This is a genomic window from Pseudonocardia nematodicida (assembly GCF_040105385.1).
GTDB lineage: Bacteria > Actinomycetota > Actinomycetes > Mycobacteriales > Pseudonocardiaceae > Pseudonocardia > Pseudonocardia nematodicida.
On sequence record NZ_JBEDNQ010000005.1, the window covers coordinates 56,278 to 111,761 of the forward strand.

Annotated in this window: 57 protein-coding genes, 2 tRNA genes and 1 other RNA gene (2 of these 60 only partly in view); 19 read left to right on the forward strand and 41 right to left on the reverse strand. The window is 74.3% G+C overall.

Annotation, left to right across the window (positions count from 1 at the left end; all coding sequences use genetic code 11):
* Window positions 1-798 carry the 5' portion of a TrmB family transcriptional regulator gene (locus WIS52_RS13205; RefSeq protein WP_349298507.1) on the reverse strand. 84 nt of this gene lie to the left of the window's left edge, so only the first 798 of its 882 coding nucleotides appear in the window; it begins with the start codon at window positions 796-798; its stop codon lies beyond the left edge, outside the window.
* Between the two features lie 392 nt (window positions 799-1,190).
* Between WIS52_RS13205 and WIS52_RS13210 the strand changes: the two genes are divergently transcribed.
* Window positions 1,191-1,727: a gluconokinase gene (locus WIS52_RS13210; protein WP_349298508.1), complete on the forward strand. Its 537-nt coding sequence runs from the start codon at window positions 1,191-1,193 to the stop codon at window positions 1,725-1,727.
* Window positions 1,728-1,731: 4 nt separating this feature from the next.
* Here WIS52_RS13210 and yczR read toward each other — a convergent pair whose 3' ends face one another.
* Window positions 1,732-3,186, reverse strand: coding sequence for a MocR-like transcription factor YczR (gene yczR / locus WIS52_RS13215; protein ID WP_349298509.1), 1,455 nt, complete (start codon window positions 3,184-3,186; stop codon window positions 1,732-1,734).
* A 122-nt stretch (window positions 3,187-3,308) separates the two neighbouring features.
* Between yczR and yczE the strand changes: the two genes are divergently transcribed.
* The gene (yczE, locus tag WIS52_RS13220) at window positions 3,309-3,899 is read left to right on the forward strand and encodes a membrane protein YczE (RefSeq protein ID WP_349298904.1); all 591 of its coding nucleotides are present in this window, start codon (window positions 3,309-3,311) and stop codon (window positions 3,897-3,899) included.
* Here yczE and WIS52_RS13225 read toward each other — a convergent pair whose 3' ends face one another.
* Genes WIS52_RS13225 through WIS52_RS13235 form a run of 3 tightly spaced genes read right to left on the reverse strand, consistent with a single transcriptional unit; the run spans window position 3,900 to window position 6,715 of the window.
* Window positions 3,900-4,637 (reverse strand): DsbA family protein, encoded by a 738-nt coding sequence (locus tag WIS52_RS13225; protein ID WP_349298510.1) that lies wholly within the window; start codon window positions 4,635-4,637, stop codon window positions 3,900-3,902.
* Entirely contained in the window at window positions 4,637-5,170 is a 534-nt protein-coding gene (locus WIS52_RS13230; protein WP_349298511.1) for a MauE/DoxX family redox-associated membrane protein, read from the reverse strand. Before WIS52_RS13230 ends, WIS52_RS13225 begins: the two co-directional genes overlap by 1 nt.
* A 48-nt stretch (window positions 5,171-5,218) precedes the next feature.
* Window positions 5,219-6,715, reverse strand: a complete 1,497-nt coding sequence (locus WIS52_RS13235) for a cryptochrome/photolyase family protein (protein WP_349298512.1) — start codon at window positions 6,713-6,715, stop codon at window positions 5,219-5,221.
* Window positions 6,716-6,796: 81 nt separating this feature from the next.
* Between WIS52_RS13235 and WIS52_RS13240 the strand changes: the two genes are divergently transcribed.
* Entirely contained in the window at window positions 6,797-7,525 is a 729-nt protein-coding gene (locus WIS52_RS13240) for a VIT1/CCC1 transporter family protein (RefSeq protein ID WP_349298513.1), read from the forward strand.
* Window positions 7,526-7,532: 7 nt separating this feature from the next.
* Here the strand turns inward: WIS52_RS13240 and WIS52_RS13245 are convergent, their stop codons facing one another.
* From WIS52_RS13245 to WIS52_RS13300, 12 genes are all read right to left on the reverse strand, one after another.
* Entirely contained in the window at window positions 7,533-7,724 is a 192-nt protein-coding gene (locus tag WIS52_RS13245) for a ferredoxin (RefSeq protein ID WP_349298514.1), read from the reverse strand.
* Between the two features lie 64 nt (window positions 7,725-7,788).
* Window positions 7,789-8,173: a transfer-messenger RNA gene (gene ssrA / locus WIS52_RS13250) on the reverse strand.
* Window positions 8,174-8,275: 102 nt separating this feature from the next.
* On the reverse strand, window positions 8,276-9,508 hold the full coding sequence (locus WIS52_RS13255) for a saccharopine dehydrogenase family protein (protein WP_349298515.1): 1,233 nt from the start codon (window positions 9,506-9,508) through the stop codon (window positions 8,276-8,278).
* Window positions 9,509-9,656: 148 nt separating this feature from the next.
* Window positions 9,657-10,574, reverse strand: a complete 918-nt coding sequence (locus tag WIS52_RS13260; RefSeq protein WP_349298516.1) for an amidohydrolase family protein — start codon at window positions 10,572-10,574, stop codon at window positions 9,657-9,659.
* A gap of 112 nt (window positions 10,575-10,686) precedes the next feature.
* Window positions 10,687-11,172 (reverse strand): SsrA-binding protein SmpB, encoded by a 486-nt coding sequence (gene smpB / locus WIS52_RS13265; protein WP_349298517.1) that lies wholly within the window; start codon window positions 11,170-11,172, stop codon window positions 10,687-10,689.
* 28 nt (window positions 11,173-11,200) lie between these two features.
* Window positions 11,201-12,103 carry a permease-like cell division protein FtsX gene (gene ftsX, locus WIS52_RS13270; protein ID WP_349298518.1) on the reverse strand — a complete coding sequence of 301 codons (903 nt, stop codon included), beginning with the start codon at window positions 12,101-12,103 and terminating at the stop codon, window positions 11,201-11,203.
* Complete coding sequence (gene ftsE, locus WIS52_RS13275; protein ID WP_349298519.1) at window positions 12,104-12,793, reverse strand: cell division ATP-binding protein FtsE; 690 nt, start codon at window positions 12,791-12,793, stop codon at window positions 12,104-12,106.
* A gap of 154 nt (window positions 12,794-12,947) precedes the next feature.
* Window positions 12,948-13,697, reverse strand: coding sequence for a LolA-like protein (locus WIS52_RS13280; RefSeq protein ID WP_349298520.1), 750 nt, complete (start codon window positions 13,695-13,697; stop codon window positions 12,948-12,950).
* Window positions 13,694-14,797, reverse strand: a complete 1,104-nt coding sequence (gene prfB, locus WIS52_RS13285; protein WP_349298521.1) for a peptide chain release factor 2 — start codon at window positions 14,795-14,797, stop codon at window positions 13,694-13,696. Before prfB ends, WIS52_RS13280 begins: the two co-directional genes overlap by 4 nt.
* Before the next feature lie 49 nt (window positions 14,798-14,846).
* Complete coding sequence (locus tag WIS52_RS13290) at window positions 14,847-15,356, reverse strand: PadR family transcriptional regulator (RefSeq protein WP_349298522.1); 510 nt, start codon at window positions 15,354-15,356, stop codon at window positions 14,847-14,849.
* 205 nt (window positions 15,357-15,561) lie between these two features.
* Window positions 15,562-16,587, reverse strand: coding sequence for an acyl-CoA dehydrogenase family protein (locus WIS52_RS13295; RefSeq protein WP_349298523.1), 1,026 nt, complete (start codon window positions 16,585-16,587; stop codon window positions 15,562-15,564).
* A 9-nt stretch (window positions 16,588-16,596) separates the two neighbouring features.
* Window positions 16,597-17,769, reverse strand: a complete 1,173-nt coding sequence (locus WIS52_RS13300) for an acyl-CoA dehydrogenase family protein (RefSeq protein WP_349298524.1) — start codon at window positions 17,767-17,769, stop codon at window positions 16,597-16,599.
* Window positions 17,770-17,902: 133 nt separating this feature from the next.
* Here WIS52_RS13300 and WIS52_RS13305 point away from each other — a divergent pair, with 133 nt between their 5' ends.
* Window positions 17,903-18,145, forward strand: coding sequence for a hypothetical protein (locus WIS52_RS13305; protein ID WP_349298525.1), 243 nt, complete (start codon window positions 17,903-17,905; stop codon window positions 18,143-18,145).
* Window positions 18,146-18,153: 8 nt separating this feature from the next.
* On the forward strand, window positions 18,154-18,546 hold the full coding sequence (locus WIS52_RS13310) for a hypothetical protein (protein ID WP_349298526.1): 393 nt from the start codon (window positions 18,154-18,156) through the stop codon (window positions 18,544-18,546).
* Window positions 18,547-18,570: 24 nt separating this feature from the next.
* Here WIS52_RS13310 and WIS52_RS13315 read toward each other — a convergent pair whose 3' ends face one another.
* Both WIS52_RS13315 and soxR read right to left on the reverse strand, forming a co-directional pair.
* The gene (locus WIS52_RS13315; RefSeq protein WP_349298527.1) at window positions 18,571-19,338 is read right to left on the reverse strand and encodes a tyrosine-protein phosphatase; all 768 of its coding nucleotides are present in this window, start codon (window positions 19,336-19,338) and stop codon (window positions 18,571-18,573) included.
* A 110-nt stretch (window positions 19,339-19,448) separates the two neighbouring features.
* The gene (gene soxR, locus WIS52_RS13320; protein WP_349298528.1) at window positions 19,449-19,919 is read right to left on the reverse strand and encodes a redox-sensitive transcriptional activator SoxR; all 471 of its coding nucleotides are present in this window, start codon (window positions 19,917-19,919) and stop codon (window positions 19,449-19,451) included.
* Between the two features lie 449 nt (window positions 19,920-20,368).
* On the opposite strand from soxR, the gene WIS52_RS13325 reads away from it, so the two are divergent.
* Both WIS52_RS13325 and WIS52_RS13330 read left to right on the forward strand, forming a co-directional pair.
* Window positions 20,369-21,175: a transglycosylase SLT domain-containing protein gene (locus WIS52_RS13325; RefSeq protein ID WP_349298529.1), complete on the forward strand. Its 807-nt coding sequence runs from the start codon at window positions 20,369-20,371 to the stop codon at window positions 21,173-21,175.
* A 160-nt stretch (window positions 21,176-21,335) separates the two neighbouring features.
* Window positions 21,336-23,399, forward strand: a complete 2,064-nt coding sequence (locus WIS52_RS13330; RefSeq protein ID WP_349298530.1) for an acyltransferase family protein — start codon at window positions 21,336-21,338, stop codon at window positions 23,397-23,399.
* Between the two features lie 19 nt (window positions 23,400-23,418).
* Here WIS52_RS13330 and WIS52_RS13335 read toward each other — a convergent pair whose 3' ends face one another.
* Window positions 23,419-23,634 carry an RNA-binding S4 domain-containing protein gene (locus WIS52_RS13335; protein WP_349298531.1) on the reverse strand — a complete coding sequence of 72 codons (216 nt, stop codon included), beginning with the start codon at window positions 23,632-23,634 and terminating at the stop codon, window positions 23,419-23,421.
* A gap of 33 nt (window positions 23,635-23,667) precedes the next feature.
* On the opposite strand from WIS52_RS13335, the gene WIS52_RS13340 reads away from it, so the two are divergent.
* A complete protein-coding gene (locus tag WIS52_RS13340) occupies window positions 23,668-24,273 on the forward strand; it encodes a class I SAM-dependent methyltransferase (protein WP_349298532.1) in 606 nt (201 codons plus the stop codon).
* Window positions 24,274-24,321: 48 nt separating this feature from the next.
* On the opposite strand, the gene WIS52_RS13345 is transcribed toward WIS52_RS13340, so the two are convergent.
* The 3 genes from WIS52_RS13345 to WIS52_RS13355 all read right to left on the reverse strand — a co-directional run bounded on the left by WIS52_RS13345 (window position 24,322) and on the right by WIS52_RS13355 (window position 27,644).
* Window positions 24,322-24,398: transfer RNA gene (locus tag WIS52_RS13345), tRNA-Met, on the reverse strand.
* A gap of 140 nt (window positions 24,399-24,538) precedes the next feature.
* Window positions 24,539-24,615 (reverse strand) — tRNA-Met (locus WIS52_RS13350).
* Between the two features lie 107 nt (window positions 24,616-24,722).
* Window positions 24,723-27,644, reverse strand: a complete 2,922-nt coding sequence (locus tag WIS52_RS13355) for a UPF0182 family protein (RefSeq protein ID WP_349298533.1) — start codon at window positions 27,642-27,644, stop codon at window positions 24,723-24,725.
* Between the two features lie 264 nt (window positions 27,645-27,908).
* On the opposite strand from WIS52_RS13355, the gene WIS52_RS13360 reads away from it, so the two are divergent.
* Together WIS52_RS13360 and WIS52_RS13365 are read left to right on the forward strand one after the other, a co-directional pair.
* Window positions 27,909-28,913 (forward strand): YlbL family protein, encoded by a 1,005-nt coding sequence (locus WIS52_RS13360; protein ID WP_349298534.1) that lies wholly within the window; start codon window positions 27,909-27,911, stop codon window positions 28,911-28,913.
* Window positions 28,914-29,084: 171 nt separating this feature from the next.
* Window positions 29,085-30,671, forward strand: coding sequence for a zinc-dependent metalloprotease (locus WIS52_RS13365; protein ID WP_349298535.1), 1,587 nt, complete (start codon window positions 29,085-29,087; stop codon window positions 30,669-30,671).
* Between the two features lie 99 nt (window positions 30,672-30,770).
* Here the strand turns inward: WIS52_RS13365 and WIS52_RS13370 are convergent, their stop codons facing one another.
* Window positions 30,771-31,382, reverse strand: a complete 612-nt coding sequence (locus WIS52_RS13370; RefSeq protein ID WP_349298536.1) for a M48 metallopeptidase family protein — start codon at window positions 31,380-31,382, stop codon at window positions 30,771-30,773.
* Between the two features lie 327 nt (window positions 31,383-31,709).
* Between WIS52_RS13370 and WIS52_RS13375 the strand changes: the two genes are divergently transcribed.
* Window positions 31,710-32,630 carry a hypothetical protein gene (locus WIS52_RS13375; RefSeq protein WP_349298537.1) on the forward strand — a complete coding sequence of 307 codons (921 nt, stop codon included), beginning with the start codon at window positions 31,710-31,712 and terminating at the stop codon, window positions 32,628-32,630.
* On the forward strand, window positions 32,627-33,955 hold the full coding sequence (locus tag WIS52_RS13380; RefSeq protein WP_349298538.1) for an ABC1 kinase family protein: 1,329 nt from the start codon (window positions 32,627-32,629) through the stop codon (window positions 33,953-33,955). Before WIS52_RS13375 ends, WIS52_RS13380 begins: the two co-directional genes overlap by 4 nt.
* A 4-nt stretch (window positions 33,956-33,959) precedes the next feature.
* Here the strand turns inward: WIS52_RS13380 and WIS52_RS13385 are convergent, their stop codons facing one another.
* Complete coding sequence (locus WIS52_RS13385; protein WP_349298539.1) at window positions 33,960-34,550, reverse strand: TetR/AcrR family transcriptional regulator; 591 nt, start codon at window positions 34,548-34,550, stop codon at window positions 33,960-33,962.
* A gap of 78 nt (window positions 34,551-34,628) precedes the next feature.
* On the opposite strand from WIS52_RS13385, the gene WIS52_RS13390 reads away from it, so the two are divergent.
* The gene (locus tag WIS52_RS13390; protein WP_349298540.1) at window positions 34,629-35,045 is read left to right on the forward strand and encodes a VOC family protein; all 417 of its coding nucleotides are present in this window, start codon (window positions 34,629-34,631) and stop codon (window positions 35,043-35,045) included.
* 114 nt (window positions 35,046-35,159) lie between these two features.
* On the opposite strand, the gene WIS52_RS13395 is transcribed toward WIS52_RS13390, so the two are convergent.
* From WIS52_RS13395 to WIS52_RS13420, 6 genes are all read right to left on the reverse strand, one after another.
* Window positions 35,160-35,429 carry a hypothetical protein gene (locus WIS52_RS13395; RefSeq protein WP_349298541.1) on the reverse strand — a complete coding sequence of 90 codons (270 nt, stop codon included), beginning with the start codon at window positions 35,427-35,429 and terminating at the stop codon, window positions 35,160-35,162.
* Between the two features lie 43 nt (window positions 35,430-35,472).
* Window positions 35,473-35,838 carry a WhiB family transcriptional regulator gene (locus WIS52_RS13400; protein WP_349298542.1) on the reverse strand — a complete coding sequence of 122 codons (366 nt, stop codon included), beginning with the start codon at window positions 35,836-35,838 and terminating at the stop codon, window positions 35,473-35,475.
* Between the two features lie 156 nt (window positions 35,839-35,994).
* Window positions 35,995-36,243, reverse strand: a complete 249-nt coding sequence (locus tag WIS52_RS13405; protein ID WP_349298543.1) for a hypothetical protein — start codon at window positions 36,241-36,243, stop codon at window positions 35,995-35,997.
* A gap of 160 nt (window positions 36,244-36,403) precedes the next feature.
* Complete coding sequence (locus WIS52_RS13410; RefSeq protein WP_349298544.1) at window positions 36,404-38,473, reverse strand: ATP-dependent DNA helicase UvrD2; 2,070 nt, start codon at window positions 38,471-38,473, stop codon at window positions 36,404-36,406.
* Between the two features lie 184 nt (window positions 38,474-38,657).
* On the reverse strand, window positions 38,658-39,008 hold the full coding sequence (locus tag WIS52_RS13415; RefSeq protein WP_349298545.1) for a transcriptional regulator: 351 nt from the start codon (window positions 39,006-39,008) through the stop codon (window positions 38,658-38,660).
* Complete coding sequence (locus WIS52_RS13420; RefSeq protein ID WP_349298546.1) at window positions 38,998-39,462, reverse strand: hypothetical protein; 465 nt, start codon at window positions 39,460-39,462, stop codon at window positions 38,998-39,000. The genes WIS52_RS13415 and WIS52_RS13420 overlap by 11 nt, the downstream gene beginning before the upstream one ends.
* 103 nt (window positions 39,463-39,565) lie before the next feature.
* Between WIS52_RS13420 and WIS52_RS13425 the strand changes: the two genes are divergently transcribed.
* Window positions 39,566-39,805 carry a glutaredoxin domain-containing protein gene (locus WIS52_RS13425; RefSeq protein ID WP_349298547.1) on the forward strand — a complete coding sequence of 80 codons (240 nt, stop codon included), beginning with the start codon at window positions 39,566-39,568 and terminating at the stop codon, window positions 39,803-39,805.
* A 96-nt stretch (window positions 39,806-39,901) separates the two neighbouring features.
* Here WIS52_RS13425 and nudC read toward each other — a convergent pair whose 3' ends face one another.
* The 10 genes from nudC to WIS52_RS13475 all read right to left on the reverse strand — a co-directional run bounded on the left by nudC (window position 39,902) and on the right by WIS52_RS13475 (window position 50,835).
* The gene (nudC, locus tag WIS52_RS13430; protein ID WP_349298548.1) at window positions 39,902-40,960 is read right to left on the reverse strand and encodes an NAD(+) diphosphatase; all 1,059 of its coding nucleotides are present in this window, start codon (window positions 40,958-40,960) and stop codon (window positions 39,902-39,904) included.
* Entirely contained in the window at window positions 40,957-42,372 is a 1,416-nt protein-coding gene (locus tag WIS52_RS13435) for a M16 family metallopeptidase (protein ID WP_349298549.1), read from the reverse strand. Before WIS52_RS13435 ends, nudC begins: the two co-directional genes overlap by 4 nt.
* Entirely contained in the window at window positions 42,369-43,781 is a 1,413-nt protein-coding gene (locus WIS52_RS13440; protein WP_349298550.1) for a M16 family metallopeptidase, read from the reverse strand. Before WIS52_RS13440 ends, WIS52_RS13435 begins: the two co-directional genes overlap by 4 nt.
* A gap of 46 nt (window positions 43,782-43,827) precedes the next feature.
* Window positions 43,828-45,102, reverse strand: a complete 1,275-nt coding sequence (locus WIS52_RS13445) for an aldehyde dehydrogenase family protein (RefSeq protein WP_349298551.1) — start codon at window positions 45,100-45,102, stop codon at window positions 43,828-43,830.
* A gap of 199 nt (window positions 45,103-45,301) precedes the next feature.
* Complete coding sequence (locus WIS52_RS13450) at window positions 45,302-46,021, reverse strand: class F sortase (protein WP_349298552.1); 720 nt, start codon at window positions 46,019-46,021, stop codon at window positions 45,302-45,304.
* Window positions 46,022-46,039: 18 nt separating this feature from the next.
* Window positions 46,040-47,005, reverse strand: a complete 966-nt coding sequence (locus tag WIS52_RS13455; protein WP_349298553.1) for a DUF4142 domain-containing protein — start codon at window positions 47,003-47,005, stop codon at window positions 46,040-46,042.
* A 103-nt stretch (window positions 47,006-47,108) separates the two neighbouring features.
* Entirely contained in the window at window positions 47,109-47,972 is an 864-nt protein-coding gene (locus WIS52_RS13460; RefSeq protein WP_349298554.1) for an exodeoxyribonuclease III, read from the reverse strand.
* A 4-nt stretch (window positions 47,973-47,976) separates the two neighbouring features.
* Window positions 47,977-48,921 carry a transketolase family protein gene (locus WIS52_RS13465; protein WP_349298555.1) on the reverse strand — a complete coding sequence of 315 codons (945 nt, stop codon included), beginning with the start codon at window positions 48,919-48,921 and terminating at the stop codon, window positions 47,977-47,979.
* Window positions 48,921-49,613, reverse strand: coding sequence for a transketolase (locus WIS52_RS13470; protein WP_349298556.1), 693 nt, complete (start codon window positions 49,611-49,613; stop codon window positions 48,921-48,923). Before WIS52_RS13470 ends, WIS52_RS13465 begins: the two co-directional genes overlap by 1 nt.
* 223 nt (window positions 49,614-49,836) lie before the next feature.
* Window positions 49,837-50,835: a potassium channel family protein gene (locus tag WIS52_RS13475; protein ID WP_349298905.1), complete on the reverse strand. Its 999-nt coding sequence runs from the start codon at window positions 50,833-50,835 to the stop codon at window positions 49,837-49,839.
* A 174-nt stretch (window positions 50,836-51,009) separates the two neighbouring features.
* Here WIS52_RS13475 and WIS52_RS13480 point away from each other — a divergent pair, with 174 nt between their 5' ends.
* The 5 genes from WIS52_RS13480 to WIS52_RS13500 form a co-directional block, all read left to right on the forward strand.
* The gene (locus WIS52_RS13480; RefSeq protein ID WP_379611463.1) at window positions 51,010-52,083 is read left to right on the forward strand and encodes a sensor histidine kinase; all 1,074 of its coding nucleotides are present in this window, start codon (window positions 51,010-51,012) and stop codon (window positions 52,081-52,083) included.
* Complete coding sequence (locus WIS52_RS13485) at window positions 52,080-52,949, forward strand: LytR/AlgR family response regulator transcription factor (RefSeq protein ID WP_349298558.1); 870 nt, start codon at window positions 52,080-52,082, stop codon at window positions 52,947-52,949. The genes WIS52_RS13480 and WIS52_RS13485 overlap by 4 nt, the downstream gene beginning before the upstream one ends.
* Window positions 52,946-53,332 (forward strand): hypothetical protein, encoded by a 387-nt coding sequence (locus WIS52_RS13490; RefSeq protein ID WP_349298559.1) that lies wholly within the window; start codon window positions 52,946-52,948, stop codon window positions 53,330-53,332. The genes WIS52_RS13485 and WIS52_RS13490 overlap by 4 nt, the downstream gene beginning before the upstream one ends.
* Window positions 53,329-54,996, forward strand: coding sequence for a sodium/solute symporter (locus tag WIS52_RS13495; RefSeq protein ID WP_349298560.1), 1,668 nt, complete (start codon window positions 53,329-53,331; stop codon window positions 54,994-54,996). The genes WIS52_RS13490 and WIS52_RS13495 overlap by 4 nt, the downstream gene beginning before the upstream one ends.
* A gap of 215 nt (window positions 54,997-55,211) precedes the next feature.
* A protein-coding gene (locus tag WIS52_RS13500) for a DUF485 domain-containing protein (RefSeq protein WP_349298561.1) crosses the window boundary here: on the forward strand, window positions 55,212-55,484 show its 5' portion. Its footprint extends 138 nt past the window's final position; only the first 273 of its 411 coding nucleotides appear in the window; its start codon is at window positions 55,212-55,214; its stop codon lies beyond the right edge, outside the window.

A 55,484-nucleotide genomic window follows, 5' to 3' on the forward strand; every position in this document is an offset into this window, starting at 1 on the left:
GAGCCGGGCGATGCCGGGGTCGCCGAGCCAGAAGTCGGCGAACCCGTCGTCGGCGAACCGCTCGGCGACCATGTGCAGGGCGATGTCGTGCCGCACGTAGTCCTCGGCGAGCAGCACGGTCGCCGGGTCGTCGGTGTAGAGTCCCCAGCTCTGCTCGGCGCTCAGCCCGCCGATGACCGCCTGCCGCCGGTCGGCGACGACGACCAGCAGCCGCCGCCCGAGGTAGGCCTCGACGACGTCCGGGCTGGAGAACCGGTGCTCGGTGGTCCAGCCGACCGGGTCGTCGTCCGGCCCGAACACCACGGCCGAGACGTGCACGCCCCACTCCTCGGCCCGGCGCACGATCGGCTTGAGCTCGTCGAGGTCCTGCGGCCAGCCGGACACGAACAGCTCGGTACGAGCCGACGCGACGACGTCCTCGGCGCGGTCGACCAGCGTCCGGCGTTCGGACAGCGAGTGCACGAGCCGCACCTGGGACGGCGACATCAGCGACGGGAGCTCGCTCTCCAGGGTGTCCAGCGAGTGGTCGAAGTCGCGGCGCATCCGCTCCAGCAGCGACGCCGGCGGCAGCGGGACATAGCCGACGCCGTCCACGTCGCCGCGCACCTCGTAGGCCGCCCCGCGCCCGACGAGCTTGCCGAGCGTCTCGTAGACGGTGCTCCGGGGCACCCCGGAGCGCTTCGCCACCTCGTAGCCGTTCGCCGGCTCGCCCGCGGCGACCAGGGCGACGTAGGCCTTGGCCTCGTAGCCCGACATGCCGAGGTTCTGGAGCTCCTCGATCACCCGCTGAACCGACATTGCGAGATCATCTCACTCGATAGTTCCGGACGGACGGCCCGGTGCGACACCGAGCATCCGGACCCGTACCGGGTCCGGAATGTGGTCGATCGCGGACGACCGAGTGCTACGTCCCGCGACACCTGTTCATCACAATCGCGGACGCGGCTCCGGCAGGGACACGCAGCGCCGATCGCCGGGGCGCGCCGTCCGCGAGACCCCCGCCGGTGTCGCGATCCTCTCATTTCCGGACGGGACCGGCAGCGCGCGACGCAGAGCGTTCCGGGCGGGAAGCGCACGGACGTGACACCGGCGGCGAGCGGGCGCGGGCGCGCGTGCGCACGATCACCGCTCGCCGGGGTGTCGATACGATCAGACTCGACACGGATCCACCGTCGGCGAGGAGCCGCCCGATGACGACGCAGCAGCCCGATCCCCAGCCGGCCGCACCGCTGGTCGTCGTGATGGGGGTGTCCGGGTCGGGCAAGTCCACCGTGGGCGCCGCTCTCGCCGCCCGCCTCGGCCTCGGGTTCACCGACGCCGACGGTCTCCACCCCGCGGCGAACGTCACGAAGATGAGCGCGGGTGTGCCCCTCACCGACGACGACCGGTGGCCCTGGCTCGACATCGTCGGCGCCGAGCTCGCCCGCCACGACGGCTCCGGACTCGTCATCGCCTGTTCGGCGCTGCGCCGCGCCTACCGCGACCGGCTGCGCGGGCACGCTCCGCACGCCGCGTTCCTGCTCCTGCACAGCGACCGGGACGTGCTGCTCGCCCGGATGACCGGGCGCGACCACTTCATGCCGCCCGCGCTGCTGGACTCCCAGCTCGCGACCCTCGAACCGCTCGGCGACGACGAGGCCGGACTGACCCTGGACGCGGACCGGCCGGTCGGCGAGCTGCTGGACCTCGCGGTCCCGGAGCTGTCGGGGCCCCGGACCCACGCCTGAGCCGTCACACCACGAGTTCCGTGTCGACGTCCGCGGCCGCCCCGGCCGGGTGGTGCGGCCCGCCCGCGACATCGGCGACCGCCCGCCGGAGCCGCCGCACGGCCTCGGTCAGCACCGGCTCGGGATGGGTGTAGGGCAGCCGCAACCGGTCGTCGAAGGCGTGCCCGGCGCCGAACCGCGGGCCGGGCGCGAGGTTCAGCCCGTACCGCGGCGCGACCGCCGCGAGCGCGGTGGACCGCGGGGCACCGAGGTCGCACCACAGCGCCAGGCCGCCGTCGGGCACGACGACGCGCCAGTCCGGGAAGGCCGCGGCCAGCTCGGACACCAGGTGGTCACGACGGGCGCGCAGCATCCCCACCCGCTCCGCTCGCAACGCCTCGACGGCGTCCAGCACCTCGACGGCGATCAGCTGCTCGAGCACCGGCGGGGACAGCTGCGCCCGGGCCAGACGCCGTCGCATCCGGGCCGCCTGCTCGCGGGACGCGCGGACCCAGCCGACCCGCAACCCGCCCCAGGCGATCTTGCTCAGCCCGCCGACGGTGACGACGTCGTCCTCGTGCGGCGCGTGCGCCGCGCACGGCAGCGGCATCGTGGCGTCGTGGCGCAGGTCGAGGTCGGCGAACGTCTCGTCGACGATCGTGACCACCTGCTGGCGGGCGAGCCGGGCCAGCAACGCCGCGCGGCCCGGGTCGTCCAGCAGCGCCCCGGTCGGGTTCTGGAAGTCGGCCATCAGGTAGGCCGTGCGGGCCGCGGTCTGGCGGGCGGCCCGCGGCAGCGCCGTCTCCAGCGGCTCCCGGTCCAGCGCGACGGGGACGGCCCGGACGCCGGCGTCGGCGAGCACGTCCAGCGCCGACGGGTAGGTGGGGTGCTCGACGAGCGCCCGGTCCCCCGCCCCGGTCAGCACCGCTGCCGCGGTGCCGATCCCGTGCAGCGCACCGGAGGTGACGACGATCCGGTCGGGGTCGGTGGGTACGCCGCGGGCGGTGAACCGGGCGGCGACGCGCTCGCGGAGCTCGGGCAGGCCGTCCGGGCCGTAGCCGTGCCCGTCGAGGCGGTCCTCCAGCCGATCGACGGCCCGGCGCACCAGCGCGGCCATGGCCCCGGGAGCGGCCGGGGCGCCGTGCGCGAGATCGATCGTGTCCGCGCCGACCGGTCCCGGCACCCAGGCCCCGTCGATCCGCAACGGTCCGTCCGGCAGGCGTACCCGGGTGCCCGCCCCCTGCCGGGTCTCGGCCCAGCCGTCGTCGCGCAGCTCGCGGAAGGCGTGCGCGACGGTGACCCGGCTGACCTCCAGCGCGGCGGCGAGCACCCGTTCGGCCGGGAGGCGGGTGCCGGCGGGCAACCGGCCGTCGCCGACCAGTACCCGGATCGCCTCGGCGATCCCGCGGTAGGCCGGCTCCCGTCCGCGCCGGACGTCGCCGAGCAGGCCGGCCAGCCGACCGGCGTCGATCCCGTCCATGCTTCAGTCCGATTCAGTCCAGTTCCGGCGGATTGGCTCGATGACGTCGTACCAGTTCGCAGGGAAACATGCCGGACGTGACGATCGGGGGGAAGGGCGGGACGACGCGCTGGTCGCTGCGGATGCCGCGGCGCACGCGCCGGCTGACCCAGCTGGTGCTGGGGCTGGCCGGCTATGCGGTGTCGATGGCGCTGATGGTCCGGGCCGGGCTGGGATCGATGCCGTGGGACGTGCTGCACCAGGGGCTGGCCCTGCGGACCGGGCTGTCGTTCGGCACGGTGACGGTGCTGGTGGGCGGCCTCGTCCTGCTGCTGTGGATCCCGTTGCGCGAGCGGCCGGGTATCGGGACGGTGGCCAACGTCGTCGTCATCGGGGCCACGGTGGACGTCGCGCTGGCGGTGATCCCGGTGGTGGACGGCCTCGGTGCCCGGATCGCGCTCGCCGTCACCGGCATCGTGCTGAACGCCGCCGCCACGGCCGCCTACATCGGCGTCGGGCTCGGGCCGGGGCCTCGCGACGGGCTCATGACCGGCTTCGCGGCCCGCACCGGCCGCTCGGTGCGGCTGGTGCGGACCACGATCGAGGTCGTCGTGGTGCTCACCGGCTGGCTGCTCGGCGGCACGTTCGGTCTGGTCACCGTGGCCTACGCGCTCGCCGTCGGACCGCTGGTCCAGTGGTTCCTGCCCCGGTGCACGGTCCGGGTGCGGGACTGATCAGCCGATCGCGTTCGACAGCCAGCCGGAGTCGTTCAGGTCGACCGTCGCCCCGTTCACCACGACGGTCGGGGTGGCCAGCCGGCCACCCGGGGCGGCGACCGGGTCGGCCGCAGCCGCGTTCGTGGCGTCGGTGACGGCCTGCGTCTGGCCCTGCGCGGTCACGCAGCCGGTGAAGTCCCCGGTCGCGCCGAGCTCGGAGCCGAGCGCGGCGAGCTCCTCGACGGTGCGCCCGGCCGCGCCCTCCCGGGGCTGGTCGGTGTAGAGCCGGGAGTGGTAGGCGGGGTAGATCCCGGCGTCGACCGCGCAGAGCGCCGCATTGCCTGCGCGGGTGGAGTACCCGGGCGGGTTCGAGCGGTCGTCCAGGATCGCGATCGTGTGGTAGCGGACCACGGCCCTGCCCTCGTTGAGCGCTCCTGTGATCTCGCCGCCGTAGAGGCGCTCGAACTGCGCGCAGGCCGGGCAGAGGTAGTCCTCGTAGACGTCCACCTTCACCGGGGCGGCGGGGTCCCCGGCCGTGACCACCGCGCCGTCCCGGGCCACGGCGTAGGTCGGCTCGACGTCCTCGCCGCGCTGGTTCTGCCAGGCGGTGTACAGGCCGGCGAGCAGCGCGACGGCCAGCACGACGCCGCCGAGGACCAGCCCGCGGCTCGGACCGCCCTTCTTCGGCGGTGTGATCCCGGCGGCCTGCAGCCGGGCCTGTGCCGCCTGCCGCCGTTCCCGTTCGCTCTGCGCCATCAGCTCGTCCTCTCCGTCCTGCCCGGTTCCCGGGCGTCATCGTCCGTGCCGCGCGCCGGGCCGTCGTCGCCACCCCGACGGATCCCGTCGACGGCGGCCAGTGTGCGCGGCCGCACCGACAGCCAGACCGCGAGCGCGAGGAAGCCCAGGTCACGCAGCAGCGACGAGAGGTAGCGCTCCTCGCCCGCCGCGACCGGCCCGCCGCCGCCGAAGCACCCGCAGTCGATCGACAGCCCGCGTGCCCAGGCCTGGACCAGCCCGGCGATGAACCCCAGCAACAACAGCCCGCTGACGAGCGCCGCCAGCCGGGTCCCGGCACCGGCGAGCAGCAGCAGGCCCAGCGCGACCTCCAGCGGCGGCAGCACCGACGCCACGACGAGCACGGCACCGTCGGGCAGCACGTCGTAGGCGTCGACCGCGACGGTCGTGCCGATCGGGTCCGCGATCTTGAGGCCACCCGACACCAGCCACACCGTCGCCAGCCCGAGGCGGACGGCGGTGCCCGCGAGGTCGAGCAAGCGGTCGCGCGTCACGACCGCAGAGCCTAGCGAGGGGGTCGCGGGGGCCCTCCGGACGCGTCTTCAGAACTCCTCGCGCGCGGACTCCTGTTCGAGCAGCGCGTCCAGGTCGGACAGCTGGTCCATGGTCGCGACGGCCCGCTTCGTCCGGTGGTTCGACTCCATCACTCCCCGGTGCCGGTGCACGAACTGCCAGTACCCGGCGGTGAACGGGCAGGCCTTCTCCCCCACCCGCACCTTCGGGTCGAACGCACAGCCCGAGCAGAAGTCGGTCATCCGGTCGATGTAGGCGCCACCGGAGGCATACGGCTTGGTGGCCATCCTCCCGCCGTCGGCGTGCTGGCTCATGCCAATCACGTTCGCCGGCATGACCCAGGCGAAACCGTCGACGAACGCCGTCGCGAACCAGTCGTTCAGCTCGGCCGGGACGTAGCCGCGCTGCATCGCGTGGTTGCCGAGGATCATCAGCCGTGGGATGTGGTGGGTCCAGCCACGATCGCGCACGTCGGACAGGGCCGAGGACAGGCACTTCGCGGTGACCGCGTCGGCGTCGAGCTCGCTCCACCAGTCGGGCAGCGGGGTGCGGGCGCGCAGGTGGTTGCGCCGGGTGTAGCCGCGCCCGAAGCGCCAGTAGAGCTGCCAGACGTACTCCCGCCAGCCGATCACCTGCCGGACGAAACCCTCCACACTGGACAGCCGGGCGGTGCCGTCGTGATAGGCCTGCTCGGCGGCGTGCACCGCCTCCAGCGGATGCAGCGCGCCGAGGTTCAGCGGCACCGACAGCAGCGAGTGCGCCATCGCCCAGTCCTGCGCCAGGACGGCGTCCTCGTACGGACCGAACGTGTCGAGCCGGTGGCGGACGAAGTGCGCCAGGGCCTTCGTCGCCTCGTCGTGGGTGACGGCGAACCGGCGCGGGCCGTCCTCGCCGACCATCGGCCAGTCCGCGGCGTCCAGGTCGGCGCGGACCCGGTCGTCGATGTCGTCCTCGCGCGGCTTCCACGGCGCCTTCACGCCCAGGGTCGTGGCGTCCTTCGGCGGGGACTCGCGGTTGTCGTGGTCGTAGTTCCACTTCCCGCCGACCGGGCTGTCGCCCTCCATCAGGATCCCGAAGCGCTCCCGCTGGGCGCGGTAGAACTCCTCCATCCGGAAGGTGTCGCGGTCGCCGGCCCACTCGTCGAACTCGTCCTTGGACAGCGCGAAGGTCGGGGTCGGCCGGACCTCGGTGACCAGGCCCTCCTTCCGGAACCGCTGCACCATGTCCGAGGCCGGGAACGACGTCGGCTGGTGCACCAGCACCGGCCGGCCCACCTTCTCCAGCGCCTCCCGGTAGGTGCCGGTGCGCAGGTAGGTGACCCGGTCACCGAGCTGCTCGGCCAGGTGCCGCATCCCGGACAGCACCAGGTGCAGCTTCTGCCGGTGGTAGGGCTTGCGGCCCAGTGCCCGGGACGACTCGACGAGCACGATCTCGCGGCCGGCGAACTCCTCGGTGTCCCAGACGTGCGGGCCGAGCTGGTCGGCGAACAGCCAGAGCGGCGGGTCGTCGGTGCTGCGGTCGGGCATCGGGCCAGTGTCGGTGCGCCGGTGCCGCACCGCGCGTCGAACGGACGCGCCCCACCTGTCGGGGGCCCTATCGTTGCACCTATGAACGATCCGGAGCTCGAGGCGGAGCTGGCGGCGCACACCCACGACCACTCCCACCGCGACGTCTCCGGGGGCTGGCTGCGGGCGGCCACGTTCGGCGCGATGGACGGGTTGGTGACGACGATCGCGCTGATCGCGGGCGTCGGCGGGGGCGGCGCCGGACGGGACCTGATCGTGCTGACCGGGCTCGCCGGCGTCGTCGCGGGGGCGTTCTCGATGGCGCTCGGCGAGTTCGCCTCGGTCGGCACCCAGAACGACGCGGTGGACGCCGAGGCCGCGGTCGAGCGGAGGGAGCTGGCACTGCACCCGCGGGCCGAGCAGCACGAGCTGGCCGAGCGGTTCCGCGGGATGGGGCTGTCCGCGCCGACCGCCGCGGCCGTCGCCCGGGAGGTGCACGCCGACCCCGAGGTGGCGCTGCGGATGCACGTCAGCCAGGAGCTGGGCGTCAGCCTGGACGACCAGCCGTCGCCGTGGGTGGCGGCGGTGTCGTCGTTCGCGGCGTTCGTCGTCGGCGGGATGGTCCCGCTGCTGACGTTCCTGTTCGGCCTCGGGTCACTGCCGCTCGGGCTGGCCGTCGGCGGCGCCGGGCTGCTGGTCGCGGGCACGCTGACCTCGCGGTTCACCTCGCGGTCGTGGTGGTCGGCGGCGCTGCGCCAGCTCGCCTTCGGCGCGGTCGCGGCCGGGGCGACCTACCTGGTCGGGATGCTGATCGGCGTGGGCGCGGGCTGAACCGTACTCAGTCCTCGACGCTGATCACCCTGGCCGGGCAGACGTGCTCGGCCTCCTTGACCGCCTTGCGGTGCTCCTCGGACGGGCTGTCGGTCAGCAGCTCGACCAGCCCGTAGTCGTCCTGGTCGAAGACATCGGGGTCGGAGACCACGCACTGCCCGGCCCCGATGCAGAGGTCCTTGTCCACCGTCACGCGCATGACCGACAGGATGCCACGACGACGGCCCCGCCCCGGAGGTTCCGGGACGGGGCCGTGGTCGGATCGGTGGAGGTGCCGGGAATCGAACCCGGGTCCTCCGTCGGTTCACGAGGGCTTCTCCGTGCGCAGTCCGCTAGGTCTCTACTCGGATCCACCGGTCACGCGAACAAGCCGGTGTGACGATCCCAGCCGCTGTGAGGTGTCCCTTGCGACTCCGCGGCCGAGTCGCAAGGTGAGTCCCCTGAATGATGCCGGGAACCGGAGCGGGGACGCCTCCGGCCCGACAGCCCCTACCTGAAAATCAGGCAGCGAGCGCGTAAGCGCTCTGCGGGGCAGTGCGACTGTTGTCGGCACTTATTTTTTTGCGACGCATGGTTAACGAGATCATCGTCGCCTTCCTCGGCACGCTTCACCTCGATCAACGATCGGAGTCGAAACCGTTCACCCCCTGGTCAGGTTCGCTGTCCACCTGCGGTCCGCGTCGACGTACCCACGCGGACGTCCCAGCATAACGCGGACGCCCCCGCCGATCATCCCGGTTCCCCGGCGCGTCACTCGCGGGTGACGGCGTAGGTGTGGCCGGCGGCGCGCAGCCGGTCCACCAGGACGTCCCCCATCGCCGTCGCCGGGGTCAGCGACCCGGCCCGGTCCGGCAGCGCGGTCCCGCCGAGGGCCAGCGCGAGCCCGCTCTCGCCGAGCATCACCGCCGTCGCGGCGTAGCCGGGGTCGCCGCGCCCGCCCACCCGCACCCGGTAACGGGCGCCCGACTCGGACGGCGCGCGCACGTCCATCCGGAACCAGCCGCGGGCCCGGGTCCGTTCCGACGGCCCCGCCCCGGGCGCGGGCAGCACGCGGTCGATCAGCGGGCGCAGCGGCGCGAACGAGAGCGACCCGACGAGCGCGCCGAGCCCACCGGTGACGCCGGCCGCGACGGCGGCGCCGGCCGGCCCGCGGCCACAGCCCTGCAGCTCGCCGTAGCGCAGGCCGCGGCCGTAGGCGTGGCCGAGCAGCGCGTTGCTGCGACGCACGATCCGGGTGTTGTAGGACGCCATGACGAACGGCGCCGTCCAGGTGCCGTCGTCCAGCCGGGCCGGCCGGGGCGCGTCCGCGGGTTGCGACGGCGTCGGCTCGGCCGTGCGGTCCGGGCTCAGCGCGTGCGGGTCGGCGGCCCGCCGGCGTGCCGCCCGGTCGTCGCGGACGGTGTCGAGCTGGCCGCGCAGCGAGTCGAGCGTCCCGCCGCTGAAGCCACCGCGCATCGACGCGACCGTGCGGACCTCGGTGAGGTCGCCCGCGCCGTCGGCCGCGGCGGCCCGGTGCGCCAGCCACACCCCGAGGTCCGACGGGATCGAGTCGAACCCGCAGGAGTGCACGATCCGGGCTCCGGTGCCGGCGGCGATGCCGTGGCAGCGGTCGATCGCGTCCCGCACGAACAGCACCTCGCCGGACAGGTCGGCGTAGTGCGTGCCGGCCCGGGCGCAGGCCTCGACGAGCGGCAGCCCGTAGCGCGCGTACGGACCGACCGTGGTCAGCACGACCCGCGACGAGCGGGCGAGCCGGTCGAGCGACGCCCGGTCCGCGGCGTCGGCGACGATCGTCGGCCAGTCCCGGGCCGCGGCGGGCAGGCCGGCGCGGGCCTCGGCCAGCTTCGCCGCCGACCGGCCGGCCAGCGCGATCCGGACATCGGGCGGTGCGTGCTCGGCCAGGTAGCGGGCGGTCAGGGCGCCGACGAACCCGGTCGCGCCGTACAGCGCGATGTCCACCGGGTCCTGCTGGGGGTAGGACACGAGTACCTCCTCGAAGCGGAACGGGTCGCGGATCCTCGCCGAGATGCAGCTCAGGGCGCCTGGGCGGGTCCCGGGAAGACCCTGAGCTGCATCTCGACGGTCGGACCGGGACGCGTCAGGGGGCGGGCGGGGTCACGGGTCGGAGGGGTCACGGGTCGGAGGGGCCGCCGAGGAGCTCGGCGGGGGCGTCGTGCAGCACCGAGCGCAGGAACGCGCGTCCCAGACGGGGGTCGGCCGCCGCCCAGTCGTGGATCGCCCGCAGCTGCTCGGCGTAGGGGTAGGGGATGTTCGGGAAGTCGGTGCCGAGCACCACCCGGCCCGGGAACTCCGCGAGGCGCGACGGCCAGTCGGCCGGCAGCGTCGCGAACCGCTCGCTGAACGGCGTGCCGACCATCGTGGTGTCCAGCACCAGGTTCGGGAACCGCTCCAGCAGCTCCAGCGCGCCGCGGTAGTCCGGCATCCCGGCGTGCGCGAGCACGATCCGCAGGCGAGGGTGCGCCTCGAGCACCTCGGCGAAGATCCCCAGCCCGGTGTGCTCGCCCGGGATCGGACCGTCTCCACAGTGGACGACGGCCGGGACGCCGGCGTCGGCGAGCAGCCCCCAGGCGTCGCGCAGGTTCTCGTCGCGCGGGTCGAACCGGCCGACCTGGACGTGCACCTTCACCATCCGGGCCCCGCCGGCCACCGCGGCGCCGAGGTACTCGGTCACCGACGGCTCCGGATACAGGGTCGCGGTCCGGACGGCGCGCGGGTGGGCGTCGGCGAACTCCGCGGCCCAGCCGGTCAGCCAGCCGGCCATACCCGGCTTGTGCGGGTAGGTCAGCGGCGCGAACCGCAGCACGCCGAGACGTTCCAGGATCGCGTACCGCTCGTCCTGCGGCAGCCGGTAGTGCACCGGCCAGGCGACGCCGTAGTGCGTCTCGGCGTCGTCGAAGTAGGCCCAGACCTTGTCCAGCATCCGCTGCGGGAGGAAGTGGACGTGCGCGTCCACCAGGCCCGGCAGGTCCAGGTCGGCGGTCCAGCGTGGGACGTCGGCGTCGTCGCCGGGCGGATCGGGGAGGTCCACGACCCCACCGTAGGCCCGGCACCGCCCCGCCGCGCACCGCACGACCCGGACATTCCGCCCCTGCGCGTCCGATCACCCGACCCGGCGCGGCCGCTCACCCGACGTGGTGAGATCAGCGCAGCGAACGGGCGCGGCCCTTCGCGGCCCGGCCGACGGCGCGCGCCATCTCCCGCTGCGCGTCCTTCTTGGCCAGGTCCTGGCGCTTGTCGTAGTCCTTCTTGCCCTTCGCCAGCGCGAGCTCGCACTTGACCTTGCCGTCGTTGAAGTACAGCGACAGCGGCACCAGGGTGAGCCCGCCCTCGCGGGTCTTGCCCATCAGCCGGTCGATCTCCCCGCGGTGCAGCAGCAGCTTGCGGGTGCGCCGCGGCTCGTGGTTGGTCCAGCTCCCGCGCACGTACTCCGGGATGTGCAGGTTGCGCAGGAAGATCTCGCCGTCGTCGATGGTGGCGAACGCGTCCACCAGCGACGCCCGGCCCAGGCGGAGGCTCTTGACCTCGGTCCCCTTCAACGCGACCCCGGCTTCCAGCTCCTCCAGGATCGCGTAGTCGTGCCGGGCCCGGCGGTTCTGTGCGATCACCTTGCGGCCCTGTTCCTTCACGGGACCGAGGGTACCCGCGACGGAACGATCACACCTTCACATATGCCCGCAGCGTGGCGTAGCCGGTGATCCCGGCGACCAGCCCGCCGACCGGGACGAGCAGCACCGACACCAGCAGCACGTCGGACAGCCGCACCGGCGGGATCACCCCGGCCTGCCCGATCGCGGCGATCAGGTCGTCCACGACGGCGTACTTGGCCGCGACCAGCCCGGCCCCGGCCAGCGCCCCGCCGACCATCCCGGCGATGGCCGCCTCGACCAGGAACGGCAGCTGGGTCGTCCAGCGCGTCGCGCCGACCAGCCGCATCACCCCGACCTCGGTCCGCCGGGTGAACGCCGACACCTGCACCGTGTTCGAGATCAGCAGTACCGCGGCGAGCGCCTGCACGACGGCGAGCGCGAACGCCACGTTCCGCACGCCGTTCAGGAAGTCGAACAGCGTCCCGACGACGTCGCGCTGGTCGATCACGCCCCGCACGCCCGGCTGTCCCTCGACGACCGCGCGCACCGCCTCCGCGCCGCCGTCCTGGTCGGTCAGCGTGACGCGCAGCGTCGCCGGCAGCGACTGCGGCCGCGCCACGTCGGCGACGGACTGGCCCGCGAACAGCTCGCGGAACCGGTCGTAGGCCTGCTCCTGGGACTCGAACGCGACCGCGCCGACGCCCGGCGCGGCCTCCAGCGAGGAGCGCAGCGGTGCGCAGACGAGGCCCGAGCAGTCCGGGTCGGCGCCCGAGGTCTCCGCGTCCAGCGCGACCTGGATCTCGAGCCGGTCGGCGTAGAGCGCGGAGATGTCGTCGATCGTGCGCAGCACCAGCAGCCCGGCGCCGACCGACATCAGGGTGACGGCGGTGGTCAGCACCATCGCCACCGTCATGGTCACGTTGCGCCGCAGGCCGGAGGAGACCTCGCGGGTGAGCAGTCCGGCGCGCATCTACCGGCCCGCCCCGTACACCGCGCGGGCCTCGTCGCGCAGCACCGTGCCGTCGGCCAGCTCGATCACCCGGCGCCGCATCGCGTCCACGATGGAGTCGTCGTGGGTGGCCATCAGCACCGTCGTGCCGCCGCGGTTGATCCGCTCCAGCAGCCGCATGATCTCCCGGCCGGTCTCCGGGTCGAGGTTGCCGGTCGGCTCGTCGGCCACCAGCAGCGGGGGCCGGTTCACCGACGCCCGCGCGATCGCGACCCGCTGCTGCTCACCGCCGGACAGCTCGTGCGGCATCCGCTCGGCCTTGCCCTGCAGGCCCACCATCTCCAGCAGCTCGGGCACCGCGACCCGGATCTCGGACTGCTTGCGGCCCAGCACCTCGAGCGCGAACGCGACGTTCCCGGCGACGCTGCGCTTGGGCAGCAGCCGGAAGTCCTGGAACACGCAGCCGATCCGCTGGCGCAGCTTCGGCACCTTCCGGCGGGGCAGCCGGGCGACGTCCAGCCCGTCCACCCGGATCGTGCCGGAGGTGGGGACGTCCTCGCGCAGCAGCAGCCGCAGCAGGGTCGACTTGCCCGATCCGGACGGTCCGATGAGGAACACGAACTCGCCGGAGTCGACCGTCGCCGACACCCGGTCCAGCGCCGGGCGGCCGGACGCCGGGTAGCGCTTGGTGACGTCCCGCAGCTCGATCACGGAGCGAGACGGTACCGCCGCACGTAGTACACAGGCCGTGACGACACGCGCAGGGCCGGCATCACAACCCCGCCGAGATGCAGACCAGGGCTTCCCGGAGATCCACAAATCGCCCAGGTCTGCATCTCGGCGGCGTTCCGGGCCGGCCGCCCGGTCAGGGGGCGGTGACCTCGACCGGGAGGCCCGGGTCGGCGACGTCGACGACGATTCCCTGCGCGCTCGCGTCGGCACCGGCCGGTTCGAGCTGCAGCCGGAGCAGGCGCCCGCGATCGGGCTCCGCGGCGTCCGGGGCGCCGAGCCAGGCGGTGACCCGCGGCGTCTCCGAGACCAGGCCGGCGAGCTCGTCGTACCGGGTCGCGGTGGCCGGGCCCGGGGCCTCGGCGCGGGCCGCGGCCAGGTCGAGGGTGCCGGAGTAGCGGACCGCCGGGACGCCGTCGATCTCCGAGGTGCCCGGCTCCTCGGTGACGTCGCGCAGGCCCGCCACGGCGTCCAGGGCGCCGGTCATCGCGCCGACCGGGACCATCCCCGGCGACAGCGGCTGCCAGCGGTCCGCGCCGCCGAGCCGGAGCCATGCCTCGTCGCCGAGCACCCGGACCTCGGCGCCCCGGGTGCCCAGATCCACGGTGAACTCGGCGGCGAACGGGTCGAACCGGACCGGGCCGTTCGCCAGCACGGGGCCGGCAGGACCGTCGAGCTCGATCCCGAGGCGGGCCGAACCCGCGTCGGTCACGGCGCGGGCCGCATCGGCGACAACGACGTGCGCCGGCGGGGGCGGGTCACCCGGGACGGGCCCGCCTTCCGCATCCACCGGTCCGCCGGTGCACGCCGTGAGCACGAGCAGCGTCAGCACGCCGAGCAGCGTGGCACCGATCGACGACCGGGCCGCGGCGCGGAGTCGGCTCACCCGGCCTCGTTCTGCTTGCGCCAGCGGATCCCGGCCTCGACGAAGTCGTCGATCTCGCCGTCCAGCACCGAGGAGGGGTTGTTCACCTCGTGGCCGTTCCGCAGGTCCTTGACCTGCTGGTACGGGTGCAGGACGTAGTTGCGCATCTGGTTGCCCCAGGACGAACCGGAGTCCTTGAACTGGTCCATCAGGGCCCGCTCCTCCTGCCGGCGCCGCTCGAGCAGCTTGGCCTGCAGCACGGTCATCGCCGACGCCTTGTTCTGGAGCTGCGAGCGCTCGTTCTGGCAGGCCACCACGATCCCGGTGGGGATGTGGGTCAGGCGCACCGCCGAGTCGGTGGTGTTGACGCCCTGACCACCCGGCCCGGACGCGCGGAACACGTCGACCCGCAGGTCCTTCTCGTCGATCTCGACGTGGTCGCTCGACTCCACGACCGGCGCCACCTCGACACCGGCGAACGACGTCTGCCGGCGGCCCTGGTTGTCGAACGGCGAGATCCGGACCAGCCGGTGGGTGCCGGCCTCGACCGAGAGCGTGCCGAACGCGTACGGCGCGTGCACGGCGAAGGTCGCCGACTTGATGCCGGCCTCCTCGGCGTAGGACGTGTCGTAGACGTCGGTGCCGTAGCCGTGCCGCTCGGCCCAGCGCAGGTACATCCGCAGCAGCATCTCGGCGAAGTCCGCCGCGTCGACCCCGCCGGCCTCGGCGCGGATCGTCACCAGCGCCTCGCGCTGGTCGTACTCACCGGACAGCAGGGTCCGGACCTCCAGCGAGGCGATCTCCTGACGGAGCTTGGCGCGCTCGGCGTCGGCGTCGGCGGTCGCGGACTGGTCCCCCTCGTCCTCGGCGAGCTCGTAGAGCACGGGAACGTCATCCAGACGGCGGCGCAGGTCCTCCAGCCGTCGCAGGTCGCCCTGCGCGTAGGCCAGCCGGCTGGTGATCTGCTGGGCGGCGTCGACGTCGTCCCAGAGGTCCGGCCGGCCCGCCTGCTCGGACAGCTCCTCGATCTCCTGGCGCAGCGCGGGCACGTCGGCGACGGCCTCGATGCTGGACAGGGTCGTGTCGAGGTCCTTCAGGTCGGCCTGGACGTCGGGGTTCACGACGCCCGAGGGTACGCGGGTGGGTGCCCCCGTCACTCCTCGGGCACCGCTACTCCTCGGGCACCGAGTCGATCAGCTTGATCATCGCCCGGGTGTGCGCCACGGCGAAGTCGGCGACCGGCTTGGCGTACGGGTCGTCGGTGGCCTTCGCCTCTGCGCGCGCGGTGGCGAGCCGCTCGGTGTAGGCCTCCTTGGCCGAGGCCAGCAGCTCGGTGCGCTGCTTCACGGTCAGCGACCCGGCGTGCAGCAGGCGCAGCACCAGCGGGCTGCGCACCGCGTCGGCCTCACCGCCGCCGGCCAGCCAGGCCTTGAAGGCGCGCTTGCCCGCGGCGGTGACGACGTACTGCTGGCTGGCCCGGGGACCCTGCTTGCCCAGCCGCAGCAGTCCCTCCTCGGTCAGCGCGGGCAGTTCGCGGTACACCTGGCTGCGGGTGACCGAGAAGAACAACCCGAACCTCTCGCCCGCCGCGGAGACCAGTTGCCCACCGGTCATCGGCCCGCCGTGCAGCAGGCCGAGGAGTGCGGCGGCAGTGGCGTTGACCGTTGTGACCGGAGCCATCTCCAGACGGTCCCACGTACCGGCCCGCACCGCGAGTCCACGATGCACCCGGCTGCACGAAAGTGTGTCGCGGGACCGGACAACCCCTCCTGCCTGGGACGATCCTCCGTCGACTTCGGACCATGATCAGCAGTCCGCGGTGGGCGATTCGTCTCGATCTGCCCGTCCCGCACCGACTCGGGTCCATTGTGACCTCCGGCGGCGCTCAGATCGTCAGGGCCGCGATCCGCTCCCGATGGGCGGCCACGTCGCCGTACTGCCCGGCGAGCCGCTTCGCGCGCTTGTGGAACAGGTGCGCCTCGTGCTCCCAGGTGTAGCCGATCCCACCGTGGTACTGGATCATCGCCGCGGTCGCCTGCAGCGCGACGTCGCTCGCCTTGGCCTTCGCGACGGCGACGGCCAGGTCGACCCCGTCGGGTCCGGCACCGCCGAGTCCGGCGTCGACCGCGTGCGCGGCGTAGAGCGACGCGTGCTCGGCCATGGTGACGCCGACGTGCAGGTCGGCCAGCGCGTGCTTGATCGCCTGGAACGAGCCCACCGGGACGCCGAACTGTTCGCGGTCGCGGTCGTAGGCGACGGTGCGGGTGAGCGCTTCGCGGGCGATGCCGGTCAGGTCCGCCGCGACCAGGACGCGGGCGCGACGCTCGAGCTGCGCGCGCACCTCGGCGGTCAGGCCCGGGAGCGGCTCGGCCGTCCCGCCGGTGAGCGCGGCCAGCCGGGTGGTGCGGTCGAAGCTGCCCACCGGTGTCGCGGACGCGCCGCTGACCAGGGCCGGCTCGTCCCACACCGCGACGACGTCGGCGATCCCGCCGTACTCGACCGCGGGCAGGGTGCCGTCCGCCGCCGTCCGCGGCGCGGCCGCGCCGATCGCGTCCCCCGCGGCCAGCCGGGGCAGCCAGGCCGCCCGCTGCTCGTCGGAGCCGGCCAGCCGGATCGTCTCGGCCGCCAGCACGGTGCCCCGCCAGGGCCCCGGCGCGACACCGGCACCGAGCGCGCGGGCGATCACCTGGGCCTCGACGAGGCCGAGCCCCAGACCGTCGTACGCCTCGTCGACGGTGACGGCGAGCCAGCCCTGCTCCCCGGCCGCCTTCCACAGCGAGGCCGGGTTCCCGCCGGAGTCCGGCTCGTCGACGACGGCGGCGCGGACCGCCGCCGGGTCGAACCGCTCGCTCAGGTAGCCGCGCACGGCCGCGCCGAACTCGCGCTGCTCGTCGGTCAGTGCGAAGTACACCTGGTCCCCCTACCGCGGCAGGCCGAGCACGCGCTCGGCGGTGATCGTGCGCTGGACCTGGGACGAGCCGCCCCAGATGGTGACCGAGCGGGACCACATGGCCTGGGCGTGCATCGGCCGCAGATCCGTTCCGTCCGGCAGCAGGTCGAGCGTGGCGTGCTCACCGAGGATCCGGTCGCAGACCTCCCACAGGTCCTGGAACGCCTCGGACCACTGCAGCTTGGTCATCGACGCCTCGAAGCCCAGGTCCCGGCCCTGCTCGACCTCGGTCAGCACGTGCATCGAGTGCAGCCGCAGGCACTCCAGCTCGGTCAGCACCCGGGCGAGCTCGTCACGGACCACCGGATCGGTGTCCCGGCCGAGCCGGCGGGCGACCGCGACGATCTCGTCGTACTGCCGGCGGAACTCGGTGTACTGGGAGATGCCCGATGCCCCGCGCTCGAAGGAGAGCAGCAGCATCGCCGTGCGCCAGCCGTCGCCGATCTCGCCGAGGCAGTCGGTGACCGGGACGCGGGCGTCGTCGAAGAAGACCTCACCGAACTCGCTCGCGCCGCTCATCTGGCGCAGCGGACGGGCCTGCACGCCGGGCTGGTTCATGTCGATCAGCAGCATGCTGATGCCGCGGTGCCGTTCCGAGCCGGGCTCGGTCCGGACCAGGGCGAAGATCTTGTCGCCGTGCACCGCATTGGTCGTCCAGACCTTCTGCCCGTTGACGACGAACTCGTCGCCGTCGCGCACACCGCGGGTCGCCAGCGCGGCGAGATCGGAGCCGGCGCCGGGCTCGGAGAAGCCCTGGCACCAGATCACCTCGTTGCGCAGCAGCGGGCCGATGATCTCCTCGCGCTGGGCGTCGGTGCCGATCGCCATCACCGTCGGGGCGAGGAAGGCCAGGCCCAGCGGGTTCACCGTGCGCGGCGCGTGTGCGCGGACCATCTCCTCGTCGTAGACCGCCTTCATCCCCGGGGTACCGCCGCGGCCGCCATAGGCGACGGGCCACTCGATCCCGGCGAACCCGGCGTCGGCCTTGTCCCGCTCCCAGTCACGACGGAGCCGGAAGCTCTCGTCGTCGCCGAGGGACTCCCAGAACCCGGGCCGGGCCCACTCCTCGGGGACGTGCGCGGCGAGCCAGGACCGCAGCTCGCTGCGGAACTCCTCCTCGGCCGGGGTGAAGGTCAGGTCCATCGGTGCACCGTTCCTCTGCTGCGTCGACGGTCGGTCGGCGATCGCTCCCGGCCACCCTTGCATACTCGTCGGTAACCTGCCGACCCCGGCGTGCCGCGTGACCGACCCGGTATGCGGGGAGTAGCATCGCGGTATGCGCAGCGAACGGGTGACGGTCACGCTGCCGGCCGAGCTGGTGGCAGAGGCGCGGGACGCGGTGTCCCGCGGATCGGCGGCGAGCCTGTCCGCCTACGTGGCGGAGGCCGTGAGGTCCCGGCAGGACCGGGACAACTCCCTGGCCGCCCTGGCCAGCCTCTACGGCGGTCCGCCGCCGGCCGACGAGCTGGAGACCGCGCGGCGTTCGCTGCGCCCGGTCCCGCCCGTGGCCGTCGGCTGAGCCGCGCGATGATCGGCGGACGCGTACTCGACGCATCGGCGCTGGCCGCTTTCGCGACCGGCCGTCCCGTCTACATGCGGGCCCTGGTGTGGGCCGCGGTGGAGGAGAACATCGTGCTCGCGGTGCCCAGCGCCGCGCTCGGCCGGGCCTGGTCCATGGTCGGCCCCGAGCACCACTCGGCCCTGCAGGTCCTGCTCGGCCTGCCGAACACCGTGATCCACGAGCTCTCCCCCGAGGGCGCCCAGGAGGCCGGGCTGCTGCTCGCCTCCCAGGGGCTGGACGACATCGTCACCGGCCAGGTCGTCACCACGGCCCGGCGGCGCGGCTGGCCCGCCGTGACCGGGGACCCCGGGACGCTGCGCAAGCTGGACCCGATGGTCCCGATCGAAGAGCTGCCCTGATCCGCTGCCCTGATCCGTCGATGATCAGGCGGCGTCGCCGTCCCGGAGCCGTGCGCTCAGCCGGGCCAGCTCGTCGTCGGTCAGGCCGTGCTCGCGCAGCCACCCGACGGGGCCGCCGTGGCGCTCGTCGAGCAGCCGCAGGAACGCGGCCATGACCTCGGCGCGCGGGCGGTGCCGGTCGATCTCCTCCGGCGGGGGCATGGGCTGCCCGGCCGCGGTCGTCCAGCGCCGGAACAGCGCGGTGATCCGGGTCGCGGACAGCGCGTAGTCGGCCACCACCTCGTCCCGCGGGACCCCCGCGGCCGACGCGATCAGCGCGACCAGCACGCCCGTCCGGTCCTTGCCGGCCGCGCAGTGCACGACGGTCGCGCCCTCGTCGAGCTCGGCGACCCGGCGCACGCCCTCCACCACGTTCGCGGCGCGGTGACCGAGGTAGGCCAGGTAGTGGCCGACCATCGGGTCGGCGTCGTCGCCGAGCTCGGGCAGCGCGGCGATCTCGCGCCCCTCCTCCGGGATGAAGCTGAGCCGGTGCACGACGACGCCGGCCTCGGCCAGCGCCCCGGCGCCGTACATCGCCAGCTCGTCGTCCTTGCGCAGGTCCAGCACCTGGACGACGCCGTACTCGCCGGTCAACCGGGCCACGTCGGCCGGGCTGAGCCCCTCCAGGGACTCGGTGCGGATCAGCACCCCGGTCCGGAGGCTGCCACCCCCGGCCAGCGGCAGGCCGCCGACGTCACGGGCGTTGGCGAGGCCGTCGAAGGTCAGCCAGCGGTCCCGCGCGAGATCGGTCACGCCGTCCAGAATAGGTGCTTCCGGCCCGGTCCGGACAGGCGTCGAGGGGCTCTCCGGCCCGGGTCCACCGCCCGCCGGACGAGGTCGGCGCCCGTGGGCGCCGGGTGATCTCACCGCCCGTGCACGGGCGGGCGCCGCAGTGCCGGAGGCAGCCGCCGGGCCCCGTCGCCCAGCACCGATGCGGCGTCGTCCGGGTTCACCAGCTGGCAGGAGGTCATCGACAGGCACCCGCAGCCGATACAGCCGTCCAGCCCGTCGCGCAGGGCGGTGAGGGCCTCGATCTGCTCGTCGAGCCGGCCCCGCCAGGAGCGCGACAGCCGCGCCCAGTCGGTCTTGGTCGGGGTCCGCTCGGCCGGGAGCGAGTCGAGTGCCGCCCGCACCTCGTCGAGCCCGATGCCGATCGAGCGCGCCGCCCGCACGAACGCCAGCCGCCGCAGGACACTGCGCCGGTAGCGGCGCTGCCCGCCCGCGGTACGGCTCGCGGTGATCAGCCCCTCGCGCTCGTAGTAGCGCAGCGCGGAGTGCGGGAACCCGCTCCGTTCGACGATCTCCCCGATGGTCAGCAGATCGCTCGACTCCATGCCCTCACACTCCCCGCGGGGCGCCGTGGGACCACTCCGGACGCCCCTTCGCCTACTGCGAACTCTGAAGCTCGCTTCAGTATCACGCCGCTCGGCGCGAGCCCGCCACCTGCGGCGACCGCCGCCGGTCACGGCCGATCGGCCGTCCGGCGGGTTGCCTGCGAAACATCCTCAAGATCGAGTCTTCGGTGAGCGGTATGTCCGATCCGCCGACCGGTACCCCCGGGGCTGGACCCACCCGGCGGCTCGCTCTACTGTGCTCTGCAGTCATCACGGCCCGATCACGAGCGGGCTGTGAGCCGGACTCCCCACCGGCTCACCCGGGACCCCCGACCCGGCCGCTCGTGGTCGAGCCGACCGTGATTGCGAAAGGTTCCCCCTTGTCAGGACACCGCTCCCCCGGTGCCCGCCATGCGTTTCCCCGGCCTGTGGCGACCGCACCCGCAGCGATGACCGCTGCACGCTCCATCCGCTCCCCGAAACCCGGCTACGCCCCGCGTCACGCGGCCCGCCGCGCCGGGACGACGACCGCCGCCACCGGCGCCGCGTTCGGGGTGCTCGCCTCCGGCGCGTTCGCCGTCGTCCCGTCCGTCCTGGACGGGACCGCCGCGGAGGCCGAGGCCGAGGAGGCCAGCACGGCCACCACGCTGGCCGCGCACTCCGCGACGATCCCGTCGGCCGTGAGCGCGCCGGACGGCGGCCCGGCCGGTCACTTCAGCCCCGTCTCGTTCGACGGTGCGGGTGTCGCGGGCGCGCTGCAGGCCGCTGCGCCGGCCGACGACGCCGACCTGGCCTCGATGGGCAAGGCTCGGGAGATCGCCGCGCAGATCGCCGAGGAGCACCGGCTGGCCGCCGAGGCCGAGGCGAAGCGGATCGCCGAGCGCGCCGAGCTGGACTCGCTGATCTCGCAGGGCGGCGTGGACGCCTGGATCGCCGAGGCGCTGGACCACATGGGTCTCCCGCAGTCGTACGCGGCGGGGGTGAAGAACATCATCATGAAGGAGTCCACCGGCAACCCCGACGCCATCAACAACTGGGACTCCAACGCCGCCCGCGGCACGCCGTCGGAGGGCCTGATGCAGGTCATCCCGTCGACCTTCGCGGCCTACGTGCACCCCGACTTCGCGCACCAGGACATCACCCACCCGATCGCGAACATCACCGCGGGCGTCCGGTACATGATCGACCGCTACGGCGAGGAGACGCTGGCCTCGGGCGGGCGCACCAACGCCTCCGGCAGCTACATCGGCTACTAGCTCGTCCGAGCCTGCACCCCGCCGCACGGTCACGTACCGTGGGCGGGGTGCAACGGCTCGTGTGACGACGGTCCGGCGGGATGACCTGTCCGCCGTCGTCATCAGCGGAGACGGTTACACTCCGTCCGACCTCTGAGTGGCCGGAAGGAGCCCTCTGCTCGTGACGCCTCCCGGTGGAGCCTCGTCGCCCCGCACCGGTACCGCCCCGAGCGGTTCGGGAACGCGCTTCCGGCCAGAGCTCCAAGGACTCCGTGCCCTCGCGGTCGCGCTCGTCGTCGTCTACCACGTCTGGTTCGACCGCGTCTCCGGCGGCGTCGACGTCTTCTTCCTGATCACCGGCTTCCTCATCATCGGGGGGCTGTACCGCGCGGGCACCCGCGGCGGGATCGACCTGGTGCGGACCTGGCGCCGCCAGCTGTCCCGGCTACTGCCCGCGATCACCGTCGTGCTGGCGGCGGGGATCCCCGCCGGGGCGCTGCTGCTCCCGGAGAACCGCTGGATCGACACGATCCGCGAGACGGTCGCCTCCCTGCTGTTCGTGCAGAACTGGCAGCTGGCGCACGACGCCGTCGACTACGCCGCGCGCGGCAACGCCGTCAGCATCGCCCAGCACTTCTGGTCGCTGTCGATCCAGGGACAGTTCTATCTCGTCGCGCCACTGCTGGTGGCCGGCGTCGTCCTCGCCGCCCGCCGCGACGGCGGCGACCTGCACGCCCGGCTGACCGGCACGCTGCTGGTGATCGGTGGCGCGTCGCTGGCGTACTCGGTCTACCTGACCCTGGTCAACCAGCCGCTGGCCTACTTCCACTCGCTGACCCGGGTGTGGGAGTTCGCGCTGGGCGGCCTGCTCGCGTTGTGGATCTCCCGGATCGAGCACCGGCCGGAGCTGACCCCGGGCGCCCGGGCGGCGCTGGGCTGGTTCGGCGTGCTGGCGCTGGTCTCCTGCGGTGTGCTGCTGCAGGTCGAGCGCGCGTTCCCGGGCTGGGCCGCGCTGTGGCCGACGCTGGCCGCCGCGATGGTGCTCGTCGCCGGGCAGAGCGGGCACCGGCTCGGCGTCGACCGCCTGCTGTCCGGGCGGCTGATGAAGGGCCTCGGCGACATCAGCTTCCCGCTCTACCTGTGGCACTGGCCGATCCTGATCCTGGTACTGGTCAGCACCGACCGGGACCGGCTCGGGCTCTACTCCGGCGCCGCGGTGATCGCCGTGTCGCTGGTGCTGGCCTGGCTCACCCACCGCTACGTCGAGCAGCCGATCCAGCGGCTGGACGTGCGGCACGCGCTGCGCACCGGCGGGGCGCTCGCGCTCGTCGTGGTGGTCGGCGCCGCCGCCTGGCTCGGCGTGGCCTGGGCGCGCTCGTCGGTCGAGGTGGAGCCGGGCTCGGCCACCCACCCCGGCGCCGTCGCCCTGGCCCCCGGCTTCGAGTACGCCGGCTACGCCGAGGAGGCCCCCACCGCGGAGGTCGACCTGGCCCCGTCGCTGGTCGAGGCGGGTGACGACTGGAGCTACCGGCGCGGTGAGTGGAACTGCGAGGAGATCGACCGGCCCGAGGTCTTCCGCTGCGTGATCCCGGCGCCCGAGCCGGAGACCGCCGAGCGCCAGGTCGCGGTCGTCGGCGACTCGCATGCCCAGCAGTACGTCGCCTCGATCATGCCGGTCGCCGAGGAGCGGAACTGGGAGATCATCGGCTTCTTCCGGGGCGCCTGCCCGATGTCGACCGTGGCCGAGTCCGAGTGGGCCCACCCGGGTTGCGCGGAGTGGAACGCCGAGGTCGCCGAGCAGCTCGTCGAGGAGCGGCCCGATGCCGTCCTCACCCTCGCCACCCGCGAGGTGCGCCCCGGACTGACCGAGGTCACGCCGCAGGGATTCGTCGAGTCCTGGCAGCGGCTGGACGCCGAGGGCATCGCGGTGGTCGCGGTGCGGGACAACCCGCGCCCGCCGTTCTTCGTCCCGGACTGCATCAGCCGGGAGGGCCGCGGCTCGGAGCTCTGCGGGATGCCGCGCGACGACGTGTACCACTCGCTGCCACCGTGGGCGGCGATCCCGGACCTCCCGCCGAGCACCACGTTCATCGACACCGCGCCGGCCATCTGCGAGGCGGACGTCTGCCCCGCCGAGATCGGCAACGTCATGGTCTACATGGACGACAACCACCTGACCGCAACCTACGCCGAGTCGATGGCCCCGTACTTCGCCGAGCACTTCGAGCGTGAGCTCGGCTGGTGAGGCCCGGGCCGACCGGGTCTCAGGCCGGGCGGGCCTCGGCACCGTCCACCGCGACGACGTCGCCACGGCGTAGCTGAGCACCCCGCCGGTGCTCCGGCGTCCCGTTGACCGTCACCAGGCCGGCCTCGAGCAGCTCGCGGGCGTGCACGCCGTCCTCCGCGAGGTTCGCCAGCTTCAGGAACTGGCCGATCCGGATCGGCTCGGTACTGATCGGCACGTCGATCGGGGTCGTCATGGCGCCATTCTGCGCGCCGTAGCATCCACCGGCGTGGGAGACCACTACTTCACCGCCGCCCCGTCCGTCGCGAGCCGACCCGGCAGCGTCCGGCTGCACTCTCAGGGCGTCGACCTGACGCTCGCCACCGACTCCGGGGTGTTCTCCCAGAGCCGCGTCGATCGTGGCACCACGGTGCTCCTGGACGCCGCGCCGATGCCACCGGTCCGCGGCCCGCTGCTCGACGTCGGCTGCGGGTACGGCCCGATCGCGCTCACCGTGGCGAGCCGGCGCCGGCGGCTGCCGGTGTGGGCGGTGGACCTCAACGAGCGCGCCCTGGGCCTCACCCGGGCGAACGCGCAGACCGCCGGGCTGGGGAACGTCACCGCCTGCCACCCCGACGAGGTGCCCGGCGAGCTGGCCTTCGCGGGGATCTACTCGAACCCGCCGATCCGCTCGGGCAAGCCGGCCCTGCACGCCCTGCTGCTGCGCTGGCTGCCCCGGCTGATGCCGGACGGGCGGGCGTACCTGGTCGTCGCGAAGAACCTGGGCTCGGACTCGCTGCACCGCTGGCTGGAGACCGAGCAGGGCTTCCCGACGACCCGGCTGACCTCGGAGAAGGGGTTCCGGGTGCTGGAGGTCGCGCCCCGCGAGAGCTGAACGGCCCCGGAATGACGAAGGGCCCCGGTCTCCCGGGGCCCTTCGTGGTGGTAGCGGGGGCAGGATTCGAACCTGCGACCTCTGGGTTATGAGCCCAGCGAGCTACCGAGCTGCTCCACCCCGCGCCGTCCGGGACCGCGTGCGATCCCGTCTGTGTTGTGTCCCCACCGTACCCCGCCCGTTCATCCGGGCTCCGAGGGGGGTCCCCCTGAAGATCGCTACCCGGGAATGACGAAGGGCCCCGGTGTGCCGGGGCCCTTCGTGGTGGTAGCGGGGGCAGGATTCGAACCTGCGACCTCTGGGTTATGAGCCCAGCGAGCTACCGAGCTGCTCCACCCCGCGCCGTCCGGGACCGCGTGCGATCCCGTCTGTGTTGTGTCCCCACCGTACACGGCGGGCCCGGCACCCCCGCGAGGGGGTACCGGGCCCGTCGGGTGTCCCGGAGGAGATCAGCCGCCGGCGTTCTGGAAGTCCGAGACCGCCCGGTCCAGCTCGGCCAGCGCCTCGCCCTGGGCGGCGAAGTCACCGGACTGCTGGGCCTCCCGGAGCCGGTTCAGGGATTCCCGGATCTCCTGCGCCGCACCGGCCTGCGCCGCGTTCGGCGCCCCCGCCGCGGGGGGCTGCTCGGGCGCCTGGCCGTTCGGCGACCCGGCCTGGGCCGGCGGCTGCTCGCCGCTGGTCGGCGCCGCCTCACCCGCGGCCGCGCCGGCACCCGCGCCGAACACCTCGTCGAGGGCCTCGGACAGGCTCGCCGAGTAGCCGACCCGGCCGCCGTAGCTCACCAGCACCCGAGCCAGCTGCGGGTAGGAGACGTCCTGGCCGGCCCGCTCGATGTAGACGGGCTCGACGTACAGCAGGCCGCCCGCGACCGGCAGGGTGAGCAGGTTGCCGTAGTCGATCGTGGTCTGGTTCTGCCGGAGCAGGTTGAGTTCCTGCGAGACCTCCGGCGATCCCAGGAACTGGGCCTGCACCTGTTGCGGACCCAGCGTCTGGGTGTCGTTCGGCAGCTGCAGGACCGTGATCTGCCCGTAGTTCTCCGGGTCGGAGGCCGCCGAGACGTAGGACGCGAGGAACTGTCTCCGGAGGCTCACCAGGGCGCTGGTGAGCTGGAACGACGCGCCCTCCTGTCCCGGGATGCCCGCGTACAGGTAGTACGGCGGCTGCGCGTCCTGCGGCCCACCCTCGCCGTTGCCCGCACCCTGCTGGGTCGGGTCGGACGGGACGTCCCAGAACGACACCGTCGAGAAGAACTCTCCGGGTGAGTCCACGTGGTAGCGCGTCAGCAGCTCACGCTGGACCTTGAACTGGTCCTCCGGGTACCGCAGGTGCGCCTCGAGCTCCGGGGAGATCGCCGAGCGCGGCTCGACGGTTCCCGGGAACGCGCTCTCCCAGGTCTTCAGGACCGGATCCTGCTCGTCGAACTCGTAGAGCTTCACCGTGCCGTCGTAGGCGTCGACGGTGGCCTTCACCGAGTTGCGCAGGTAGCTGATCGTGTCGTTCGGCAGCTGCTGCCCGCCGGGGCCGAGCCGCGAGTCCGCGGTCGCGTCGCCCAGCTCGACCCGCTCGGCGTACGGGTAGTTCTGCAGCGTGGTGTAGCCGTCGACGATCCACTGGATGCGCCCGTCGATCACGGCCGGGTAGGGGTCGTTGTCCACCGTCAGCCACGGCGCCACGGCCTGCACCCGGTCCCGGGGGTTCCGGACGTACATGATCTTCGAGTCGGGGTTGATCGAGCTGTTGAACAGGATGTTCCGCTCGCCGTAGGCCAGCGCGAACACCGTGCGGTTGAACAGGCCGCCGACCGGGACGCCGCCCGCGCCGGTGTAGGTGTACTGCGACTCGTCGGAGTCGTACTCCCGCGGCGGGGTGCCCGGCTCGGCCCCGACGATCGAGTACTGGTTGTCCAGCAGTGAGCCGTAGTAGATCCGCGGCTGCTCGACCGGGATCTGACCCTGGGTCTGGGTGTCGCTGACGGTGAACAGGGGCAGGCCGCCCTGGCCGCCCGCGTCCTCGAGCGCCTCGTTCACCCGGTTCGCCGGCGCGGCCACGAAACCGTTGCCGTGCGTGTACACCAGGTGCCGGTTGATCCAGTCCTGCTGGTTGTTGACCAGGGCGTTCGCGTCGAGCTCGCGGGCCGCGACCACGTAGTCCTGGGTCTCGCCGTCGATCGTGTACCGGTCGATGTTGAGGTTCGGCTCGAAGCCGTAGAAGTTCCGGCGCTGCTGCAGCTGGGTGAACGTGCGGTTCAGCTTGCCCGGGTCCAGCAGCCGGATGTTCGGGATGGTGTCGGTGTCCGCCCGGACCTGGGCCGGCGTCGCCTCGGACTCCCCGGCGTAGTCGACGATGTTGACCTTGTCCGGCCCGATTCCGAACGCGTCCCGGGTGGCGGCGATGTTGCGTTCGATCGACGGTGCCTCCCGCTCGTTCGCGTTCGGCGCCACGACGAACTGCTGCAGCACCAGCGGGAACGCCGTGCCGACCAGGATCGAGGAGATCACCAGCATCACCACGGCGACGGCCGGGATCTGCAGGTTCTGCCGGAACGCGGCGAAGAAGAACGCCAGCGCGCAGATCACCGCGATGATCAGCAGGATCAGCTTGGCCGGCAGGACGGCGTTGAGATCGGTGTAGGTGGCGCCGTAGAACGTCTGCGAGTTCCGGTTCGACCACAGCAGGTCGTAGCGGTCGAACCAGTAGGCGACCGCCTTGAGCAGCACGAAGACACCGGCGAGCACCGCCAGCTGGGCCCGTGCGGCCGCGGACACGAAGCCGGACCGGCCCGAGAGCCGGATGCCGCCGAAGATGTAGTGCGTCACCAGCGCCAGCACGAAGCAGATCGCGATCGTGACGAACAGCCAGTTCAGCGTCATCCGCAGGAACGGCAGGGTGAAGGCGTAGAACCCGATGTCGTTGCCGAACTCCGGGTCCGCCTGCCCGAACGGCGTCCCGTGCAGGAACATCTGCACGGTCTGCCACTGCACCGGCGCCGCGAGGCCGGCCACGAGCCCGACCACCACCGGCACCCCGACCGCGAACAGGCGCAGCCGCTGGATGATCGTGGTGCGGTACCGGGCGACCGGGTCCTCCGGTCCGGAGACCGGCACGAACACCGGGCGGAAGCGGTAGGCCAGCCAGAGGCTCAGCGCGACGAGGCCGCCGACCAGCAGGCCGACCACCCCGAACAGCACGACCTGGGTGAAGATCCGGGTGAGCTGCACGCTCCGGAACCCGACCTCACCGAACCAGAGATAGTCGACATAGAAGTTCAGCAGCCGCGAGCCACCGAGCAGAAGCACTACGAGGACGCCCGCGGCGACCAGCAGGATCCGGGTTCGGCGGGTCAGCGACGGCGCTCCCACAGGGGGCCGCATGGACGACACGGGCACGCTCCACAGCTCGGTTACGACACGCTCGGAGAGCGGCCGGCGGGGAGCGACGGCACGGTTCTCCTCGAGGCAACTCTACGGAGGTCCCGTGAGTTCCCGGTTGCCTCCCGCCGTATCAGGGAGAAAACGACGATTCGGGCACCCGGCGACGACTGTCCCCGGGCCCCGCGGGAGCCCGGCCGGGGCGGCGGCGCCGGGGGGCGGCCACCGCCGTAGGGTGCCCGCGTGGGCGTACGATCATCGACGTGGGTGACGGCGCTCCTGGTGCTGCTGGGGCTGGTCGCGGTCGGCGCGGTCGTACCCGCCCCGGTGGTCGCGCTGGGCCCCGGCCCGACCTTCGACACGCTCGGCGACGTCGACGGCACGCCGGTGGTGTCGGCGGAGGGGCTGCCGACGTACCCGACCGAGGGGCACCTCAACATGACCACCGTCGGCGTCACCGACGGCGTGTCGACCCTGCGCGCGCTCGGGATGTGGGCCTCCGGCGACTACCGGCTGGCCCCGCGGTACACGCTGTACCAGCCCGGGATGAGCGTGGAGCAGGTCACGGCAGAGAACCAGGTCGAGTTCGACGGCTCGATCGCCAACGCGGAGGCCGCCGCGCTGACCTATCTCGGGCTGCCGACCCGGGTGACCGTCGGCGCGCTGACCGACGGGTCGCCGTCGGCCGGGGTGCTGGAGGCAGGGGACGAGATCCGGGCGGTCGCGGGCAGCCCGGTGACCTCGGTGCAGGGGCTGCTCGACGCGCTCGCCCGCGTCCGTCCCGACGAGCCGCTGGAGCTGACGATCGTGCGCGACGGCGGCGCGCCGCGGGACGTGAGCGTGACCCCGAGGGGGCACCCGGACGATCCCGACCGCGCGTTCCTGGGCATCACCCCGGCCACCTCCCCCGCCGACGGGCAACGGCTCTCGATCACCCTCGGCGACGTCGGCGGGCCCTCCGCGGGCCTGATGTTCAGCCTCGCGCTGGTGGACAAGCTGACCCCGGACCCGCTGACCGGCGGGCGGTTCGTCGCCGGGACCGGCACCGTCACCCCCGAGGGCGACGTCGGCCCGATCAGCGGGATCCGGTTCAAGATGCTGCGCGCCCAGGAGGTCGGCGCCCAGACCTTCCTCGTCCCGGCGGCGAACTGCGCCGAGGCGGCGGCGGAGGCCCCCGGCGGCCTGCAGCTCGTGCGGGTCGGCACGCTCGGCGAGGCCGTCGACGCGCTGGAGACGCTCGACCGCGGCGGTACGCCCGCGTCCTGCGGCTGACCTCGACCTGCCCCTTCGGCCCGCCCGCGTCGCCGGCCCGGGGCCCGACGGGCCCTCTCCCGCGCGCCCGGGCACGGTCGTCCGACCGGTCTTCTCCGCTGCCCGCGAACACCGGCCGACCAGGGCCGTCACCTGCCGACAGCGCCCGCGCTGCCGCGTACGGTGGGGCCCATGAGCGACATCCCGTTCGGCTTCGGACCCGGCGACCGCGACCGCGACAAGGACGAGCGCGCCTCCGACCCGTCCTCCGGCGAGGGTTCCGGTGAGGGTTCGGGCAAGGAGCCGGAGGGCCCGCAGGATCCGTTCGGGTTCGGTTCGCACCCGCCGTCCGGGGACGCGCCGGGGGGGCAGCAGGGTGGTGCGCCGCAGAATCCTTTCGCCGCCTTCGGGATGGGCGGCCTGCCGGGGATGCCCGGGATGCCGGGCGGTCCCGGCGGCAACTTCGACATGAGCCAGCTCGGGCAGATGCTGTCCCAGCTCGGCCAGATGCTCAGCCACGCCGGCACCGGTTCCGGCGACGGCGGCCCGGTCAACTACGACCTCGCCGCCCAGCTGGCCACCCAGCAGCTGGCGCAGACCACGTCCTCGCTGACCGACGACCAGCGGACCGCGGTCACCGAGGCCGTCCGGCTGGCCGAGCTGTGGCTGGACCCGGCGACCGAGTTCCCGGCGAGCGGTGGCGAGGTCAAGGCCTGGACGCCGAGCGACTGGGTGCGCGCCGGGATGCCGACCTGGAAGCGGCTGTGCGACCCGGTGGCGAACCGGCTGTCGTCGGCCTGGGTCGAGGGGCTGCCCGAGGAGGTCCGCGGCGCGGCCGGCCCGATGATCGGCATGCTCGGCCAGATGGGCGGGATGGCGTTCGGCAGCCAGCTCGGCCAGGGCCTGGCGCAGCTCGGCAAGGAGGTGCTGACCTCCACCGAGCTCGGCATCCCGGTCGGGCCGGAGCGGACGGCGGCGCTGCTGCCGGAGGCGATCGCCCGGTTCACCGAGGGACTGGACCGGCCCGCCGGCGAGGTGACGCTGTACCTGGCCGCGCGCGAGGCCGCCCACCAGCGGCTGTTCGCGCACGTGCCCTGGCTGCGGGAGCGGCTGCTCGGCGCGGTGGAGGACTACGCCCGCGGGATCACCGTGGACACCTCCCGGATCGAGGAGCTGGCCCGCGGCATCGACCCGTCGAACCCGGAGTCGATCCAGGAGGCCATGTCCTCGGGCATGTTCGAGCCGGAGGACACCCCGGAGCAGAAGGCGGCGCTGGCCCGCCTGGAGACGCTGCTCGCCCTGATCGAGGGCTGGGTGGACGCCGTCGTCGCCGCGGCGCTGGCCGACCGGCTGCCCGGCGCCGGGGCGCTGCGCGAGACCATGCGCCGCCGCCGGGCGTCGGGCGGGCCCGCCGAGCAGGCGTTCGCGACGATCGTCGGGCTGGAGCTGCGGCCGCGGAAGCTGCGGGCGGCGTCCGAGCTCTGGACGCTGCTCGCCGAGGAGCGCGGCGTCGCGGGCCGGGACGCGGTCTGGGCGCACCCGGACCTGATCCCGTCGGCGGACGACCTGGACGACCCGGCCGCGTTCGTGCGCGCGGGATCGTCCGACGGCGGAGTCCTCGACGACCCGATCGCGGCGCTGGAGCGGCAGATGGCCGCCGACGCGGAGAAGGCCGACGCGGAGAAGAAGGAGCAGTCCGGCTCCGCCGACGCCGACCCCGACCCGGGCTCCGAGGACAGCGGATCCGGCGAGGCCGGCCCGGAGAAGCCCGGCTCCTGACCTCGGGGTCGACCGTGGTGGAGCGCGGCGTGCGGTGAGCGCACGTGGCGCTCCACAATCGATGATCGCCCGCTCGCCCGGCCGAGTGCGGGCGGCCGCTCAGGGACCGGCGGTGCCGGTCGGGCGGGTGTCGGCGAGCAGGTCGTCCGATTCCGGTGACTCGTCCTCGGTCGCCGGATCGCCGTCCACCCCGGTGATGCCCAGCGCCGCGGCCGCGTTCAGGCCCTCCAGGTAGCCGATCGCGCGCTCGGTGCGCGGGTAGCGGTACACCCACGACCAGAAGACGTCGTCGTGCGCCGCGGACAGCAGGTGTGCGAGCTCGTGCACCAGCACGTAGTCGACGACCCATCCGGGCGCGTCGCGCAGCCGCTCGCTGATCCGGATGGTGCCGTCGTCCGGGGTGCAGGAGGCCCAGCGCGTGCGCATCGTCGGCACCCAGCGGATCGAGACGGGCACGGCGCGGCCCTCCAGCCAGCGGGCCGAGAGCTCCGTTCCGCGGCCGAGCAGGGCCTCGTCGCCGCGCCGGCCGGGCGAGCGCCGGCGGGCCTCGCTGGCCTCGATCCGGCGGACCATCTCGGCCACCCAGTCGCGTTCCTGCTCGGCGGACATCCACCCCGGGATGAAGACGACGACCCGGTCGCCCTCGCGCCGCGCACTCACCATCCGCCGCCGGCGGGCACTGCGTCGGACCTCGACCGGGGGGCTCGCCATGCGCTCCAGGGTAGGCCGCCCGCGCGCGTAGGGGGCACGGCCCGGACCCCGGTGCCGCCGGATGGCTCCTCCGATCACACGACCGGCTCAGCCGCGGCGGTGGGCGAGCGCGCAGCGACACCTCGCAGGCCCCTCCCCGACCACGCGGGCGCTGTGGGTACTGCGGAGTCATGAACCGTCCTGCGAGGTGACCCCGGTGCCCGCGCCGTTGGACCGTTCGCCCGGGCCGCAGCTCCGCGGGCCCGGCGGGGGCACGCGTCGTGTGCGGTCGCGAACGGTGTCCCGGACCGGGCACCGGCCGCGCCCCGACGGGCGCACCGTGTGCGGATGACCGGACTGCCCGCCCGGCTGGGCGCGCCCCCGCACGTCCCGCTCGTGCGCACCGGCCCGGGCGCGTTCCGGGTCGGTACGGACCCGCGCCGCGGACGGCTGGTGGACGACCTGTCCCCCGCCGCCGTCGCGGCGCTGGACCGGATCGCGGGCGGCCCGTGTGCCGTCGCCGATGTGCTGGCCGGCGCCCCGCCCGGCCCACCGCGCGACGCGGTGTCCGCGCTGCTGGGCGTCCTGCTGCGCGAGGGCCTGCTGGTCGACGCCGACCGTGCGGACCGGGTGCGCCGGGCCCGGTCCTCCGCGCTCGTGCGGGTCCACGGGGAGGGAGAGCTCGCGGTGGCCGTCGCCGACGGGCTGGCCCGGGCCGGTCTCGGCGGTCCGGACGCCCGGGTGACCTCCGGCACCGTCCGGGAGCCGGACGGCCTCGCACGGCCGCGGACCGTGACCGGCCCGGCCGGACGGCGGGCGCCGGATCTGATCGTCCTGGCCGGGAGCGGGCCGCACGGCCCGGTCCCGGCCGGCCCCGTCGAGCAGCTGCTCGTCACGCTGCGCGACGGCCGCGGGCTGGTCGGGCCGCTGGTGCTGCCGGGGCGTGGGCCGTGCCGGGGCTGCGCGGCCCCGGCGACCGCCCTTCCCGGGCCGGCGACGGCTGACCCGCACGTCATCACGGCTACCGGGGCTCTGGCCGTGGCGCAGGTGCTCGCCGCGCTGGACGGCCCGGCCCGTGGCGGTCCGCCGCCGGCGTCGTTCGCCGCGGAGCTCGAACTCGACCCGCACGCCGGGACGATCACCGTGCGTGACGTGCGGTCCCGCCCGGGTTGCCCGTGCGCGCGGGTGCCGTTCCCCGTCCCGCAACAGCGCCTCGCCCTGACGCGGCGTGCGCGCGGACCGTCACCGGGTGGACAATCGGGGGCGTGAGCGACATTCCCCGCCGCGCCGCGTCGCGGACCGCCAAGCTCGCCGGCCTCCCGCTCGGCGTCGCCGGGCGCGCCGCGGCCGGGTTCGGGCGCAGGCTCACCGGCGGCGACCGGGACGAGATCTCGGCCCAGCTGGCAGCCAAGAGCGCCGAGCAGCTGTTCGCCGTCCTCGGTGAGCTCAAGGGCGGTGCGATGAAGTTCGGGCAGGCGCTCAGCGTCGCCGAGGCCGCCATCCCGGAGGAGTTCGCGGAGCCCTACCGCGAGGCCCTCACCAAGCTGCAGGCGGCGGCGCCCCCGATGCCGATGTCCGACGTCGACTACATGCTGACCCAGCAGTTCGGCCGCTCCTGGAAGAGCCGGTTCGCCGAGTTCGACGAGACACCCGCCGCGTCGGCGAGCATCGGGCAGGTGCACAAGGCCGTCTGGTCCGACGGCCGCGAGGTCGCGGTCAAAGTGCAGTACCCCGGCGCGGAGGAGGCCCTGCGCTCGGACCTGCGCCAGCTCGGGCGGCTCAGCCGGGTCCTGCAACCGCTGGTGCCGGGGATGGAGATCCGGCCGCTGATCGACGAGCTCCGCGACCGGATGGAGGAGGAGCTCGACTACCGCGACGAGGCCACCTACCAGCGCGAGTTCGCCGCGATCTTCGAGGGCGACCCGGAGGTGAAGGTCCCGCGTGTGATCGGCTCGGCGCCGAAGGCCGTGATCAGCGAGTGGGTGCAGGGCCGTCCGCTGGCGTCGGTCATCCGCGAGGGGTCGGTCGACGAACGCGACCACGCCGCGAACCTGCTGGCCAAGTTCCACTACTCCGCGCCCGACCGGGCCCGCCTGCTGCACGCCGACCCGCACCCGGGCAACTTCGGGATCCTCGACGACGGCCGGTTGCTGGTCCTCGACTTCGGCGCCGTCGCGCGGCTGCCCGACGGCATGCCGGCCGAGCTCGTCGCGATGACCAAGTACGCCCTGCAGGGCCGGGGCGGGGACCTGATGGCGCTGATGCGCTCGGCGGGCTTCGTCCGCTCCGGTGCCCGGATCGAGCAGGAGCAGGTCCTGGCCTACCTGGCCCCGTTCACTGAGCCGCTCGAGGTCGAGGAGTTCCACTTCACCCGTCGCTGGATCCAGCGGCAGGCCGAGCGGGTCGGGGACCTGCGCAGCCCGGACGCCGCGATCGGCCGGTCGCTGAACCTGCCCCCGCGGTTCCTGCTCGTCCACCGGGTCACGATGGGGACGCTGGCGATCCTGTGCCAGCTCGACGGGCACGTCCGGCTGCGGGAGATCGTCGCGGAGTGGCAGCCGGAGATGTTCGAGCCGGACGCGCCGACCGGCTGAGGAGTCACCGGCTCCCGCGCAGCCCCGCGAGGGTCCGGTCCAGCGCGATGCGGGCGCCCTCCCGGTCGGCCGCCGACGCGTCCTCGGCGGCGAGCCACATGGCGAGCTCGTTCATCGCCCCCGACAGCAACCGTGCCAGCGGCTCGAGCGGCTGGGGCTCGATCTCACCGTGCGCGACGAGCGCGGCCAGGGCCTCGGCCAGGTGGCGCCCCGAGTTCTGTTCGTCGAGCTCCCGCCAGGCCTGCCAGCCGAGCACGGCCGGGCCGTCGACCAGCATGATCCGGGCGACCGCGGGCTCGGTGCCGGCCTCGAGGAAGGCGCCGCAGCCGGCGACCAGCTGGTCCCACGGCTCCGGCTGCGCCTGCGCGGCCGCGACGACCCGGTCCGCGACGCGCGCCTGCACCCGGTCCAGGACGGCCGCGAACAGCGCCGCCTTCCCCTCGAACTGGTGGTAGAGCGCCCCCTTGGTCACCCCGGCGGCGGCGACGACGGCGGGCAGCCCCACCGCGCCGTAGCCGTCCCGGGTGAACAGCCGCTCCGCCGCGTCCAGCAGGGCGACGCGCGTGCGCTCCCGCTGCTCGGCCCGTACCCCCATCGCCACCTCCTGTTGACGTACCGAGGGTACGCGAGTATCAATTTGACGTACCGTCGGTACGTCAAAACTGGAGGAACCATGCTGACCAGCTGCTATCCCGTGCTCGCCACCGACGACGTCGCCGGCGCCCGCGCGTTCTGGACCGGCCCGATGGGCTTCGAGATCGTGTTCGACGCCGACTGGTACGTCAGCCTGCGCCGCGACGGCTTCGAGCTGGCCGTGCTGGACCGCGATCATCCGACGATCCCGGACTCCCACCGCGGGATCTCGGCGGCCGGGACGCTGGTGAACCTCGAGGTCGACGACGTCGACGCCGAGTGGGAGCGGCTGGTGGTCCGATCCGGGCTCCCGGTGGCGCTCGAGCTCCGGGACGAGGACTTCGGCCAGCGGCACTTCATCGTCACCGGGCCGGACGGGGTGCTCGTCGACGTGATCACCGAGATCCCGCCCACGCCCGAGTTCGCCGCGGGCTTCACCGGCGGTGGCTCGGCATGAGCGGACCGGCGCGGCGCCGAGATCGGCGTCCGGGTCCGGACACGACGGCGCCCCGCCCGGAAACTGGTCCGGACGGGGCACCGTGTCGTGGCGTGAGCGCGGGGCGCGCCGTCGTCAGGAGGCGCGGGTGCGGGCCCGCTCGGCGCGACGCTGGGCCCAGGCCGCCAGCCTGGCCCACTGCCGCCCGGCGGTGAGCTGCCGGGCACGCCGGTGCTCGGCCGCCTGGCGTTGCGCCTCTACCTGATGGGATCTCGCCAGGACTTCTTCGATCAGAGACATCGTGTGCTCCCGGTTCGGTGTGATCCGGCTGTCGGCGCGGATCGGGCCGTGCGGCGTGGACGGGCGGTGGTGCGGCATCGGGGCCGCGGGCATCAGGTCGTTCACGGGGCGTCTCCTCGTCGTCTGGGCTGGGGGTGGGCGGGTGGTGTCAGCTGCCCGCGGCCCGGGCCAGCTCCCGGTCGCGTTCCAGGTCGGCCTTGCGGGGTCGCCCCCTCGGGCGCTTGCGGGCGATCACCCGGCCGCGCTCGAAGATCTCGCCGCCCCACACGCCCCACGGCTCCTCCCGGGACAGGGCGCCGGCCAGGCAGGCGTCCCGGACCGGACACCGGGCGCAGAGCGCCTTGGCCTCCTCCAGTACGGCCGGGGCCTCGGCGAACCACTTGTCGGCGTCGCCGTTGCGGCAGGGCAGTGCGGACCGGCCGTCACCGGACCCTGCCGGCGGAGCCCCCAGGAGCAGACCCGGCAGGGACTCCTCCGGGGCGGCACAGCCACCCGCACCCTCGGTCTGGATCACTCCGCCGTCACACGGAGCGGATCTCACGTACACGATCGACCTCCTCGATCGAACTTCTTCGGACATTTCTCGACATGCGGACAAAAAAATCGGGGCCGCTGAACCCTGTGTGTGGGTTCCGCGGCCCCGATGGGGACTCGGCGCGAGCGCTGAGGGTCAGGTACCCCCTCGGCGCCCGGGAACGGACACACCTGTGCACTTGTCATCGAAGATCGGGCCGGCGACCACGACGCCGGTGGCCATGCCGCGCTCGCGGGACACGTCTCCCCAGGCGCGGAGCGTGGTCGCGGCGGTGTGCGCGAAGGACACCGGAAGCTGGGCGTATGCGATCGCGTGCGACACGACAGTGGCCGGAACGCACGGCAGGGTGCGGCCGGTCCGGTCGATCTGCGTGATGCCGTTCATGGAGCCACCTCCTGTCGTGTCCCGCCGTACGGTGTCCCGCGCGACGCGTGTGGGAGCGGACGGGTTGCTCCGCTCGGTGCAGACGACACTAGAAGTGCAGCGCACACGGGAGCAACCGATTATTCGAACTCTCTTCGGAAGTTCATCCGGGGTGAACTCCCTAGCGGTGCTCGGCCGCGTGCTCGGCGAGCAACGCCAGCACCGCGTCGCCGTAGCGGTCCAGCTTCGCCGCGCCGATCCCCGGGATCCCGACCAGCGCGGACGGGTCGGACGGCCGCTGCTCGGCGATCGCGGTCAGGGTCGCGTCGGTGAGCACGACGAAGGCCGGCACCCCCTGACCCTTCCCCTCGGCGGCCCGCCACTGCTTCAGCCGGTCGAGCAGCTCCAGGTCCACGTCGGACGGGCAGTCGTCACACCGCATCAGCTTGGTCGCGGCGCTGCCGAACAGCGGTGACCCGCACACCCGGCAGCGCGGCCGGGCCGCGCCCGGGCGGCGCTCCCCGGCGATCCGCGACGCCGGGTGCGAGTCCGGGATGAGCCCGTACAGGAACCGGGAGCGGCGCCGCTTCGGACCGCGACCGGACGCCCGGGACAGCGACCAGGTCATCGACAGCACCCGGCGGGCCCGGGTGATCCCGACGTAGAACAGACGGCGCTCCTCCTCGATCGCGGCCTCGTCGTTGTCGGCGTGGCCGATCGGCAGGGTGCCGTCGGCCAGCCCGACGAGGAAGACCGCGTCCCACTCCAGCCCCTTGGCCGCGTGCAGCGACGCCAGCGTGACGCCCTGGACGACCGGCGCCTGCGCCGAGTCCGCGCGGGTGTCCAGCTCGGTGACCAGCCGCGCGAGGTCGGCGTTCGGCTCGACGGCGGCGAGCTCCTCGGCCACCCCGACCAGGGCCAGCAGCGACTCCCAGGCCGCGCGCAGGGTCGCACCCTTCGGCGGCTCGTCGGTCAGCCCGGCACGGGCACCGAGCACGGCGCGGGTGACGTCGACCAGATCGGTGCCCGGCCGCTGGTCCGGCGCGGCGGCACGCAGCGCGACCATGGCCCGGCGAACCTCGGGACGCGCGAAGAACCGGTCGCCGCCACGCACCTGGTACGGGACGCCGGCGTCGGACAGGGCCTGCTCGTAGGCCTCGGACTGGGCGTTGATCCGGAACAGCACCGCGATCTCCGACGGCGGTGTGCCGTCCTTCAGCAGCGTCAGGATCCGCCCGGCGACGGCGGCGGCCTCGGCCGGCTCGTCGTCGTGCTCGGCGAAGTCCGGGTCCGGCCCGGGAGGGAGCTGCCCGACCAGCTGCAGCCGGGACCCGGCCGGGCGGTTCCGCGCCGCGCCGATCAGCTGGTTGGCGGCCGAGACGATCTGCGGGGTCGAGCGGTAGTCGCGCTGCAGGCGCACGACGGTCGCGTCCGGGAACCGGCGCGGGAACTCGAGCAGGTGGCGGGGCGAGGCGCCGGCGAAGGTGTAGATCGTCTGGTTCGCGTCGCCGACGACGGTCAGGTCGTCCCGGTCCCCCAGCCACGCGTCGAGCAGGCGCTGCTGCAGCGGCGTGACGTCCTGGTACTCGTCGACGACGAAGCAGCGGTAGCGGGAGCGGAACTCCTCGGCGACCCCGGCGTGCTCCTCGAGGGCGACGGCGGTGTGCAGCAGCAGGTCGTCGAAGTCGAGCACCTCGGCGGCGGTCTTGAGCTCCTCGTAGCCGGCGTAGACCTGGGCGACCTGGTCGGCCGGGCCTGGGGTGTCGCGCTTGCGCCGGGCCGCCTCCGCGGCGTAGTCCGACGGCGCGATCAGCGTCGACTTCGCCCACTCGATCTCCGAGGCGACGTCGCGCAGCGCGTCCGAGTCGGTGCTCGCGCGGACGCGGGCGGCGGACTGGCCGATGAGCCGGAGCTTGCCCTCGACCAGCGGCCACGGCGAGCCGCCGATCACCTGCGGCCAGAAGTAGCGCAGCTGACGCAGCGCGGCGGCGTGGAACGTGCGGGCCTGCACGCCCGGGGCGTCGAGCGCGCGCAGCCGGGTCCGCAGCTCACCGGCCGCGCGGGCGGTGAAGGTGACCGCCAGTACCTGCCCGGCGGCGACGTGGCCGTGGGCGACCAGGTGCGCGATCCGCCGGGTGATGGTGCGGGTCTTGCCGGTACCGGCGCCGGCCAGCACGCACAGCGGGCCGCGCGGGGCGGTGACGGCGGCGCGCTGCTCGGGGTCCAGTCCGTCCGCGCCGGTGGGCCCCACCGGCGCACTCCCGGAGCGGGAGGCGTGGGCAGGGCCTGCGGCAGTGGTTCGGGACGGCACGACCCCATCCTGACACCCACCCCCGACGGTTCCGGGCCGACCGGGTCGGCGCGGCGGTGGCGAGCGGGCCGGCCGCGGTCCGCGGCACCCCGTCGCGCGACCGCCGGCGGGGTGCCGCGCCGGGTCACCGCAGACCGCTGACCGGACCGTCGACGCCGTCGGCGATCCGGCGCAGCTCCGCCACGTGCGCGTCGAACGCGGCCCGGCCGGCGGGGGTCTGCGAGATCCACGTCAGCCGCCGCGCGTCGGACCGGCCGGCGGACCGGGTCTTCGTGGTCGTCGCGTAGCCGGCCTCGACGAGGACCCGGAGGTGTTTGGACAGGGTGGCGTCGGTGACGCCGAGGGTGTCCCGCAGCACCGCGAAGTCGACCTGCTCGACGTGCCGCAGGATCCCGCTGATCCGCAACCGGACGGGGGCGTGGATGGTGTCGTCGAAGGCGTGCGCGCCGGCGCCGCCGGCCGGATCAGCGGCCACGGCGCAGGTGCTCGCGGGTCGAGCGCTCGAAGGCGATGTTGGCCGCGAGCACGATCCCGAAGGCGACGGCGGCCGGGGCGAGCACCCACCACGGCGACAGCGAGGCGACGAGTCCGTAGGAGACGCTGAGCAGCACCAGGACACCGACGAGCGCACCGGCGAAGGCCAGCCAGGCCCGCGCCCCGACGCCGCGGGCCCGGACACCGGTCGTCGACTGCTGGTACCCGAGCAGGACGACGGTCAGCAGCACCAGCACCGGCACCAGCGCCGCGCGGAGACCGCCGGAGAACGCCGGGGACAGCACGAACCCGGCGGCGAGCAGCGCGAACGCGACGTGCGTCCAGGCCGGGGCGGCCATCCGGCCGGAGAGCGCGGAGCGGTCGGCGTCGAGATCGCGCAGGACGTCGCGGGCCGCGGGCCCGTCCGGCCGCGCGGCCGGCATGTCATTTTCCATGACGGCAACTCAATCACCCGCCTCATCGGCACGTCAAGTCGGTTGCCGCTGCGGAAAGAGATCCGGCGGGAAGAATTCCGCGCCGCGGCCGGTTGTACCCGGCATGGCGGACCTGACCATGTACACGACCAGCTGGTGCGGCTTCTGCCGCCGGCTCAAGCTGCAGCTCGACGAGGCCGGGATCGGCTACCGCGAGATCGACATCGAGCGCGAGCCGGACGCGGTCGCGTTCGTCGAGCAGGCGAACGGCGGCAACCGGACCGTCCCGACCGTCGTGTTCCCGGACGAGTCGGTCGCGACCAACCCCAGCTTCGGCGAGGTGACGCAGCGCCTGGGCGTGTGAGCGCGAGGCGTCCGAGGCCCACCTCCGAGTTCTCCCACCACGGAGCACGGCGGCCCGGGGATCCGATCCCCGGGCCGCCGTCGTGTGCGGGCCTCATCAGCCCCCGGCGGCGGCCCAGGACTCGAGCATCGTGCGCGCGATCGACACCCGGCCGGGGAGCATGACGACCGGCCCGGCCACCGGGTCCGCGGCGTCGGCGGGGTCCGGCCCGCTCCCCCAGTCGCCGCGGGCCAGCGCCGCCCGCAGCTGCGCCCGGGTGATCCACAGCGCGTCGGCGATCTCCCCCTCGGCGGGCCGCAGCGGGACCTCCGGGTCGCCGATCGCGTGGAAGCCGAGCATCAGCGAGCGCGGGAACGGCCACGCCTGGCTGCCCAGATAGCGGACGTCGGACACCGCGATGCCGACCTCCTCGCCGATCTCGCGGTGCACGCAGGCCTCGAGCGACTCGCCGGACTCGACGAACCCGGCCAGCACCGAGTAGCGGCCCTCCGGCCAGACCGGCTGGCGGGCCAGCAGCACCCGGTCGGCGCCGTCGTGCACCAGGCAGATGATCGCCGGGTCGGTGCGCGGGTACTCCTCGTGCCCGTTCCCGCAGATCCGGGCCCAGCCGGCGTTGTGCGGGCGGGTCGGGGTGCCGTCGACCGCGCAGAACCGGGCCCGGTCGTGCCAGTTCAGGGTGGCGACGGCGCCGGTGAGCAGCCCCGCGCCGAGCGGGTCGAGGACGGCACCCGCGGCGCGCAGGTCGGCCCACTCGCCCTGCTCGCCGGCGAACACGTCGCTGTCGGCGGTCTTGCCGGTGTCGGCGCGCATCGCCCAGTACGGGACGCCGTCGGACTCCCCGAGCAGCACGGCCTCGGCCGGCGGGGCGGCGGCCAGGTCGAGCCCGGCGCGGGTGCGGATCCGCCCGTCACGCCCGGCCGCGTCGTCCCAGGCGGCGGCGTCGGTCTCGCGGAACTCGCGGCCGGGGCGGACCAGCCAGTCCACCGGGGTGCGGCCCGCGTCGTCGACGACGACGACCCGCGCCTTCGGCCAGGAGTCCCGCACGTAGTCCGGGTCCAGGCGCAGGTTCTCGTCCCGGACCAGGGCGTTGCGGGACAGCACCGGGTCGGCGGTGAGCGCGAAGTCGCCGGGGGCCGAGCTGCTCGTACCGCTCATGCGCCGCACCCCGCCCGGGCCACCCCGCCCAGGGCCTCCAGCCGCGCGCCGAGGACCTCGGCGTCGCCGACGACGACACCGGTGAACCGGGACGGGGCGAACAGCTCCGCCGCCGCGGCCGCGACCTGGTCGGTGGTGACCTCGGCGAGGTGCCGCGGCCGCTCGCGCAGCCAGTCGACGCCCAGGCCCACCGCGTCGAGCGCGGACAGCGTCCCGGCCAGCGCGGACTGGCTGTCCAGGGAGATCAGCAGCGAGCCGACGGCGTACTGCCGGGCCGCGGCGACCTCCTGCTCGCTCGGCGGCACCGCGATCATGCGGCCCAGCTCGTAGCGGGTCTCCAGCAGCGCGGCGGCGGTGACGTCGCCGGCGCAGTCGGTGTCGAGACCGAGCACGGCGCCGCCGGGGACGAACTCCTGCCCGGAGTGCGCCCCGTAGGTGTAGCCCTTGTCCTCCCGGACGTTCTCCATCCAGCGGGAGGAGAAGTAGCCGCCGAACACCAGGTTCGCGATCTGGAAGGCCGGGTAGCGCGGGTCGGTGCGGTCGATCCCCGGCGCGGTGAGCCGGATCTGGGACTGGACCGAGCCGGGCCGGTGCACCAGCGCGAGGTCCCCGGGTACGGGCGCGGGCGGGGCGGAGAGCTCGCGGGCCGCATGCGCCCCGGTCCAGCCACCCAGCCGGCGGGCGGTCTCGGCGACGGCCTGCGCGGGGTCGATGTCGCCGACCAGCACCAGGCGGGCCCCACCCGGGACGACGGCGTCGGCGTGCAGCTCCCGGACCCGGTCCGGCGTCACCGCGGCGACGGCCTCGGCGGTGGGCAGCTCGGAGACGATCGGGTGGTCGCCGAACCGTTTGCGCTGCAACGCCTCGCGCGCGACGGTCCGGGGCTGGGCGCGGGCGACCGCGATCCGCTCGACGAGCCGGGACCGCTCACGGGCGACCTCGTCGTCGGGGTGCGTGGCACCGGTGAGAACCTCGGCGAGCACGTCGAGCACGGTCGGCAGGCCGGTCGCGAGGGCGGACCCGCCGATCTGCAGCCACTCCGGGTCGACGCTGACACCCAGCTCCCCGCCGACCGCGGCCAGCTCGTCGTCGAGCCCGACCCGGTCCCGTGCGGCGCTGCCGGTCAGCAGGGTCTCGCCGAGCACCTCCATGCCCGCGGTCCAGCCGGCGTCGGCCCTCGTGTGCGGGGAGGCGGCGGGGACCCGCAGGACGGCCTCGACCAGCGGGACGCCGGGGCGGTGCGCGGCCAGGATCGTCAGCCCGTTCGGCAGGGTCTCGGTGACGACGTCGGGCAGCGGCACCTCGCGGGTCCGGCCCAGCTCCGGGAGCGCCCGCGGGCCCTTCTCGGTACGGCCGATCTCCTCGGCGCTGCGGTGTGTACCGGCACTGCGGTGGGTGCGGGTGGCGGTCACCGGGTGCTCCCGTCGTTCTCGGTGGCGTTCTCGGTGGTGACGTTCTCGGTGGTGGTGCTCTCGGTGGTGCCGTCGTCACCGGTGCCGTCGTCGCCGCCCGGTTCGACGAGCAGCACGGCGCGGCCCGCCGAGCGCAGCCGGGCTGCCGCGGCGGCGACGTCGGCCGGGGTCAGCGCGGCGAGCCGGGCCGGCAGCTCCAGGGTCAGTTCGGCGCGGCCGAACAGGAGCTCGCGCGCGCCCAGGCCGAGCATCCGGAACATCACCCGGTCGTCCTCGCGGTGCAGCGCCGCGGACCAGCGCGCCGACTGCCGTTCCAGCTCCTCGGCCCCGGGGCCCTCGGCTGCCAGCCGGTCCAGCTCGTCGTCGACGGCGGCGGTCACCTTCTCCGGGGCGACACCGGCCGGGTGCACCGCGGTGATCGTGAAGGTGTCCGGGTCGCGGGCGTCGAACGAGCCGCCCATCAGGCCGTTGGACGCCGACACGTCGGTGACGAGCCCCTCCCCGTCGGCACCGCCGTGCACCAGGCGGCGCTGCAGCCGGGCGGCCTCGCCGTCGGTCAGGACCGAGGCGAGCATGGCGTGCGCCAGGTAGGCGCCGGGGTCGGCCGACGGGTCGGGCACCCGGTAGCCGAGCGCCAGCGCGGGCAGCGGGGCGTGCGCGTCGGTGACCACCTGGCGGCGCTCGGCCCCGGGCACCGGCTCGGCGAACGACGGGCGCTGCGGCACCGGCCGGGCCGGGATGTCACCGAAGTGCCGCTCGATCAGGTCCAGGGTGCCGTCGACCCCGTGCGCGCCCAGGTCACCGTGCACGGTGACCAGCGCGTTGCCGGGCGCGTAGAAGGTGTCGAAGAACGCGGCGGCGTCGTCCAGGGTCGCCTGCTCGAGCTCGGAGAAGTCGCCGTAGCCGTTGTGCGCGTTGGGGAACGTGTCGTAGAGGACCGGCGGCAGCAGGATCCACGGGAACCCGCCGTACGGTCTGTTGTGGACGTTGAGCCGGATCTCCTCCTTGACCACGTCCACCTGGTTGCGCAGGTTCTCCTCGGTCAGCTTCGGCGCGCGCAGCCGGTCGGCCTCCAGGAACAGCGCCCGCTCCAGCGCGGCGCCGGGCAGCACCTCGAAGTAGTCGGTGTAGTCCTGGTGCGTCGATCCGTTGAAGATCCCGCCGGACGCCTGCACCTGGCGGAAGTGCTCGAGCTTCTCCAGGCTCTCGCTGCCCTGGAACATCAGGTGCTCGAACAGGTGCGCGAACCCGGTGCGGCCCTCCGGTTCGGACCGGAACCCCACGTCGACGTGCACCGAGACCCCGACCACCGGGGTGGTCGGGTCCGGGACGACGAGCACCCGCAACCCGTTGGACAGGGTCGCGCGGTGCAGTGCGAGGGCGGGGCTTCCGATCTCGGTCAGGGACACGCCAGCGAGGCTATCCCGCACCCCCGACAGCCTGCTCGATCGCGGTTCAGGCCGGGGGCAGCACGACGAACTGGCGCAGCCCCAGATCCCGGTAGGTGACCGGGCCGCGCGGGCCCGGGGTGCGGTCGACGTTGATCCCGGTCTCGGGCAGCCCGAGCAGCTTGTAGCCGTCGAGCAGCCGGGAGGTCGTGTTCCAGAACACGCCGGTGCCGGTGGAGCGGTCGATGAACCGCTGCGCGGCGGTCTCGTCGGACGCGCAGATGGTGGCGGCCAGCCCGGAGGTCTCCCGGGCGGCCGTGTCGGCGGCGTCGTCCGGGCCGTCGACGGGCGCGACGGTCACGTGCGCCTCGGCGCCGGAGTCCAGCGCCCACTCGTGCCCCAGCGGGTGCGCGTGCGGCGGCTCGGACAGCGTGATGCCGCGGGCGTCGAGGGCGGCCCGCGCGACCGGCAGCAGGGTGTCGTAGACGGGCCGGTCGATCAGCAGCAGGTTGAGCCGGTTGCAGACGCCGAGCCGGTCGGTCGAGTCGGTGACCAGCCGGGTGACGTCGGCCTCGGTGGCGCTCGCGTCGAGGTAGAGCACCCCGCCGCCGTCGGCGTGCGCGAGGACCCGGGTGCCGGCGGTCGCGCCCAGCATCGACAGCCGGCGGGTGACCTCTCCGGAGCCGCGGACGACGACCAGCGGCACCAGGTCCGGCAGCCCGACCAGCGCCTCCGCCCCGGCGTGCCCGGGCAGCGGGACCAGCGCGACGGCGTCGCCGGGCAGTCCCGCGCTCTCCAGCGCGGGCCGCAGCACCATCTCCACCAGCGCGGTCGCGCTGCCCAGCGCCGCCGACCCGGTGCGCAGGACGGCCGCGCTGCGGGCCTTGAGGACCTGCGAGGCGACGTCGACGGTGACGTTCGGCCGGGCTTCGAAGACCGCGCCGATGACGCCGACCGGGATCCGCCGCTCGAACACCCGCTCGCCGGTCTCCAGGGTCCGGACCGGCCGCTCGGTCGGCGGCTCGGGCGTCGCGGCGAGCACCTCCAGCTGCATCGCGATCCCGGCGAGCCGCTCCTCGTCGAGCCGCAGCCGGTCGAGCAGGCCGGCCGCCATGCCGTTGCGCTCGGCGGCGGCGACGTCGGCGGCGTTGATCTCGAGCAGCTCGACGGCCCGGTCGCGGATCAGCGACGCGGCGGCGCGCAGGGCGTCGTCGATCCGGCCCTCGCCGGCGGCGCGGACGGCCGGGGCGGCTGCCCGGGCGCGCTGTGCGGCCTCACGGACGGCGGCGAACTCCGGGGCCTCGGGTGCGGACTCGTCGGATGCGGTGACGGTGCTGCTCACGCCGGTCAGGGTAGGCGCCCGGGATCACCGCTCCGACCGGGTATCCGTACTGACGGTGCGCGGCCTCACGGTGCGCGGCGCGGAGCACGCCCGTGCCGCTCGGCCGGAGCCACCGCGCGGTGCGCCCGCCGAGATGCGGCTCAGCGGGCCTGTGGAGATCGGGAGCGCCCGCTGAGGTGCATCTCGGCGGCGCGACGGCTCAGCCGGCGGCGCCGGGGACGGCGTAGACGACGATGTTCGACTCGTAGCTGCCCGCGACGGGGTCGAACACGCCCCCGCAGGTGATCAGCACGAGCTGCGGCGGCCCGTCCCGGCGGAACACCTCGCCCGGGAGCTCGTACTTGCCGTACTCGCGGCGGGCGGTGACCCGGTAGGTGACCGCGCGGCCGTAGGAGTCGCGGACGACGACCGGCTCGCCCGTCGTGAGCTCCGGCAGTACCGCCAGGACGCCGAGGCCCTGGCCGGCGGAGTCGACGTGCCCGGCGAGCACCGCACTCCCGGCCCGGCCACCGGGCAGGACGCCCGGGGCCCACCAGCCGACGGTGTCGATCTCCTCCGGGATCACCATCCCGCCGTCCGTGCCGGTACCGACCGGCTCCACCGGGGCGGTGATCCCGCGGGCCGGGAGTTCCAGGACGTCCGGCAGCAGCGGGCGTGCTGCCCGTGCGGCGCCCTCGGGAAGGACCGGATCCGCCGCCGTCACACGGCCGGGGCCGGTGCGGTCACCCGCCCCCGCCGCGGGATCGCCCGGCTCGGCCCCCGCCCGCGCGGCGGGGACCGAGCCCAGGTCCTCCGAGACGAGTCGCGGCCCGTCGCCGAGCGCGAGGCCGCCACCGGCGCCCAGCAGGGCCGTGCCCAGGACGAGCAGCGCCGCGGCCCCACGGACTCCGCCGCGGGGTCGCCGGCGCCGATGTCTCACGCGCGTCTCACCGTCGTCTCACGCGCGCGAGCGGCGCAGCCGGATCAGGCCGGCACCGATCAGGGCGACGCCCGCCGTGCCGAGGGCCACCGGGAGCAGTGCGTCCGACGTCGACGACGCGGCCTGGCCGCCGGTGCCGGCGTCGACGGCCGGGGCGCGGCCGTCGGAGGCCCCGCCGTTGCCGGAGCCGTTGCCGGAGCCGGAGCCGTTGCTGCCTTGGCCGGTGCCGGCGGCGCCGTCCTGGCCCGCGCCGGACTCCGGAGCGGCGGCCTGGCCGGCGCCGTCACCCGAGCCCGCGCCGTCCCCGGAGCCGGAACCGTCATCCGAGCCCGAGCCGTCACCCGAACCCGAGCCGTCGCCCGAACCTGAGCCGTCGCCCTGGGCCTCGCCCGGCGTCCCGGCACCGGCCGCGGCCGCCGCCTCGTCCAGCCGGGTCTTGAGCTCGCCGAGACCGGTCAGCTGCTGCTCGGCCGCCGCGCGCTGGTCGTCGGGCAGTCCCGGCACCTCCAGCAGGCCGCTGACCTGGTCGTTCAGCTGCCCGACCTCGGCCTGCGCGGCCTGCAGCCAGCCCTGGTCGAACTGTTCGCCGGTACGGGCGGCGACGTCGTCGACCTGCGCCTGGACCTCCGGTGAGACCTGGTCGGGCAGCGAGATCTGGGCCGCGGAGGCGAGGCCGCGCAGCCGCTCGGTGATCTGCTGTCCCTCGCCCTGGACCTGCGGCGCGAGGTCCTTGACCTGGTCGCCGACGCCCTGCTCGATCCCGATGCCGCCGAGCGCGGCCAGGCCGAGCGCCTTCTGCTGCGCGTCGCCGAACGCCTGGCGGGGGTCGCCGACGCCCGGGATCTCGGTCGGCACGCCGTCCGGCAGCGACGGCACGTCCCCGCCCGAGCACGCGGTGAGACCCGCCAGCGCCACGGCGGCGATGCCGGCGCCGACGCGGCGGCGGACCCGCGTCCTCGTGGTCGTGGTGGTCGCTGAAGCCATGTTGATCCCCCGGGAGTAGCCGTTCACTCTCGGGGAGTTACCAGCGTTGCGCCGAACACAGCAACCCGAAACACACCATAGGTCGGACCGGGACGACGAATGGCTATTTCCTCCCGACCAGCGGCGCGGGCGACGACGGCGGCGGCACCACCGGCCCGAGGTCGCCGTCGGGTGCGTCGTCGAGGTCGAGGACGACGGGAGCGTGGTCGCTCGGGGCCTTTCCCTTGCGTGCCTTGCGGTCCACCCAGACCGCGGCACGGCGCCCGGCGGGGCCCGATCCGGCCAGGACGAGGTCGATCCGCATGCCCTGGTCCTGGTGGAACCGCCCGGCGCGGTAGTCCCAGTAGGTGAAGACGCGGTCGTCGGGCCAGCGCTCCCGCATCACGTCGGACAGGCCGGTCCCCTCCAGCTCGGCCAGGGCCGCGCGTTCCTGCGGCGTGACGTGGGTGGCGCCGTCGAACGCGGGCCGGTCCCAGACGTCGTCGTCGGTGGGGGCGATGTTCATGTCCCCGGCCACCACCGCCGTCGCCGGGTCGCCGGCCGCGACCATGTCCCGCAGCGCGCCCAGCCAGCGCAGCTTGAAGGGGTAGTGCGGATCCTCCGGGGCGCGACCGTTCGGGACGTACACCGAGGTCACCCGCAGCCCGCCGCAGGTGGCGGTGATCGCCCGCGCGTCCGGCCCGGTCTGCCCGCCGTCGGTGAAGACGGGCTCGCCGGGCAGGCCGCGCACGACGTCGTCGCACCCCACCCGGGACAGGATCGCGACCCCGTTCCAGCGCCCCTCCCCGTGGTGCGCGACCGCGTAGCCGCGCTCGGCCAGCGGGTCGTCGAAGGCGGCGGCGAAGTCGTCGTCGGAGAGCTTGGTCTCCTGCAGGCAGACGACGTCCGGTGACCGCTCGTCCAGCCAGGGCAGCAGGCGGGGCAGCCGGGACTTCGCCGAGTTCACGTTCCAGGTGGCGAGACGCACCGGGTCAGCCTAGGAGGAACTGCTCGACCGAGCGCCGGACACCCGCGACGTCGAGTCCGTGCGCGGCGTCGTGCTCGGCCACCGTGCCGTAGCGGCGGAGCTCGGCGCGCCCGACACCGAGGCCGAGCACCCGGTGCCGGATCCCGGACAGCGCCTCGGCGACGTACCGGGTCGAGGTGCCCGCCAGGTACGGCTCGACCAGCACGACGTCCGGCTCGGTCAGCGTCTCCCGCAGGGTCGCCGCGTCGAACGGCCGGACGGTGGGTGCGTAGAGGACCGTGACATCCAGCCCGTCGACGGCGGTCAGCGTCCGGTCCGCCGTCGGCCCGACGGCGACGACGGTGCCGCGGCTCCCCCGGCGCAGCACGGACATCCCCGGCCCGGAGCCGAGCGGCGCGGCGTTCAAGGTCCCGGCCAGCCGGACGTACACCCGGTCGTCGCCGGGCAGTGCGTGCCGGATCAGCGTCTCGGCCTCGTCTGCGTGGCCGGGGACGTGCACGGTCCAGCCGTCGAGGGTGTCCAGCAGCGCCACGTCGCGGGAGCCGAAGTGGGTCTCCCCCGCGGTCGGCATGTCGTAGGAACCGCCCGCCGAGACGAGCACGGCGCCGACGTCCTGGTGGCCGAGGTCGAGCTTGAGCTGCTCGTAGGGCCGCTCGACCAGGAACGGCGCGAAGGTGTGTACGAGCGGGCGCATCCCGGTCAGGGCGAGGCCGCCGGCGGTCGAGACGAGCAACTGCTCGCGGATCCCGACGTTCACCACCCGGTCGGCGATCCCGGGCGGCAGGTCGACGTAGCCGGCGCCGATGTCGGCGAGCAGCGCGACGACCCGCGGGTCGGACGCGACGAGCTCCGGGAGCAGCTCGTAGAAGCGTTCTCGCTGGTCAGAGCTGCGGAGCGGGGTGCGGTGTGGGGGGTGGTGCGTATCGGTGTGCAGAGCAAAGGCGGTCATCAGCGGGCCCCGTTCTTCGACTCGACGCGCGCGACGACGGCCAGCGGCCGGCCGTCGTGCGGCGTACTGAAGGCGCGGTACAGGTCGTCGTGGTCGCGCCCGTCGGCGTCGACGGCCGTCCAGCCCTCGACGGCGAACCGTGCGGCGATCCCGCCGGGCCAGCCGTGGGTGGCCGAGGAGTTGTCGACGACGACGGCGGTCAGCCGGTCCAGCCCGGCGCGGGCGGCGTACTGGATCGCCTCGGCGTTGGACCCCTCGTCGAGCTCGGCGTCCCCGAGCAGGACGACGGTCCGCGCGTCACCACGGCCGGACAGCCGCAGCCCGAGCGCGGTGCCGACGGCGAGTCCGAGCCCGTGCCCGAGCGAGCCGGAGGAGATCTCGACGCCGGGCACCAGCGTGCGGTCCGGGTGGTGGCCGAGCCGGGAGTCGTAGCCGGCGAACCCGTCGAGCTCGGCCGGGTCGAGGAAGCCCTGCGCGGCGAGCACCGCGTAGAGCGCCATCGGGCCGTGCCCCTTGGACACGAGCAACCGGTCCCGGTCCGGATCGTCCGGCCGGGCGGGGTCGACGCGCAGGACGGAGTCGTAGAGGACCCGCAGCACGTCGAGCGTGGACGTCGCGGCGGGTTCGTGCTTCTCGTCGCCGGTCATCCGGGTCAGCAACCCGTCGACGACGGCGGTATCGGTGGTCGTCATGCGACCACCGTGTTCCCTAAAGCCGACTTCAGGTCAAGGGTGTGGTGCTCAGTGCTGCTGCTTCGGCCGTCGGCCGCCCGGCCTCAGTGCTGCTGCTTCGGCCGTCGGCCGCCCGGCCTCAGTGCTGCTGCTTCGGCCGTCGGCCGCCCGGCCTCAGTGCTGCTGCTTCGGCCGTCGGCCGCCCGGCCTCAGTGCTGCTGCGCCTGCCGTCGGCCGCCCGGCCTCAGTCCTCGTCCGGCGGGGTCGCCTTGCGCACGTAGAGCAGCTCGTCCCCGCGCTCCAGCGCGTCGACCCGCGCCGAGTCGACCCGGTGCAGCGTCCCGTCGCGGACGACCCCGAGCACGATGTCGGGCAGGTGCCGCGGCGAGCCGCCCAGCTCGGTCGGCTCGACCGGGCGCTGCGAGATGGCGAACCCGGCGTCCGGGGTGAGCAGGTCCTCCATCACCTCGACGACGGCGGGCGACCGGGTCGCGACGCCCAGCAGCCGGCCCGCGGTCTCGTCCGCGACGATCACCGAGCTCGCCCCGGACTGGCGCAGCAGGTGCACGTTCTCCGTCTCGCGCACCGCGGCCACGATCGAGATCGACTTCGACAGCTCGCGGGCGGTGAGGGTGACCAGCACCGCGGTGTCGTCCCGGTCCAGCGCGACGACCAGGGTGGTGGCCAGGTGCACGCCGGCGATCCGCAGCACCGCCGAGCGGGTCGCGTTGCCCGACACCGTCACCAGGCCCAGCCCGGACGCGACGTCGAGCCGGGACCGGTCGGTGTCCACGACGACGATCTTCTCCGGCTCGACGCCGTCGCCCAGCAGGGTCTCGACCGCGGCCCGGCCCTTGGTGCCGTAGCCGACGACGACGGTGTGCTCGCGCACGCGCGACCTCCAGCGCTGGATCCGGTACGACTGCCGGGACCGCTCGGTGAGCAGCTCGACCGTCGTCCCGACGAGGACGATGAGGAACAGCAGCCGCAGCGGCGTCACCACGGCGATGTTGACGGCCCTGGCCGTGGCGCTCACCGGGACGATGTCGCCATAGCCGGTCGTCGACAGCGACACGGTGGCGTAGTACAGCGCGTCCAGCAGGCTGATGTCGCCGGTGCCGTTGTTGTCGAGGTAGCCGTCCCGGCCGATGTAGACGATCGAGGTCGTCACCGCCAGGGCCAGCAGGGCGATCACGATCCGGACCACGAGCGCGCGGATCGGACCCGACCGCCGGTCGGGCATCCGCAACGCGCCCTCGACCTGCGGGTCGGGGGTCGCCAGCCGGGAGGAGCCGATCACGCACGGCAGGCTACGCCGCGGCCGACCTGCGGGCCCTATCCTGACCGGGTGCAGGCCGAGGGTGACTCCGAACGGGGTGCCCGCGCGCCCGCGGGGCGGACCGGTCTGCGGCCCCGCCTGACGGGCCGGTTCCGGGCGGCGCAGGCGCACGGGACGGCCGATCGGCCGGACCCCACCGAGGTGCTGGACGCCGGTGTGGCCGTCGCGGCCGGGCTGCGCGAGCCCGCCGGGTCCCCGGCCGCCGTCGAGGCGCTTCGCCGGCTCGCCGGGCTGTGCGGGGCGAACGCCGTGGGCCTGCTGCGGTCGGGGCAGGACACCGGCTGGTGGGGCCCCGACCGCGAGGCCGGCGTCGCGCTGGGGCTGCGCGCCGCGACGACCCGGCGCCGGATGTCCGAGGGGGGCCTGCTGGCGCTGCCGGTCGTCGTCGACGGCGCCGACCCCGTCGACGACCGGGTTCCCGTTCTCGTGCTCGGCGGCGAGGTCCCGACGACGGCCGCCCGGCGGGTCGCCGGGTTCGTCGCCGACGCGCTGGAGCGGGCGCGGCTGGAGGCCGGCGCGGCGGCGGCCGACGCCGCGCTGCTGCGGGAGCTGCGCGCGCAGATCTCCCCGCACTTCGTCTACAACGCGCTCACCACGATCGCGTCGTTCGTGCGCTCGGACCCGGCCCGCGCCCGGGACCTGCTGGAGACCTTCGCCGAGTTCATCCGGCACTCGCTGGCCGCGCGCGGCGACTACACCTCCCTGGCCGGCGAGTTCGCCTCGGTCGAGGCCTACCTGACGCTGGCCCGCGCGGTGCTCGGCGAGCGGCTGCGGGTGCAGGTCCGGGTCGCTCCCGAGGTGCTGCCGGTGCCGATCCCGGTGCTCGCACTGCAGCCGTTGGTGGAGAACGCCGTGCAGCACGGCGTCGAGCGGACCCCGGACGGAGGACTGGTGCAGGTCAGCGGCGAGGCCGAGGCGGACGTGTGCGTGATCGCGGTGGAGGACGACGGGCCCGGGATGAGCCCCGAGCACGCCCGGGCCGTCCTCGCCGGCACCGCCGAGGGGGCCGGGCTCGCACTGGTCAACGTCGACCGGCGGCTGCGCGCGGTCTACGGTCCCGAGCACGGCCTGGTCATCGAGACCGCTCCCGGTGCGGGGACCCGGATCGTGCTGCGGGTCCCCCGGTTCCAGCCCGGGGTGGTGGCACGATGACCCGGGGCGGTGGCCCGGTGGGTGGCGTCACGGCGAGCGGCGAGCAGCTCCGCGTGCTCGCGGTCGACGACGTCGCGCCCGCCCTGGACGAGATCTGCGCGCTGCTGGCCGACGCCCCGGACGTCGGCACGGTCGCCCGCGCCGGGGACGCCGTCGAGGCGTTGCGCGCGATCCCGGCGGGCGCCTTCGACGCCGTCTTCCTCGACATCACCATGCCCGGGATGGACGGCCTCGAGCTCGGCGGCGTGCTCGCGGCGATGGCCGACCCCCCCGAGATCGTGTTCGTGACCGCGTTCGAGGAGCACGCCGTCGCCGCCTACGGGCTCGGCGCGGTGGACTACCTGCTCAAACCGGTCGGCGCGGACCGGCTGGCCGACGCGCTCGCCCGGGTGCACCGCGCGCGGGCCGGCCGCTCGGCCGCGAGCGCGGCGCCGGACGAGCCGCCCGCGGGCCCCGAGCCCGGTCCACCCCGGGTGGACGAGCTGGCGGTGCTCCCGGTCGAGCTGGCCGGGAGGACCCGCTACGTGCGCCGCGAGGACGTCCGGTTCGCCGAGGCGCACGGCGACTACGTGCGGCTGCACACGCCGTCGGGCTCGCACCTGGTGCGGATCCCGCTGTCCCGGCTGGAGGAGCACTGGGCGGCGCACCGGTTCGTCCGGGTGCACCGCAGCTTCCTGCTCCTGCTGCCCGCGGTGCGCGAGCTGCGCAGCGACGCCGGCGGCGGACTGCTTGCCCACACCGACGCCGGCGACGTCCCGGTGAGCCGCCGGCACGCCCGCGAGCTGCGCGAGCAGCTGATGGCCGCCGCGACCTCCGGCGCGCTCGGCACGGCCGACCGGCCGGCGCCGGACCGGGGCCCGCGGTGAACCGCCCGCGCCGGGTCGCGGTGTCCGCACCGCCGGGCTCCGGCCCGCGGGCGCGCCCGCTCCCGGCGCGGCCGACCCCGGACACGCTGCTCGAACCGGGACGCGCCGCGCAGGCGCGGGCGGTGCGCCGGGCCCAGCTGCGCCGGGCCGGGTGGACCCTGGCCTGCGGGGCGGTGCTGCTGCTCGGGGTGCCGGTGCTGTTCTGGCTCGCCCCGGGCCTGACGCTCACCCGCGCGCTGGGCCTGCCGGTCGGCTGGATGGTGGTGGCGTTCGCGCCGTACCCGTTGCTGGCGCTGCTGGCCTGGTGGCACCTGCGGGCCGCGGAACGACTGGAACGACCGGACGGGCCCGGCGGTACCGAGAACGGGACCGACCACCGGTGACGGCCGCGGCCGTCGTCGCGCTGCTGCTGGTCACCGTCCTCATCGGGGCCCGCGGCGTCGCCGCGATGCGCACGACGTCGGACTTCCTGGTCGCCTCCCGGCGGACCTCGCCGATGCTCAACGCGGCTGCGGTCTCGGGTGAGTACCTCTCGGCGGCGTCGTTCCTCGGCGTCGCCGGTCTGGTGATCAAGGAGGGCACCGGGGCGCTCTGGTACCCGGTCGGGTTCACCGCCGGCTACCTGCTGATGCTGGCGCTGGTCGCGGCGCCGATGCGGCGGACCGGGGCGCTGACCGTGCCGGGGTTCGCCGAGGCCCGGCTGGGGTCGCGGTCGCTGCGCCGGTTCTGCGCCGTGGTCGTCGTGGTGATCGCGGTGCTCTACCTGGTGCCACAGATCGTCGCGGCCGGCCAGCTGCTGACGCTGGTGTCCGGTGTGGACTACTGGGTGGGCGTCGTGGTGTCCGGGCTGGCCGTCGGGGTGACCCTGGCGCTGGGCGGGATGCGCGCCGCGACCTACGTCCAGGCGTTCCAGTTCGCGCTCAAGCTGCTGCTGTTCGCCGGACCGGCGATCTTCCTGCTGCTGCTCGCCGGGCCGCAGCTGCGTGCGGAGATGGCGGCACCGCCGGAGTTCACCCACTTCACCCGCGAGACCCCGGTCGACTTCCGGCTGGACACCGACCTGGTGCTGACCGCGCCGACCCTCGTCGCGATCGACGGGGTGCCGACCGAACTCGGCCGCGGCGGGCACGAGGCACGGGCGGACCAGGTCTGGACGTTCCCGGCCGGGGCACCGGTGCCCGAGCTCGGCGGGGACCGGGCGTCACTGCCGGTGCCCGGCGGCGAGGACTGGGCGCTGCCGCTGCTGGGGACCGGCGACACCACGCCGGTGCTCGCGACCTGGTCGGTGCTGGTCGCGACGGCACTGGGAACGATGGGGCTGCCGCACATCATCGTCCGGTTCCACACCAGTCCGGACGGCCGGGGCGCGCGACGGACCGCCGCGATCACGGTGGCGATGCTGGGCGCGTTCTACCTGTTCACGATCGTCTACGGGTTGCTCGGCACGGTGCTGACCCCGGAGCTGTACCTGTCCCAGGGCACCGACACCGCGATCGTCACGCTGCCGGGCCGGATCACCGAGGGCGGTACGGCGGCGACGCTCACGGCGCTGCTCACCGCGGGCGCGTTCGCCGCCTTCCTGGCCACGTCGCTGGGGTTGCTGCTCGCGCTGTCCGGGGCGCTGGCGCACGACCTGATGCCGAGCGGGCTGCGCCGGTTGCGGCTGACCGCGCTGGCCGCCTCGGCAGCCGTCGTCCCGGCGGCGCTGCTGATGGTGCGGGTGGACATCAGCGCGGCCGTGACCTCGGCCTTCACCGTGGCGGCGTCGACGTTCTGCCCGTTGCTCGTGCTCGGGCTGTGGTGGCGGGGGTTGACGGCCCGCGGGGCCTACGCAGGAATGGTCACCGGACTCGCCTCGTCGGCCGGCGCCATGGCGCTCGGCGCCGCGCTCGCGCTGCCGGGCACGGCGGGGATGCTGCTCGCCCAGCCCGCGCTCTGGTCGGTCCCGCTGGCCTTCCTGGTGATGATCGTCGTGTCGCTCGGGGACCACGTCCCGCCGTGGGCGGAGGACACGATGCTCCGCCTCCACCTGGCCGACCGCGACTGACAAAACACAGGACTCCGACGCTGTCAAGACCGTTGGTCGAGGCATGGCGCGACCGATCGTCCGATCGTCGGCCGCTCGCATCACGGTCCGGACGCAGTCCGCGTGTGGGGTTCCGCACAGGGCTGCAAGGAACTTTCCTGTGCACAGTCCTCGCTGCGCGCAGTCCTCGTCGCACACAGCCCTCGCCGCGCGCGGACCTATGCAAGGAGGCATACGTGAGTACGACAGAGTCGTCCGACGAGCACACGGGCGGGCCGCCCCCGGGTGACACTGCCGGGCAGCCCCCGAGTGACACTGCCGGGCAGCCGACGGGTACGCCCGACTGGGCGGCCGCTCAGGCCAGTCCGGACTTCCAGGAGCTCCGCAAGCGGCTCCGTGGGTTCGTCTTCCCGGTCACGGCCGGGTTCCTGGCCTGGTACCTGCTCTACGTCCTGCTGGCCAGCTTCGCGCCGGACTTCATGGCGACGCCCGTGCTGGGCAACATCAAC

Excerpts from the sequence above, each read along its gene's own strand:
- WIS52_RS13210 (WP_349298508.1), top strand. The coding sequence starts at position 1,191 with ATGACGACGCAGCAGCCCGATCCCCAGCCGGCCGCACCGCTGGTCGTC.
- yczR (WP_349298509.1), bottom strand. The coding sequence starts at position 3,186 with ATGGACGGGATCGACGCCGGTCGGCTGGCCGGCCTGCTCGGCGACGTC.
- yczE (WP_349298904.1), top strand. The coding sequence starts at position 3,309 with ATGCCGCGGCGCACGCGCCGGCTGACCCAGCTGGTGCTGGGGCTGGCC.
- WIS52_RS13225 (WP_349298510.1), bottom strand. The coding sequence starts at position 4,637 with ATGGCGCAGAGCGAACGGGAACGGCGGCAGGCGGCACAGGCCCGGCTG.
- WIS52_RS13235 (WP_349298512.1), bottom strand. The coding sequence starts at position 6,715 with ATGCCCGACCGCAGCACCGACGACCCGCCGCTCTGGCTGTTCGCCGAC.
- WIS52_RS13240 (WP_349298513.1), top strand. The coding sequence starts at position 6,797 with ATGAACGATCCGGAGCTCGAGGCGGAGCTGGCGGCGCACACCCACGAC.
- WIS52_RS13245 (WP_349298514.1), bottom strand. The coding sequence starts at position 7,724 with ATGCGCGTGACGGTGGACAAGGACCTCTGCATCGGGGCCGGGCAGTGC.
- ftsX (WP_349298518.1), bottom strand. The coding sequence starts at position 12,103 with ATGCGCGCCGGACTGCTCACCCGCGAGGTCTCCTCCGGCCTGCGGCGC.
- WIS52_RS13290 (WP_349298522.1), bottom strand. The coding sequence starts at position 15,356 with ATGGCTCCGGTCACAACGGTCAACGCCACTGCCGCCGCACTCCTCGGC.
- WIS52_RS13300 (WP_349298524.1), bottom strand. The coding sequence starts at position 17,769 with ATGGACCTGACCTTCACCCCGGCCGAGGAGGAGTTCCGCAGCGAGCTG.
- WIS52_RS13305 (WP_349298525.1), top strand. The coding sequence starts at position 17,903 with ATGCGCAGCGAACGGGTGACGGTCACGCTGCCGGCCGAGCTGGTGGCA.
- WIS52_RS13310 (WP_349298526.1), top strand. The coding sequence starts at position 18,154 with ATGATCGGCGGACGCGTACTCGACGCATCGGCGCTGGCCGCTTTCGCG.
- soxR (WP_349298528.1), bottom strand. The coding sequence starts at position 19,919 with ATGGAGTCGAGCGATCTGCTGACCATCGGGGAGATCGTCGAACGGAGC.
- WIS52_RS13325 (WP_349298529.1), top strand. The coding sequence starts at position 20,369 with ATGACCGCTGCACGCTCCATCCGCTCCCCGAAACCCGGCTACGCCCCG.
- WIS52_RS13335 (WP_349298531.1), bottom strand. The coding sequence starts at position 23,634 with ATGACGACCCCGATCGACGTGCCGATCAGTACCGAGCCGATCCGGATC.
- WIS52_RS13355 (WP_349298533.1), bottom strand. The coding sequence starts at position 27,644 with ATGCGGCCCCCTGTGGGAGCGCCGTCGCTGACCCGCCGAACCCGGATC.
- WIS52_RS13365 (WP_349298535.1), top strand. The coding sequence starts at position 29,085 with ATGAGCGACATCCCGTTCGGCTTCGGACCCGGCGACCGCGACCGCGAC.
- WIS52_RS13370 (WP_349298536.1), bottom strand. The coding sequence starts at position 31,382 with ATGGCGAGCCCCCCGGTCGAGGTCCGACGCAGTGCCCGCCGGCGGCGG.
- WIS52_RS13375 (WP_349298537.1), top strand. The coding sequence starts at position 31,710 with ATGACCGGACTGCCCGCCCGGCTGGGCGCGCCCCCGCACGTCCCGCTC.
- WIS52_RS13385 (WP_349298539.1), bottom strand. The coding sequence starts at position 34,550 with ATGGGGGTACGGGCCGAGCAGCGGGAGCGCACGCGCGTCGCCCTGCTG.
- WIS52_RS13390 (WP_349298540.1), top strand. The coding sequence starts at position 34,629 with ATGCTGACCAGCTGCTATCCCGTGCTCGCCACCGACGACGTCGCCGGC.
- WIS52_RS13405 (WP_349298543.1), bottom strand. The coding sequence starts at position 36,243 with ATGAACGGCATCACGCAGATCGACCGGACCGGCCGCACCCTGCCGTGC.
- WIS52_RS13420 (WP_349298546.1), bottom strand. The coding sequence starts at position 39,462 with ATGGAAAATGACATGCCGGCCGCGCGGCCGGACGGGCCCGCGGCCCGC.
- WIS52_RS13425 (WP_349298547.1), top strand. The coding sequence starts at position 39,566 with ATGGCGGACCTGACCATGTACACGACCAGCTGGTGCGGCTTCTGCCGC.
- nudC (WP_349298548.1), bottom strand. The coding sequence starts at position 40,960 with ATGAGCGGTACGAGCAGCTCGGCCCCCGGCGACTTCGCGCTCACCGCC.
- WIS52_RS13455 (WP_349298553.1), bottom strand. The coding sequence starts at position 47,005 with ATGGCTTCAGCGACCACCACGACCACGAGGACGCGGGTCCGCCGCCGC.
- WIS52_RS13465 (WP_349298555.1), bottom strand. The coding sequence starts at position 48,921 with ATGACCGCCTTTGCTCTGCACACCGATACGCACCACCCCCCACACCGC.
- WIS52_RS13470 (WP_349298556.1), bottom strand. The coding sequence starts at position 49,613 with ATGACGACCACCGATACCGCCGTCGTCGACGGGTTGCTGACCCGGATG.
- WIS52_RS13475 (WP_349298905.1), bottom strand. The coding sequence starts at position 50,835 with ATGCCCGACCGGCGGTCGGGTCCGATCCGCGCGCTCGTGGTCCGGATC.
- WIS52_RS13485 (WP_349298558.1), top strand. The coding sequence starts at position 52,080 with ATGACCCGGGGCGGTGGCCCGGTGGGTGGCGTCACGGCGAGCGGCGAG.